Source organism: Mycobacterium sp. ITM-2016-00317 (assembly GCF_002968295.1).
Lineage (GTDB): Bacteria > Actinomycetota > Actinomycetes > Mycobacteriales > Mycobacteriaceae > Mycobacterium.
The window spans coordinates 5934802-5991441 of the sequence record NZ_CP134399.1; the positions used below are offsets into that span (position 1 = coordinate 5934802).

Sequence of the window (56640 nt, forward strand, 5' to 3'; positions counted from 1 at the left end):
GGCGGCCGCGATGGCCACGCTCGCGGCCATCGCGTCCGGCGTGGTTCCCACGTCGCAGGCCTCACCGCCCGCGCAACCCACCATTGTGATGGTCCATGGCGCGTGGGCCGACACCTCCAGCTGGGATGGCGAGCTTGGTGCGCTGAAGGCCAAGGGTTACGTGGCGCGGGCGGTTGCCAATCCCCTCCGGAACCTGGCGAGCGACGCCCGCTCGGTCGCCTCATTTCTCGAGACGATCAACGGGCCTGTCGTCCTTGTCGGACACTCTTACGGCGGCGCGGTGATCAGCGAAGCGGCGGCGAGCAGCCCGAATGTGAAGGCGCTCGTCTTCGTCGACGCATACCTCCCGGAGGTCGGTGAATCAGTCAGCACCCTGAACGGCGACGGCTCGATCATCTACTCCCTCACGGAGCAGCAGCTTTTCGATACATTCCCTGACCCTGGCTCCCCCGACGGAGCCACCGACCTGTTGCTCAAGAAGGACGTCTTTCAGCAGCACTTCGCGAGCGACTTACCGGCTGAGCACAGTGCACGATTGTGGGCTAGTGAAAGGGTGACTTCGACCGCCGCGTTGAAAACCCCCAGCACTGCCACCGGATGGAAGACGGTGCCCTCTTGGGCCTTCATCAGCACCGGCGACCAGATCATCACCGGAGCCTCCAAACACTCGATGGCGCAGCGAGCAGGAGCCCTTATCACCACCTTTGAAGGCGGCTCACATTTGACGCTGATCAGCCACCCCGACGCGGTGGCGGCCGTCATCGACTCCGCGGCCACGGGTGTTGCCTGACCTATGCCTCCGCGAGCTCGCGGGAGATCATTTCATGGCATGTGCGCGTTGTTCTCCAGTGGAAAGACAATCCCATCAAGCCGACCTCTAGGAGCGCACATGTCAGAAACCAAGATCACCGCCATCTACGACAACCCTCTCGACCCTGCGGCATTCGAGTCAGCCTACATAACAGAACAATTGGAAGCCGCCCGCCGCATCCCAGGATATACCCGCTTCGAAACTTCCAAGGTCTGGCCGAAGGAGGACGGCAGCGCGACGCCTGCGTATCGCATGATCGATCTGTACTTCCCGGATTACGCCGCGGCCAGCGCTGCAGTGAAGACGCCGGAAGCGGGTGCTTTCTTCGAGGCGCTGGGACGGCTGTCCACCGGCGGTGTGCGCGTGTTGTTTTCGGAGGTCGAGGTCGCCACGGGCGAGTAGACGCGCCTGTCAGACAGTGTGGGCGGCGGCCTTCTTCTGCAGCACGTCGAGCGCCTGCAGGAGATAGGTGCGGAACACCGCGTGGTTCTCGCTCATCGGGAAGTGGCCGATGTCCTTCATCTCGATGAACTCACCACCCTTGATCTGCTTCGCGGTCCGTGCGCTGTCCTCAGGGGTGGTCAGGTAGTCGTAGTCCCCGGTGAGCATCACGACCGGGCACTGGTCACCGTCGATGTCGCCGAGGCGTTCGCGCAGATCGTGGTCGACGGAGTAGAAGTACAGGTCGCCCTTGAACGCCTCCGAGCCCTGGCTGTAGTAGAACCACGTCTTCCAACGGTCCGCCTCCGGAGACTGCGGGGCCATCAGATCCCACACGCCACTGGCGCACACCTGGGCGGCGTTGGCATGCGGATGTTGCCACCAGTCGAGGTAGAACCCGGGCGAGTAATCCGCACCTTCCACCGGGATGACGCCGGCGAAGCGGTCAGGGCGGCGCAAGGCCAATTGCAGGGCGATGTTGCCGCCGAAGGAGGAGCCCATGAAGATCGGGTTCTCCAGCTCGAGTGCGTCGACCAGTGCGACGATGAAGTTCGCATAGTGGTCGGCGGACAGCTGGTACTCCTCGGTCCACCACTTGGTGTTCTCGGGCGGATCGGACTTGCCGTGCCGGGGCAGGTCGTAGGCGATGACGCGATAATCGTTCGTGATGGCCTCGTCTTCGAGCAGGCCCCGCCATTGGTGATTGTGGCAGCCGGCGGTGTGCTGGCAGACCAGCGGTTGGCCCTGCCCATTTTCCAGATAAAAGACTTTGTACAACAGCCCATCGACATCGACGTCGACGTAATGCCCAGTGACGGGGGAGATCCTGCTCATGGGTGCTTCCTTCGAATTGAGGTGAACTGGTTGACAGGCAACGGTTTTATACTGGGACGCCGACGGCGCGGAGTAGTTCGAACTGTCGGGTGAAGCACCGCAGGTTCTGCATCAAAACGAGGATGTCGCCCTCGAGTTTCAGGTCGCGCTGAAAACTTGCAGACCAAATTCCGTGGTACATCGGCGCCGGCACCGGGACGCCGAAGTGTCGCCAGGTGTCCGCGCTGGCGCGCAACGCGAACTCATACGCCACGTCCAGTGGACCCGGGTCGATGGCGACGTGGACGACCTTGCCGCGGCTAACCTCGACGACGAATGTTCGTTCATCCATATCGAGCAGGTAGGAACAGGTGAAGTACTTCCCGTGCGCCTGGATTTCGGGGTCTTCATTGCTCGCGCGAGCGAACGCGTCGGCCCAGTCGGCGGCAGTCGTTGCCGATGTAGTAACAGTCATGACGGATCCTTTAGCGGGAGATCAACCGAGACAGGGCTTCTGCTCGTCGATGCGGGCGGGGCCAGGCCCGGGACGTGCCGTCCCAGCGAACCCTCGTGCATGACACCCATCACACGCGCGGCGGGCCTGGGCCGTCCAATACCTATCGGCAACCGATCGATAGTCAAGAACTAATGGTGGTCGTAGGCGTCCTCAACTACGGTTGACCTGTGCTTCCCTCGCTGGACCTGCGACTATTGGCGTACTTTGTCGCGGTCGCCGAGGAGCTGCACTTTGGTCACGCCGCTGCACGCCTGCACATTGCGCAGCCGTCGTTGAGCATCCAGATCCGCAAGCTCGAGCACTCCCTGAACACGCCCTTGTTCGTCCGGACGAGCCGTCACGTCGAGCTCACGCCGGCGGGTGAGCTGCTCCTGGACGGTAGCAAGCGGCTGCTCACCGAGGCTGAGCGGCTGGCTTGGCAAATACAGGACGCCGGCCGCAGCGCATCCGAGCGGCGGCTCGTGGTCGGCTTCCAGGCCAATGCCGCCGCCGAGCTAACCCCGAGAATCCTCAACGCCTTTCACGACCTGCACCCGCGTGTCGAGGTCGAGATGCGCTCGCACGACTTCAGCGATCCCTACGTCGGATTGGCGGACGGTTCGGTCGATATCGCGTTCCTCCGCCCGCCCGTGCTCGTGCAGGACTGGCTCGGGATCGCGACACTCTTCATTGAGCCGCGGGTCTTGGTGGTGTCGGCCACCTCACCGCTGGCCGGCCTCGACCAGATCAGTGTCGAGCAGGTCCTCGACCAGCCTTTCGTTGCCCGTAAGTCTCCCGATACGTGGCGCACGTTCTGGCTCGCCGCCGACCACCGTCAGGGGACCCCTGTTCAGCTTGGCGCCGAGGTGTCGACCGTCGACGAATGCTTCGAAGCGATCCTCGCTGACCGCGGCATGGCGTTCTCCCAGGCATCTACCCAGCGCTTTTATGATCGGCCGGGGCTGGCCTTCGTCCCAGTCACCGACATCCCGCCAACCATGCTGTCAGTCGCCTGGCGTACCGATGTGGACTCCCCCGTGGTCAAGGACTTCGTCGACACCGCGAAGGCGGTCGCCTCGCTGAGCTCCCTGCCTGACGCCTGGATTCCCAGTAGTTTCTCCAGAGAGCAACAGCAATCGCTCGTGAACCCTATTGACCGTCAGACGGTTTCGCACTTGCGTCACGTCCAGTGAGGTGTAGTCAATGGTGGCCTAACCCAGGGCCACCAGGTCGTCGACGGCGCGGGGGCTGAGCACCTCTTCGAGCACCATGGTCGCCGTGCCGACCACAGCCGAGTGCCCGCCGTGGGCGGCCGGCACGACCTCGAGCTCACGCGTGGACATCGCGGTTGCGTTGCGGTACAGCGTTTCTCGAAGCCCTGCGACGAACATCTCGTACGCCCCGGCGAGGTCGCCGGCGATGACAAGCACCTTCGGGTTGAGCAGGTTGACCGCCGCGGCGACGACTTCGCCGATGTGCCTGCCGCTGTCGCGGATCATGCGACGCGCCTCCGGGTCGCCGGCGTGTGCGAGTTCGACGACGTCGCGCATGTGCCGCACCGAGTAGCCGCGCTGTTGCAACGTGTGCACCACCGCCCACCCCGCCGCGATCGCCTCGAGGCAGCCGGTGTCACCGCACCGGCACGAAAGGCCCGCTGCCGCAGGGGTTTTATTATGCCCAAACTCGCCCGCCGCCTGGGACGCACCGCGCTGCAGCGCGCCACCCGCGATGATTCCGGCGCCCAGACCCGTCGACACCTTCAGGACCAGCAGGTCGTCGATGCGCTCGAGTTCGCCGCCACGCTCACCGAGGGCGATGGCGTTGGCGTCGTTGTCCAGCAGGACCGGGGCCTTGGGAAGTTCCTCGAAGTACGGACGCAGCCGAACGCCGTCCCAGCCGCGCAGGATCGGCGAGTCCCGGCTGCAGCCGCGTTCACGGTCGACGGGTCCGGGCAGGCTCACTCCGATGCCGTACACCGGCACGTCCGGCTGGCCGGCAAGGAGTACGTCGAGTCGCTTGACCACGTCGGGCAGCAGATCGTCGGGCCCGAGCGCGACCTCTTGGTCGATGTCCGCGGTGGCGACGATCTCACCGGCGAGGTTGCAGACCGCCATACGCGTGCGGCTGATCCCGATCGCGACGCACAGCACGATGCCCGCGTCGGCGTCGAAGCTCAGCGTGGTGGCGGGCCGTCCCCCGGTCGAGGGCGCACGCTCGGCCTCCTCGATGAGTCCGAGTTCCAGCAGCGCGGCCACGCGGGCCGTCACCGCCGTGCGCGACAGCGACGTCCGCGCCGCCAGTTCAGCGCGTGTGGTCACCCGCAGCTCGCGGATCAGGGCGAATACTTCGCCGACGCTCGTCACCCCTCGATTGAACCTCACCGACGTAAGCTGCGCCACTTTCGCTCGTTAAAAGCAAAAGTTGGTTTGATGGGAGGCATAAGTAGGTCTACCGTCGACACCATGACCCGAACTGTGTCGCGCGCCTCCGGACCCATGTCCGTCGTCGCGCCCGACCCGACCGTCCGGTGGCTCGCCGTGATGGCGCTCGCCCTCGGCGGATTCGGCATCGGCACCACCGAGTTCGTCGCGATGGGCCTCCTCCCCGACATCGCAGCCAGCTTGCGCATCACCGAACCGGTCGCCGGCCACGTCATCTCCGCGTACGCCCTGGGCGTCGTCATCGGAGCGCCCCTGATCGCGGCGCTCACGGCGCGCATGCCGCGCAAGACACTGTTGCTCGGGCTGATGGTCCTGTTCACCGTCGCGAACCTGGCCAGCATGTTCGCTCCGTCGTACGCCACGCTCGTGGCGGCGCGTTTCATCGCCGGCCTGCCGCACGGAGCGTTCTTCGGTATCGCCGCCCTGGTCGCCGCACACCTGATGGGTCCGCGCAACCGGGCCAAGGCCACCGCCTACGTGCTGAGCGGACTGACCGTGGCAACTGTGCTCGGCGTGCCGACGGCGTCGTGGCTCGGTCAGCACTTCGGCTGGCGTAGCGCCTTCGCGCTGGTCGTCGCCGTCGGCGCCATCACGCTGACGGCGATCTGGTTCTGGGTGCCCGACATGCGCGGCATGCACGCGACCAGTCCGCTCACCGAACTCGGCGCGCTGAAGCGAGTACAGGTCTGGCTCGCCCTGCTGGTCGGGATGGTCGGATTCGGCGGCATGTTCGCGGTGTACACGTATGTGTCGACCACGCTGACCGACGTCGCCGGGGTGTCACGAGGCTTCGTCCCCTTGGGCCTCATGGCATTCGGACTGGGCATGGTGGTCGGCAACCTGGTGGGCGGCCGGATGGCCGACGTCTCGGTGGTCCGCGGCCTCTACGCGTCGATGACGTCTCTGGGAATTGTGCTGGCGCTGTTCGTCTTCGCCGCCCACAACCCGTGGACAGCCATGCTCGGCCTGTTCTTCATCGGCGCGACGGGCTCGTCGATCGGACCTGCCCTGCAGATCCGGTTGATGGACGTCGCGCATGACGCACAGACCCTCGCAGCGGCGCTCAACCACTCAGCACTCAACATCGCCAACGCCGCAGGGGCGTGGATCGGCGGCATGGTGATCGCCGCCGGCCTCGGCTACACCGCTCCTGCCGCCGCGGGCGCGGCGCTGACCGTCGCAGGCCTGATCGTGCTGACCGTGTCGGTGCTTCTTGAGCGCTGGACCGGCCGCGCGGGCGTGCCCGCGTCGGCCCACTGAGGCGGCCCAGCACAAGCCGCGCGCTGCGCAACGGAACGTTCGATCGCTTGGACTCCTACTCGTCAGGCGCTCGATGTCTCCATGCCGATCCTTCGTTGAACTGATCTGTGACCGGCACGGACTCAAAGCCGACGCCGAAATCTACAAGCTGTGCTGTCCCGTCGACGGCGGCTCCACGGTCTGACGGGGGGTCATCATGCCGACCGGCCTGCTCGGTCACCTCGACGACATGAAGGCGCTGACGTGACAAGGGAATGCGGCGCGACCGCCGACCCGGCACACTCATGCGACGGACCCACCTCGAAATGGCAAAGGAGACAGCCGGATGCCTGATGACACCACCTCACTGCCCGCCGACGATCCAGCACGTGAACTGCTCATCGTGGATGCCGAGCATCCTGCCGGCGGTTGGCTCGCGTTGGCCGGCGACACCTACAGCATGCTGATCACCGGAGCGCAGACCGCCGGACGGTACTGCCTGATCGACATGCGCATACCCGACGGAGGCGGCCCGCCGCCGCATCGTCACGATTTCGAGGAGATGTTCACGATTCTCGAGGGTTCCGTCGAATTCACCTTCCGCGGCCAGACACACATCGCGCGTGCGGGTTCCACGGTCAACATCCCCGCCAACGCACCGCACAACTTCCGCAACACCTCCGGCGCGCCGGCCCGGATGCTGTGCATGTGTACCCCCGCAGGACAGGACGAGTTCTTCGCGCAGGTCGGCGATCCGGTCGACGGCCCCACCGCCGCACCGCCGCAGCTGTCCCCGCAAGAACAGCAGCAGCGGCGAGAGGCCGCGGCCCGCTTGGCTCCCCAGTACCGCACCGAGATGCTCGCTTAGCCCTACTCCGTCGCCTGGTTCGGTTCTTCCGTGTTCTCCACCGGTGCGTGCTCGACGACCTCGTGGGTGCCGGGCTGCCCGTCGTAGCGGCGCATGTAGTCGTCGATCTGGGCGACGATCTCCGGGCCGGGGATGCCCCAGCCGTCCTGATAGCCGTACACGTCTTGGAGCGGTCGGTGTCCGCGGTCGCCGTCGAGGATCTCCACGTGGTTCGGACCCAGCATCGCCGGGTGCCGCACGCCGGCGGCCTCCGAGACCTTCAGCAGGTCACGCCGCAGGGTCAGCACATAGTTGGCCAACCGGTGGGACTTCTGCTCGGGATCCAGCCCGCGCGCCAGCCACGGGTTCTGCGTGGCCACGCCGGTGGGGCAACGGTCGGTGTGGCACTTCTGCGCCTGGATGCAGCCGATCGCCAACATCGGCTCCCGCGCGACGTTGAGCAGGTCGACGCCCAGCGCGAAGGCCACGATCGCGTTGGCGGGCAGCCCGAGCTTGCCCGACCCGATCCACGTGACACGTTCGCACAGACCCCGCTGCGCGAACAATCCGTACACCAGCGCAAAACCTGCCCGGAACGGGAACGACACGTGGTCGGCGAACACCAGCGGCGCCGCACCCGTGCCGCCTTCCCCACCGTCGATCGTGATGAAGTCCACGCCGCGCTGCCCGTCTTCCATCCGGGCCGCCAGCGTCTCCCAGAACCCCATGTCCCCGACCGCCGACTTGATGCCGACGGGCAGGCCCGTGGCATCCGCGATCCGCTCCACCACGTCGAGCATCTCGTCGACGTTGCGGAACGCGGTGTGCCGGGACGGGCTCGCGACGTCCTTGCCCTGTTCGACTCCCCGGATGCGGGCGATCTCCGCGTTCACCTTGGCACCCGGAAGGTGGCCGCCCAGACCGGGTTTCGCGCCCTGGCTGAGCTTGATCTCGATGGCGCGCACGGGTGCGGAGCCCACGACATCGACCAGCCGGTCGAGATCGAACCTGCCCTGCTCGTCCCTGCAGCCGAAATAGCCGGTGCCGATCTGGAACACCAGATCGCCGCCCTGACGGTGATGATCGGAGAGCCCGCCCTCGCCGGTGTTGTGCCAGAAGCCACCGATCTTGGCGCCCTTGTTGATCGCCTCGATGGCCTGCGGGCTCAGCGAGCCGAACGACATCGCCGACACGTTGACCACCGAGGCCGGACGGAACGCATGGCGGCGTCCGCGGGGTCCCCCGAGCACCTTGGCGCCCGGAACCTCGATGTCGTGTAGGTGGATCGGCGAGGCCGGCACGACGTCGGAGAACGTCGCCTGTTTGATGATCGGGTAGGTGGCATTCTCCGTGTCGTTGTCCGTGCCGAACGCGAAGTAGTTGTTCTCCTTCTTCGCCGACGTGTACACCCAGCGCCGCTGGTCGCGGCTGAACGGCCGCTCGGCGTCGTTGCTGGTGATGATGTACTGGCGCAGCTCCGGACCGATCGACTCCAGTAGGTACCGCATCCGTGCGACGACCGGGAAGTTGTGGCGCAGGGCGTGCTCTTTTTGAAGCAGGTCCTGGACCGCGATGCCGGCGACTGCGGCGGCGGGGGCCAGTGCGGCAAGCATCCGCTTCTTCATATGGCTCACACTGCCACAATCAGCGCGCCGGAACCCCCGATCGCCGCAACCGCGCACGCGCTGTCAGACCCGGCGTACCAAAGCCTTTCAGGTCCGGGACGGACTTCCCGGCAGACGCGTCAACCTGGGACGCAGACGTTCCGGAGAAATGCCTGCCGACGCCTCCAGGTCGTCGATCAGCGCGGCGGCCCAGCCGGTGAGGCCGACCGCGTCGACCGCGTACGGAGCCGGCGCTTCGACCTCTGCCAGGCGACCCGTGCCGCGTCTGAGCAGAGCAGACGCCCCGGCGGCGTTGCCGCGCTGGATATGTGTGATGCCGACGGCCAGCTGAGCCAGCCCCTGCCACAACGGCCGCTCCTCCACGGGGCGGCTCTTCCACGCCGCCTCGAGCACCTCATGAGCGTTGAACGCCAGGCCCCTGTTCAGGAGGTCCTGGGCGTAGGCGAGGGAATCGGACGGCGGCAACTCCAGATCGTCCGGAATTCGCGGGACGCCGTCGCTGCCCGACGGAAGGGGCCGGCCCAGCGGGTCGCGCGGACGCGTGTTGCGGGGCCTGCCGGACTCATCGCGGGAGCGTTCGGCCATCCCCCCATGATGCCGGGGGCCGGTCCGCGTCAGCTACGTAGGCTTCGGTGCATGTCATCACGCATGTCTGCTACGGCACGAGTCGCTGCAGTCGGTCCGGCGGCCAGCCCGGAAGCCGCAGCCACGTGAGCACCCAACCTCCGCTGCTGTTCGCGCTCGATCTGATCGGGACCTTCGTCTTCGGGTTGAACGGCGCACTGACCGCCCTGCGGGTGACCCACCTCGACGTGGTCGGGGTGGTCACGCTCGGGATGATGACGGCGTTGGGCGGCGGGGTGATCCGTGATGTGCTGATCGGCGCGGTGCCGCCCGCGACGTTCCTGTACTGGCCCTATTTCACGCTCGCCGTGGGAGGCGCGTTGATCGCGTTCGTCCTCAACCGTTGGCTGGACCGGGTGGGGATGTCGATCACCGCGCTCGACGCGGTCGGGTTGAGTGTGTTCGCGGTGATCGGCGCGAGCAAGGCGGTGGAGTTCGGTCTCGGGGCCGGCCCGGCCATGCTGCTCGGCGTGATCACCGCAGTCGGTGGCGGCACCATTCGCGACGCACTGGTCGGGCAGGTGCCGACCGTGTTGCGCAGTGAGCTCTACGCGATTCCTGCTCTGGTGGCCGCGGCGATCACCGTGGCGGCCATCGGTCTGGACGTGTACGGGCTGGCAGCGGCGCTCGGGGCTGTCGCGGTGTGCTTCGCGATCCGGATGCTCGGGGTCCGCTACAACCTCAATGCTCCTCGGCCGCCGGGCTTTTCGGAGACGTCGTAGTTTTCGGAGACGTCGTAGTTTTCAGTGAGGTCGTAGTCGGAGGAACTTCCTCGACGATTGCCGACGCCGATTCCTCGATGATGGCGCGCATCCCCCGTTCGGCTTGTTCGTGCTCGCCCATCCTGATCGCGCGCGCCACCTCATCGTGCAGAGCGATCGCCGTGATGTTGGGTTTCTCCGGCATCATGCCGTGATGGGTGCGTCCGGTGAGCACTTCGGCCACCACGCCGTTGAGCGCCCGGAACATCTCGTTGCCGCTCGCTTCGAGCAGTGTTTGGTGAAACAGTCTGTCCGCCAGGAGATATGCGTCGAGATCTCCGCTTCGCCCGTGGACCATCATGTCGGACACCGCGGCTGCCATGACTCGGCACTGATGCGGACTCGCCCGCCGCGCCGCCAGCGCGGCCGCCGCGGGCTCGAACCCCACGCGCAGCTCCGACAGCGAGACCAGCTGGGCTTTGCGGTCCCCCACCTCCAACCGCCACCGGATCACCACGGGATCGAAGACGTTCCAGCTCTCGGCGGGTTGGATGGTGATCCCGACCCGGCGCCGGGAGGCGACCATGCCCATCGATTCCAGGACCCGCACCGCTTCCCGGGCGACACTGCGGGACACGCCGTGCTCCGCGCTCACCGCATCCAGGGTGAGAATCCGGCCTGACTGGTACTTCCCCGACACGATGCCCGTCCCCAATGCAGTCACCAGACTGCTGTGGAGAGCGCCAGCATTGGGCCGTTCGGACACCGATTGATGATGACAGATGCCCATCTTTGGGTGAAAGAGCTACCGAAACTCAGATTGGTCTTGTAATCGTATGATGATTGAGGCAATCTGTGTGACGACACACACACGATAGGCAGAGAGCATGGCAGCACCCATCGTCGTCATGGGAGTTTCGGGGTCCGGGAAATCCACCGTCGGGGCCGCACTGGCCCAGCGCCTGCGGGTCCCCTTCGCCGATGCTGATGACTTCCACCCCCCGGCGAACATCGAGAAGATGTCGGCCGGCCATGCGCTGAACGACGGCGACCGCTTCCCCTGGCTGGAATCGATCGGACAGTGGCTGGCACTGCACGGCGACGGCGGGGTGATGAGCTGCTCCGCCCTCAAACGCGCATACCGGGACCAGCTGCGGCGACATTGCCGGGATATCGAGTTCCTCCACCTCGAGGGCTCGATCGAGACGATCGGCAGGCGGCAGGCCAGCAGGCCGGGCCACTTCATGCCCGCCACGCTCCTCGAATCCCAGTTCAAGACGCTGGAACCGCTCGAACCCGATGAGCGTGGTGTCGTCATCGACGTCGACCAGTCCATCGACGCCATCGTCGAAAACTACGTCAGCACACAAGATTCCCACGTACACGAGGAGGACCGGTGATTCGAGGCACGGAGTTCACTGCGAGGAGGGGGCGTCGTGGAGGCGATTGATCCGGCATACGGGACCGGCACCCTGCTGCTGATCGCCGCAGGGGCGGTGGCGCTGCTGCTGTTCCTGATCATCAAGGTGAAACTGCACGCCTTCATCGCGCTCGTGCTGGTCAGTCTGCTGACGGCACTGGCCGCCGGGATACCGGTGGCCGACGTTCCCAGCGCGCTGTCCTTCGGCTTCTCCAACACGCTCGGCTCGGTGGCCCTGCTCGTCGGATTCGGCGTCATGATCGGCCGTCTCCTGGAGATCACCGGTGGCGCACAGGTTCTCGCCGACACGCTGATCAACCGGTTCGGCGAGAAGCGGGCACCCTTCGCGCTCGGCGTAGCAGCGTTGCTGTTCGGTTTCCCGATCTTCTTCGACGCCGGGCTCGTCGTGTTCCTGCCCATCATCATGACGGTGGCACGCCGCTTCGGCGGATCGATTCTGTTGTACGCCTTCCCGGCCGCCGGGGCCTTCGCCGCCATGCACGCCCTGGTTCCGCCGCATCCCGGTCCGGTGGCGGCCGCCGAACTGCTCGGCGCCAACATCGGCCTGACGTTGATCGTCGGCGTACCGGTCGCCGTCGCGTCCTGGTACGTCGGTGCATTCCTGGTGTCCCAGTTCATGGGTCGGCGCTTGCATGTCGACATTCCGACGTCACTGTTCGGTGAGATCAACGGCGGCCGCGAGATCGGCGACAACCGCCAAGCCGACACCGACGGCACGCCGGCGACGGGCACCACAGGAACGGTCACCAGGACCGCTCCGTCCTTCGCGACCGTGCTCGGGGTGCTGCTGCTGCCGCTCGTGTTGATCTCGTTCAACACCGTGCTCAGCACGCTGATGACCGCCGGCGTGATCGAAGAAGGTGCGACCTGGGCGGAGTACCTGAAGCTGCTCGGCACCACCTCGATCGCCCTGCTGATCACGGTTGTGGTCGCGATCCTGGTCCTCGGCGTGCGGAACCGGCCGATGGCCGATGTGAGCGACATCCTCGACAACGCGCTCGGCCCGATCTGCGCGATCATCCTGATCACCGGTGCGGGCGGCATGTTCGGCGGCGTGCTGCGGCTGAGCGGGATCGGCGACGCGCTGAGCGGCTCGCTGTCCAATCTCGGCATCTCCCTGATCCTGCAGGCCTTCGTCATCTCCACACTGCTTCGGGTGGCACAGGGTTCGGCCACCGTCGCGTTGACCACGACCGCCGGTCTACTGAGCGCGTCGGTCGCCGCCGCTGACCTGAGCAACCTGCAACAGACCGCATTGGTGATGGCGATCGCGGCCGGCGCCACCGTGCTCTCCCACGTCAACGACTCCGGGTTCTGGCTGGTCAGCCGGTTCTTCGGGATGGACGTCAAGACCACCCTCAAGACGTGGACGGTCCTGGAGACGACGCTCGGGCTCAGCGCCTTCGTGCTCAGCCTCGGATTGTGGGCCATCGCCTGACGGCACTCCGTCGCGGATCGACGCGGGCCTGCCCGCGTCGATCCCGGCCGGGGCCGCGGCAACGAATTTTGACCACACCGCCGAATTGCCCGCCGCGTCACGCTGCTCACGCCAGTCACTTTGTTAACATCGCGCCGTGCAGGTATCCCGGCGTGACGCACTGCGCTATGCCGCCGCCGTATCGGCACTGGCCGGGCTCGGCGCGGCAGCAACGGGCAGGCAGGCACCTACGGCAGCGGCCGCCGCTCCGACACTGATCGACTTCGCCATGCGCCAGATCCCGGCGCAGGACATCCGGGCCGCCGGCCACGCCGGGGTGATCAACTACGTGTCGACCTCGCGGCCTGGCTCGAACTTCGGCGCCAAACCGATCACGCTGCCCTATGCGAGGTCGCTGACCGCGGCCGGTTTGGTGATCGTCAGCAACTACCAGTACGGCAAGCCTGGCGGAACGGCACCGTCGGACTTCACCCGCGGGTACGCAGGCGGCGTCGCCGACGCCCGCACCGGCTGGGCGTTGCACTCCGCCGCTGGTGGCGGCCAGAGTGCACCGATCTTTTTCAGCGTCGACGATGACATCGACCGCCAGACCTGGAACGACCTCGCACTCCCGTGGTTCCGCGGCATCAACTCGGTCATCGGCGTGCAGCGCACCGGGATCTACGCGGGCATCAGACCGTGCCAGTGGGCTGCGGCCGACGGTGTCATCGGAAAGTCACGCACGCCCGGCCGTGTCTGGGCCTGGCAGACCCGCTCCTGGTCCAACGGCCAGATCTACCCCGGCGCCGTGCTGTACCAGCGCATCATCGACACCGCCTCGAATCCGGGACCGATCGTCGGCGGCATCCGCGTCGACGTCAACGACGTGCTGGCGCAGGATTGCGGCCAGTGGAACTTCCACCCCTGACGTCCGCTCACGCGTGGTTCGGTGCCACCGGGTCCACCCTGTCGTCGTCCTCTGATGACGGATCCACCGAGTCCAGCTCCGCCCGTTCACGTTCGATCCGGGTGGCCGTCGGCACCGCGATCCACAACGCCAGCAGCATCGCCGTGACACCAGCGACGATCTTGCCGATCATCAACGGTGCGATCAGGTTCGGCTGGAAGTTGGCCGTGAAGGCCAGGTGGTCACCGATCAGTGCGCTACAGGTGGTGCCGAAAGCGACCACCAACACCTTGTCCTTGGCCGGCATGTGCTTGATGAGGTGGAACGCGGCCAGCATGTTGGTCGTCGCGGCGAGCAGGCCCGCGGTGCCCTCGGTGCTGATGCCCGCGCGGGTGCCCACGGCGGTCAGCGGCTTGTCGAGGTAGGTCCGGATCGCGTACACCAGCGGGAACGCTCCGGCCAGGACGATCGCGATGTTGCCCGCCACTTCCAGGGACCGCATCTGATCGTCGGCGTCAGCGATGATCGGGTCGAGTCCCCAGGCGCCCATCCGTGCGCTGAAGAAGCCCGTCACGTGCTCGACGATGGACAATGCCAGCACCACCAGAATGGCCGCGTTGAGTCCCTTGCCGAACCAGATGAAGCCGGTGATCATGGCGCGGGTCGCAAAGTACAGGCCAGCGGCGATCGCGATGGTGACAAGGAAAACCGGGAGCAGGTTGATCAGGACGTCGCCGAAACCGAAGCCGTCGAGGGTGGCGGTCGACGGGCCATCGGTGACCGCCGAGTCACGCACCGTGGAATCGGTCAGGATCAGGATTCCCATCGTGACCACGACGCCGAGCGGCACGGTGAGAATCCCACTCATGATGCCCAGGGCGAAATACTTGTGGTCACGCACATCCAGGATCGCCAGCCCGACCGGAATGATGAACGAGATGGTGGCGCCGAGCAGGAATCCGTTGACGGAGGCGGTCATCCATGCACCGGTCGAGTCGGCGGTGACTTCGGCCAGCTGGTAGGCACCCATATCGCTGGCGATCAGCGTGGTGGCCGCCATGGCCGCATCCGCACCGAACGGTTCGTAGACTTTGCCCAGGACGTGTTCGACGAACCAGGACAGATACGGCAGGGCCGCCATGATGCCGGCGATGGGCACGAAGAGCGGCCCGAGGGCGTAGATGCCCTCCTTGAACTCATGACCGATCCCGCGGTCGCCGCGGAACGCCAACGAGAAGGCGCCGATCAGGACGAACGCCATCATCAGATAGATGACGATGTTTCCCAGCAAGGCCATGGTGGAGTTTCCCTTCGATCATGCATGCAGCGCCGCGGGACCGCGCGCCGTCAGGGGGCGTGAGGTGTTGTGGTGGGTGGACGTCAGGTCTTGCTGCGCAGGCGACTTCGCCTTCGGCCGACGCGCACGGAGAGCGCGACGCCGGTGACGGCCGCGGCGGCTATCCACAGTTGCTTAGGTATGTCGTCTGCGCCGGCCTCGATCCGCGCGGGCCACGTCCCCATCCGCCCCTCGGCCACGATCCGCGTGCCCTGCACTCGGACCCGTTCGAATGTGTAGGGGAACTCTCCGACCGGAGATGTCACTTTCATCGCGGTGATCCAATCCTGGGCTCCGGTGGGACATGCTGGTGCTGTGGTGCTTTGGCACGCTCGATCGCCATCCGGGCTGCGGCAGCACCGATCTGGTCGGCGGTCTTGAACTCCCGCCCCGAGCGCTGGGCGAATACCACGGTGTCGTCGTCGAGGACGGCGCCGTCGATGTTGCGGTACGGGATCGCCGGCCCGGCCAGGATCAGGCAGTCGCACACGAGGTGCTCGACGCCTGACCCGGATCGGCCGGCCGTATCCTGCACGCTGACGCCGCGGATACGGGGCATGCCGTGCGCGCCGGTCACCCGCAGATCCGGTCTGGTGGTGACCGCGGGATGTGGCGCCGGGCCTTCCCGACCGAGCCAGTGGATCGATGCCGCGGGGCGCGCGCCGGTGGTCATTGCCGCGATGCACTCTTCGGCCCAGTGCGAGTCGCCGGTGACGACGACCTCTGAACCCAGGTGGACGCCTTGTGCCAGCAGGTGCAAAGCCAGCGTGGCCGGGACGACGCCCGCGCACCGGTCCCCGTCGATCCGCAACTCGCTACGGTTCGCGGGCCGGTGCCCGGTGGCTACGACGAGTGCGTCGGCAGCGGTGAGGCCACCGTGTTCGCCGATGGCCAACACTCTGTCGCCCTCCCAGCGGATCACCTGCGTGCCTGCCGCGAACCGGACTCCGCTGCGGTGGGCCCGCCGGACCAACCGGGCGTGTTCTGGATGCTCCCACTGTTCACCACCGGGAACCGGAAGACGTTCGTACACTGTGACATCCGCAGCAGGGCGCAGCGCGATGGCGGCGTGCAGGCCGAGCAGCCCCGATCCGGCGACCACGATGTGTGCGGTGGCGGTCACGAGTTGCTCTCCCATTGCGATCCGGGTTCGCCCTGGGAGATCTCGCCGGGCCGCTGCCCTGTGGCCGCGGACAGTATGAAGCTCACACCCACCGAGCAGTAGGCGCCCTGACACCGCCCGGCGGTCGCCCGGGTCCGCTTGCGCACCGCGTCGAGCGAAGTGGCCGGGACGGGACCGCGGCATTCCGCGGCGATCTCAGCCGCCGTCACGTGCTCGCACGCGCAGACCACCATGGGCCGCTGGTCCGGCGGCGCACCGGGCCGGCACGCGAAGTCGACCGCTGCGCTGTCCGTGGCGCTCTCCGCCAAGCGGGCAATGAACGGAACAGACTGGTGTAGTGCGGCTTTCGGCTTCAATCCCAGTATTCCGTTGCCGATGAGGCCTGCGATGTGCCGCGCGACAGCCGGGGATGAGGACACACCAGTCGAGCGGATTCCTGCGGCGTGCACCAGGTTCGGCACCTTGGGCGACACCTCCAGTCGATAGGTGTGATCGCTCGCCGGTCGTAGGCCCGCGAATGCCTTGGTGACGTAACGCCGGTCGATCCCTTCGGGCAGGAGGCGTTGGGCGCTGGCCCACACCTTTTCCACCGTCGCCTCGTCAGTCGTCCTGTCGGCGCGGTCCTGTCCGTCGACAGCGGTCGGCCCGACCAATACCGTGCGGTTGGTGGTGGGAACCGCGTAGATGCCGCGGGTGTGCGGGGTGGGTACGGTGCACATGATCTTGGGCACCAGGTGGCCGACGGCACGGTCGATGAGAAGGAATTGTCCTTTGCGGGGCCACATTGTGATCGGTTCGGCGGCCGCAGCATCGGTGATGTGGTCTGCGTTGACCCCAGCCGCGTTGACCACGGCGCCGACCGAGACCGCGCCCGCGGGTGTGACGACATGGCTGATCGCGCCCGCGGCGTTGTGCCAGAACCCGGTCACCGGTGTCGATCGGCGCAGTTCCACACCGTTGAGCACCGCGAGTTTGGCGAAACCGATGGTCAGCCGGATCGGGTCGATGATGCCTTCGGCCGGGACATGCAGTGCCTCGACCGCGGTGGGGGCCGCTGTCTGCGCCGCCCTGCGCAACGCCGACCCCGAGATCAGTTCGACCTCCACGCCGGCATCGGTCGCCTGCGCCGCCAGATTCCGCAGCGAGGGGCCGTCACTGTCGTCGAAACCCAGGGACAGGGCCCCGATTCGGCGAAAGGGCACATCGAGATCCCGGCAGATGGTTTCCCACTGGGGACTGGTCTCCAGGATGAGGTCGGATTCCAGACTCCCCGCCGGCAGGTCATAGCCGCTGCACGCGATGGCGGAGTTGGCCTTGCTGGCACCCTCGCAGACATCGTGGGCCGCCTCGAACCACACCACCTTCACCGCGTAGCGCGACAGTTCGGCGGCGATCGCGGCACCGATGACGCCGCCGCCGACGATCGCGATGTCATAGTGCTGACTACTCATCGGTCCCGTTCTTCGGTGCGTCGGCGTGCGGCTTCGGTCAGTGCGGGAGGATCCAGAGATGTTGATGCCTCGACGAATGCGCGCCATCGTGCGCGTTCGGGCACACGCTGTTCCTCCGGCAGCGTCGGCTCCATGGTGCAGCTGAATCGAGCCCGCGTCGCGAGGCCGCCGAGATCCAGTTCACCTGCGCCGATCGCAGCCAGCCCCGCAGCACCGGCGGCCGTGTTGTCGTGGTGGTCGGCGATGGCGATGGGCCTGCCGCACAGGTCGGCCTGCCGTTGCATGAGCGTGCGATTGACGCTGAGGCCGCCGTCTGCCCGCAAGGTGGCAGGCATGCCGAGTTCGGCGTCCACCGCGTCGACGACGTCAGCCACCCGCTGGGCGATCCCGTCGAGGACTGCGAACGCCAAGTCCTGGCGATCCGAGGACGCTCGTAGACCGGCCAGCACGCCCGCCGCGTCCGAACGCCACCACGGGGCTCCGATGCCGGTGAAACTCGGCAAGAACACCGGATGCTGCATCCGTAGCTCGAAGTCTTCTGCCGCGCTACAGGATGCGGCCAATGTGGAGACGTGAGAGGCATTTTCAGCCAATCCCAACCCGACGAACCAGTCGACGGCGGTGCCCGCGCTGAAGACGCCTCCTTCGATCGCCCACGCCTTGGGTTCGCCGGGGATGGTCCATGCGTAGGTCGGCATCAGGCCGTGGCCCGGCCGGCAGGGCTGGGCACCGACGTTGGTGTCGATGAAACACCCTGTCCCATACGTCATCTTGGTGTCGCCAGGCGAGATCGCGCCCAGCGCGGCCAGCGCGGCCAGTTGATCGGTCGCGCTGGCGTACAGCGGCGCGCCCAGGATGGTGGGCAGCGGTTCGGTGAAGACGGTGTCCACGATCTCCGGCAGCAGAGCGGCGTCGATACCGAAGGCTGCCGCACATTCCGGATCGAACCGCAGGTCGTCCAACGCCATCAGCTGTGTCCGGCTACCCGTCGACGGGTCGGTCACATACGCGCCGTAGGCAAGACGATGGATGAAGAACGTGTCGAGCGTGCCGATGGCCAGTGTGCCGTCGGCCGCCGCAGCGGCTACCTCCGGTAGGTTCAGCAGTGCCCACGCGATGCGCGCCGCCGAGTAGTACGGATCCAGCCGCAGTCCGGTGACCTCCTCGACACCCGCCGCTGCGGGCGTGCCGGCAACCCGGTCGACGATGGTTCCGGCACGCCGGTCCGACCAGAGGATCGCCTTCGACAGTGGCGCCCCGGTCAATCGGTTGAACGCGATGACGGACTCGCCCTGGTTGGCCAACCCAATTCCGGCCAGTTCCGCACCGGGCACCGACGCGACGGCTTCGCGCACCGTCTCTTCGATGGCATTGACCAGCGCGTCGCCGTCCTGCTCATCCCAGCCCGGGAGGGGATGCGCGGTATGCGAGCGTTTGCGCGCCGTCGCCACGCAGTTACCGGCGTCGTCATAGAGGTTGGTACGGGTACTGGTGGTGCCCTGATCAATGCCGGCCCACACCCGGGTCACCGGACCCCGCCGCGTCAAGGGCGGTACCGCCCCATCCCCGGTTGTTGAGTGCGCCGCCACGCGACCATCCTCTCCTCGGCCAACAATCCTGCGAATCAGATCACAACCGATCAGTGTCTGCAACAGAATGATCGATATTGATCGAAGTTAAGGTGTACGGGTGCCTGACCTACATGCCGAGGAGCGTCACTCGTTGCTGCTCGAGTTGCTGTCTCGTCAGCACTTCGCCTCGATCGACGACATCCAACGCGCCACCGGCGCCAGCATGCCCACCATTCGCCGCGACCTCGGCCAACTGGAGAAGCGCGGCCTGCTGCGCCGCGTCCGGGGTGGCGCGGCGCCTGCCACGACATCCAGCACCCTCGACGAGGCGTTCGAGCTTCGGCGCCGCCGCAACGCGCGCGAGAAGGGCGAAATAGCTTTGGTGGCGGCAAATTTGGCGAAACCACGGTCGTCGCTACTGCTCAACGACGGCAGTTCGACCCTGGCCCTGGCCGAAGAACTCGTGTCCCAGCAGAAGCCGCTGTGGGTGGCCACCTCTGGATTGAATCTGGGCGAGCGTCTGGCCAGCGTTGCAGAGATCGAGGTCATCGTCATCGGCGGCGCGTTGCGCGCATCGTCCTTCGGCACCAGCGGACCGCTTGCCACCTCGGCGATATCGCAACTGACCGTCGACACGACCTTCATCGGCTGCGACGGAATCGATCTAGAGCTCGGCGTGCGGTTCAACAGCCTGGCGGATGCCGAGATCGCCGCAGCGATGGCGCGCCAGGGCCGACGCGTGGTGGTCCTCGCGGATGCGTCGAAGCTCGGTCAGCGCGCCATCGCCGGTTCAACCGGCTGGTCGGACGTCGATGTGCTCATCACGAACGAACTCGACGCAAGTTGGCGTGATCACCTGCTGAAGCAGGATGTGGAGGTTCTGATCCCCTGACCATCACCTCCGATGACGCTCCCCCGTGTCTCAGCGGCGCGGCCGCACGGTGATGTGCACGTGGTCGAAGTGGCCGTATCCCGACGCCTGGGGGCCGGCCGGCGTGTAATAGGTGCCGCGCCAGATCACGTCCTGTAGCCCGAATCGGCCCGCATTGGCCAGCGCGTACGCCATGATCTGGTCGCCCAGCGCGATGCCCTCGGGGCTGTTGTGGTTGGGAATCATGATGTCGATGGCGAGGCCGCTCGGATGCCACGGCTTCGAGTCCGGCCGGACGCCGCCGATGTTGGCGATCTGCGGGAACTGCTGGCTGACGGCCCTGGCGGCCAGGATGGCGTTGGGCTGCAGACCGGCCTCGCGCGCGACACCCATCGGCAGTGCGTCCGGGGTGTCCGGGACGGCGACGATCGGGGGCGGAGCGACGTCGCCGGGAGGCACGGCGGGCATCGCGGCCGGCGGCGGAGGCGCGCTGTCGACGATCGCCTGCTGCTGCGGGGTCAGCGCCGCGTACTGGGCCTCCGCTGCCGCGATCTGACGCAGCAGCTCGCTCAGTTTTGCCTGCAACTCCGCGCGCACCGCGGCTGCGTGCTCGGCCGCGCTGCGCGCGTCGGCGGCCGATTTCTCCGAGGCCTGGGCGGCCGCGGACGCGCGCTCCCGCGTTGCTCGAAACGCCTGCATCTGCTCTGCGGTCGTCGCGGCCACCACCCGCTGCACCGAGAGCCGGTCGAGCAGATGTTGCGGCGAGGAAGCGTTGAGCACCGCCGCCGCCTGGCCGTCACGGCCACTGGTGTAGTCCATGGCCGCCACCCGGTCGACTGCCGCCTGATAGGGCGCAAGCTGGGAGTTTGCGACCGCCAATGCCTCCAAGTCGGTGCGGTGGCGGTCATCGGCCGCGGTCTGGGCAGCCAACCCGGCATCGGCATCGCGTTGGGCGGTCGTGACAGCCTCGCGCGTCTGCAGCGCCTGACTGGACAACTCATTGAGCCTGGTCAGCGCGTCAGCGGCAGGGTCGGCCTGCACCACGCCGACCGGCATGGCCAACATCAGAACCGCGGCCATCGAACCGCACGCCGTTCGCCGTCGTGACTGGCGCACCGGGGTCATACGGATTGTCACGATCCTTCGCTGAGAGGGACCGATCCTGGCCCGAATTGCTATGCCTCGGACAGGTTACGAACTGGCCTTGGCGATGTCCACTCGCCCCACATCCGTGGTGGTGGACGCTCCGACTTCTCGATCGCAGCCGGCACACGAGAAGGCACGATGGGACGCATGGACGTTTTGGTCGTCGGGGGTGGGCGGCGGGGTTGGCGCTGGCCGGGGCGTGCGAACGACGCGGGCTGGACACCGGGTTGGTCGACCCCGCTCCAGAGCGGCCCTGGATTGCGACCTACGGCATGTGGGACCGTGAGCTTCCGCCCGATCTCCCGGCCTCCGTGGTCGCAGCGCGTGCGGCCGGCCGGGTGATCGCGGAGACGGAGCACCGCCTGGGATGGGACTACGCCGTCCTCGACGTGCCCGCCCTCCAGGCACACCTCACCGACCAGTTGACCGGGGTGCGACTGCACACCGGGCGCGTCGTCGGATCCCCTGGGCACGGGGTGGTGGCGCTGGCCGACGGAACGCATCTGCGCGCCTCGGTCGTCGTGGACGCCGGAGGCCGGTGGCGTCCGCTGGACCGCTCTCCGTCGGGCCGCACCCCTGCTGAGCAGACCGCGTACGGGGTGATCGTCGACGAAGACACGGCCGCGCCGTTGGTCGCCGCGCCCGGTGAGGCACTGTTCATGGACTGGCGCGCCGACCACGGCGAGACGGGCTGGCCCACGTTCCTCTACGCAGTCCCACTCGGCGGCGGCCGGGTGCTTCTGGAGGAGACCTCGCTGGCGCGCAGGCCCGGACTACCGCTGTCGACACTGCGGCGACGGCTCCATGCCCGACTCGAGCGTCACGACATCCGTCCCCCGGAAGACGCCCGCAGCGAGAAGGTCTCGTTCCGTGTCGACCATCCGCGACATCGCGGGGACGACGTGCTCGGGTTCGGTGCGGCCGCGCCACTGATCCACCCGGCAACCGGATTCAGCCTGGCCTCGTCGCTGACGCTGGCCCCACGGGTGGCCGCCGCTCTGGTCGCGCACCTGCCGGACGGACCGGATCGTGCGCTCGCAGCCGCCCAGGAGACCGTGTGGCCACCCACCGCACGGGTGGTCCACCACCTGAGGCGCATCGGCTTGGAAGCGCTACTGCGGATGCCTCCGCACGAGGTCCCCGGCTTCTTCGAGCAGTTCTTCTCCTTGCCCGACCGGCACCGTTGGACCTACCTGACCGGACGCGAGGACCTCCGCGGCAACGTCACCACACTCGGTTACCTGTTCCGCACGTCGAGCAGCCGGATGCGTCGCCGCCTCGTCGTGCCTGCGGTCCTGCCGCCGCTGCGCACCAACGATGCGGTGGCCGCAGATCGATGACGACCGGGCACTCAAAGGCTGAGCCATGAACCCCGCTGCGCCGCCAGCAACGATTAGGTTAGGTATCAGCGGGTACAGCGTTGACCCCGACCCCGGTGAAAGACCACCTGCCCGAAGGAGACTGATGCGTCAACGGCGGCCGCTCAATCGGACGAAGACGGCAGCGGCGATCGTCGGCGTCGCGCTGCTCGTCAACGGGTGTGAAGCACAGGTCTGGGGGACGCCCCCGGCCACCCAAAACGCCCCGCAGGCAACCGTTGTCGCGCCGCAGGCCCCACCTCCGCAGCTGCCCTCAGCGCCGCCCGACCCGCCGACCGAGGCACTCACCGGACTCGACGCGCGCGTCCAGCAGGCCACCGCCGACGCCGCCGCATCGGGTGCCGACATCGAGGTCGCCGTGTTGGACCGCACCACCGGTCAACTCGTCTCCGGCGGAGGCAACAAGCCCTTCCCGATCGCGTCCGTGGTCAAGCTGTTCATCGCCGATGACCTGCTGCTGCGGGAGTCGCAGGGCGAGACGCAACTATCCCCGGCCGACCACCGGTCGCTCGACGTGATGCTGCGTTCCTCCGATGACAGCGCGGCCCAGACCTTCTGGGACCGCAGCGGTCAGAACGCCGTCATCGCGCGCATCGTGGGCCGGTACGGGCTGACGGGAACCACCGCGCCCTACAACGGACGTTGGGACGTCACCCAGAGCACCGCGGGCGATCTCGTCCGCTACTACGACATGCTCTTGAACGGCACCGGTGGGCTGCCACCCGAACAGGCCGACCTCATCATCGGCGACCTCGCGCAGTTCACGCCGACAGGAAACGACGGGTACCCACAGCGCTTCGGCATCCCCGAGGGTCTCTACGCCGAGCAGGTCGCGGTCAAGCAGGGCTGGTTCTGCTGCTGGAACGGCGGTAACCAGTTGCACGTGTCCACCGGCGTGATCGGACCCGAACGCCGCTACGTCGTGGCGGTCGGTTCCCTGGACCCGACCAGCGCCGCCAACGCCCGCGAGAACATCACCCAGGCCGTCAAGACGATGTTCCCGGCCGGCAAGATCTGACGTCTGCCCGCGCTTGGGCCGCTGCGAGTGGCGCATGCCTTGAGGTCGCGCCGCGCTGTAAGCCGTTGCCGAGCTGGCCCTTTCCAGCTGGCCCAAAGCCTGACGCGGCCTGAAGCCGCTCACATTCGGCGAGCCGACCCGATGAGCCGGATCGCGTGGCCGCTTAGGTTCTGCGCGAACGAGTTTCGTCGGAGTTGTCGGTCTTCGAGCAGGAGCGCTCGCCTGCGGCGGCGTCCAGGACGTCGCTCGCGTTGATCGATGAGTCCTTCACCACCGTGGCCCGTCGCACACGACACCGCCGGTAACTCCGCGGGCCTGCGTCCACACAAGTTCGAAGTCCCCACGCGCCCAGCGACGGGCGACCGGTCGTCGGACCGGCTGTTGTAGCGCTGTGCAGGCTCAACACTGCCTTGATGGCTCCTTGCACACAATATCGATACTTCGCGCGAATATCGGTCCTTCGTGCTAGGGTGGCTCCGGCACGCACCGCGACCGCGCTTCGGGAGGGACGCATGAGCATCGCACCGTCGCGCGAAGCAAGCATTCACCCGCTCCTCAGCACTGCTCCCGAGTCGAGCTCCATGCACCGCCATACGCATCGCGTGCTCGGCTATGCCGGCCCGAGCGGGCAAAGCAGCGGTCGAATATGGCGATCATGTAACGACATTCGCGCGACGCGGCGCGCAAAGTGCGGAACCGGGCCCTCATCGACGGCGGGGTACCGCGACCGCGGGGGCAGCACAGGGGAATGCGCACGGACAGGCGCTGCGTTACACCCCCTGATCTCACATCTCACTCATAGAATGGGACCGCGACGCAGCGTATTGCCGGTTTTCGCGCTGGCAGAAGTTTCACTACGAAAAGAACGAGCAAAGGAATGAACATGGCATCTCCCCGTCTGGTTCGTCGGGTCTCGGCAGCGGTGGGCGGTGCCGCCATCCTTGCGATGATCGGCTTCACCGCGTCGTGCAGCACCGACAGCGGTACCCCCGAAGAGCCCACCACCACGACGACCACCACCACCGAGCCGTCGCTGAGCCCCACCGAGAAGGCCCCCGACCCCAATGCGCCGGGTCTCTTCACACCTCCGGTCAAGGCGCCTCAGCCGACGCTCGACCCGAACCGCGAACGCTACGGTCAGTGACCGAGGCGTGCCCGGGCCCTGTCCGGGCACGTCCTGAGTTCGTGCCGGAGCCATGACCACGGCGACCGTTCGCTTGCTGACCGCCATGCTGCTCGTCGGAGCAGCGCTGATGGGTATCGGCTTGGCCGTCAGCGAGCGGCGCCCCGACGACAAGCTCATCGAGGGTCCTTACGCATCGCTGCTCGATGCGTCCACCGATCTCGGGCAGGCGCGTGAGCCGAGCATCGAGTTCACCGCCAGCCTGACCGACCGGTCTCAGCCGACGGCGCTGATCGACTGGGCTCGGAACCAGTCGCTGTCAGTGCACTGGCGACCCGGCGACGACTGGGTGGTCGTCGAGGGATCCCCCGATGCCGTCGAGCGGGCGTTCGACGTGTCCGTGCGGGACTACCGGGGCCGGAAGGGCCAACTTTTCTACGCCTCCCCGCACCAGCCCACGGTGCCCGAGCACCTTCGGACCGAAGTGTCCGAGATCGGCCGGATCCTCAGTTACACCCCGCATCACATGTCGCGTCCCGACCACATACCGCTCGATGTCCCCGACCGGGGACTGGCCCCCGATGCGCTGTTGAACACCTACAACGCCGACGATCTGGCCAGGGCCGGCTTCACCGGGAAGGGGATCACCATCGTGATCTTCGCCTTCGACGGTTTCCGGCAATCCGACCTCGACACGTTCACCACCATGTTCGGCCTGCCGCAGTTCACCCCGGAGGTCGTCGGCGGATCGCCCGGCGAACCCCGTGGCGAGCTCTCGATGGATCTTCAAGTGGCACACGCGATTGCACCTGATGCCCGCAAGGTCGTGGTGAACGCTCGCCCGACCGTCGAAGGTGGCGGCGGATACCGCAAGATCGGCCAGATGCTCGAGGACACCGACCGCCGCTTCCCCGGCGCGGTGTGGAGCTTCTCGATCGGCTGGGGCTGCGACAAGCTCATCACCGCCGCCGACCTCGCACCGGTACGGTCAGCACTGCGCACCGCCCAATCACACGGCACCACGGCCTACAACGCCAGCGGCGACCTCGCCGGCATGGAATGCCGTGGCGGGCAGGACTGGTCGTCACCACCGAGTGAACAGGACGTCGGCCTGGACTCGGTCGCCTCGCTGCCCGAGATGACCAGCGTCGGCGGCACCACCCTGTCCACCGACGCGGACGGCACCTGGGTATCCGAGCAGACCTGGTTCGATGTCCCACTGTCCCAGGGCACCGGTGGCGGCGTCTCGACCCTGTTCGATATGCCGCCCTGGCAGCGGGCGGCCGCAGCCGCGGTACCGCCCGAGCGCAACACCGGTAAGCGCATGACACCGGACGTCGCCGCGGTCGCCGATCCGTTCACCGGCGTGAAGATCGTGATCAACGACCAGGTCGTCGTCGGCGGCGGCACCTCACAGTCGGCGCCGATCTGGGCCGCCCTCACCGCGGTGATGAACCAGTATCTGCTGGAGAACAACGGATCCCTGATCGGAGACATCAACCCGTTGCTCTACCGGATCGCCGAGGGAGCGCCGCGCCCCGCCTACCGCGATGTCACGTTGGGAGGCAACGCCGTCGACAATGCCGGCCCCGGCTATGACCTCGTCACCGGACTCGGCACCCCGGATGTCGACAATCTCGTGCGCAACCTCCTGATCCTGCAGAAGGTGCAGGCCTGATGACCGCCCCGGGCATGATGGAATGCCAGGTCTGTCAGATGGCCGTGCCGGCAGGCGAATACTGCGGATACTGCGGCATGCCGCTGGCCGATCACCGCGACGGACGGGGCCCGCACTGGCTGCGTAAGCGCGCCTTCAGTGCCGCCCCCGGACAGCGACTGCTCTCGCCGGCGCTGACCAGCTCGCTCTTCCCGCATCTGCCGCCGCGCTCGCGCAAGGTGTTCCTGATGGGCCTGGGGCTGCTTGCGGTCGCCCTGGCCGTCACCACATTCCTGCGGATGCCCGCCGCGCTCACCGCGGTCGCGTCCACCGGCCTTCCCCTGCTGTTCGCGCTGTACTTGCGAGAATCTGGGGTGTCCCGGGACATCCCGCGGAGCACGCTGGTGCTGACGACCGCGCTCGGAGCCATCCTCGGTGTCGGGTGGGTGCTGCTGACCGGGGTCGCGCTGGCGCGCGCCTACGGTGTCCCGCTGGGCGCGGGTATCGCCGGTGGTCGGATTCTGCGCGACGGGATCGGGGTGCCGGTGGGCAGCATGTTGCTCATGCTGGTCCCGGCGTTGGTGGCCCGATGGTCGTGGCAGGGTGACCGGGAAGCCTTGGATGGCTACGCCATCGGCGCGTTGGGCGCCCTCACGTTCACTGCCGCGGCCACGCTGACCCGACTGGCTCCACAGTTCACCACCGGGATGGTCAATCGCGCGCGTCCTTTGGACGGCTTGCTCGTCGAGGCCGGAATCCGCGGCGTCACCATGCCGCTGACCGCCGCGGCCGTCGGCGGTCTGATCGGTACCGCACTCTGGTTCACCCGGCCGCCGAACAAAGCCCTCCAGAACCGGGGTTTCATTCGCGGCACCCTCGTGCTCATCGCGGTCGTGGTGATCGCCATCTACGCGTCACTGGGCGTGGTGGACGTCGCCCGATTCCCCCAGTTGTGGCAGTTGGCATTGCATCTGACGTTGACCGGGATCGCGTTGTTCGCGTTACGGGTCGGCCTGCACCTGGCTCTCCTGTACGAGACGCAGGACGAGATCCACACCGACGAGCCCATCCTGTGCGTCGAGTGCAATCACGTGGTGCCCGATGCCGCGTTCTGCGCGAGATGCGGTGCCGCCATGCACGCATCCTCGCGCCGATCGCGCAGGAGCCGGCGCGAAGACCGCCCGATCCGGCTCGCCGACGACCCGGTGGCCGGCGAGATAACCGTGGGACTGTTGCCCGGCTATTCGCTGCAGTCCGGCACTTTCGAGGCCACCCAGCCGCCGAAGACCTCGTTCCGCAAGGTCGCGCTGGCTGTCGGGGCGACGACCGTTCTGCTGGCCGGTGCGCTGGTCGGTGTTTCCGGACTGATCTCGAAACCCGCGCCGAAATATATCTGCCCGCCGGAATGCGGCAGCCCGCCGATCAATCTCGCCGTGGAGATCAACCCCCGGTTCACGTCGGCCGACGGAGCGTTCTCGGTGTCCTACCCGGTCGCCGGCGCGGCCTACGAGGTATCCCAGCACGACAACGGGATCACTGCGGTGCTTCAGGCCGGCGACGGCGGCACCATGCAGCTGTTCAGCCGCCCCGCGGGTGGGCGCAGCGCTCAGGAGATCGCCACCGCCCTGGTGAACGAGACCTTCCCGGACACCAAGACCGCCTACGAGATCCCGAACACGATGGTCGGCTACCAGCACGGCTACGGGTTGGCCGCCGATCTCTGGCCGCAGGGCGCGATGACCAGTTCCACGCGGATGCGCGTCATCGTGATGGTCGCCGTCAAGAATGATCTGGCCCTCATCGCCGGCGCGGTGGGGCCGTACCGCGCGTTCGGGCCCGACTTCGGATCCGGTAAGCCGTCCGCGGCCAATCTTCAGTTGGCACTCGATATGGGCAAGTACGTCAACAGTTTCAGCTGGCGCGGGGACCCACCCCGGTAGGTACTCAGGCAGTCGCCGGCGAAGCGCCGAGCAGCGCGATGGCCTGGTCTGCAGCCGACTTGACCGTCGCTGCCGATGCCCCACCCTTGCGCAGCGCCTCGATCCCGCGCAGCACGGCCAACAGCAGGCTGGCCATCGCCTTGGCGTCGGTGTCCGGCGGGATGTCACCGTCCGCTTGGGCCGCGATGATGACGGACATCAGTTCCCGCAGCCACACATCCAACGTCCGTTTCACCTGCTTGGCCACCTCCGGGTCCGTGGCGGACAGCTCGGCGGCGCTCTTGGCCAGCAGACAGCCGCGACGGTCGGTGTCGGACGCCGTCACCGCGGCGATCCCCCGCACATGCCCGACCAGACGGTCATAGGCAGAAATGTCCGGGTTTCGGAGTTCGGCGCGGAGACGGTCAACGGACTCGGTGCAGTACGACTCCAGACCGCGCAGGAACATACTGTGCTTGTCGCCGAACGCTTTGTAGAAGCTGCCGCGCCCCAGACCGGTGGCAGCACTGAGGTCGTCGATGCTCGTCGCGGCGTATCCCTGATCCCAGAACAGATCGCGACTGGCCTCGACGACTTCTGCCTCGTCGAACTTGCGGGGGCGTGCCATGCCGCCATGATACCCATTAGCGACACTCCAGTACATAACTGGGGAAGGAATGCTCGCTGCCGTAGTTATGTACTGTACAGTCAACAACGGCGGTCGACGATCGGCCGGCCGTTGCTCGACCACTCGAAGGAGAAGCCCCATGCCCACCCCCGTCGTGGCCCCGCAAGTGCCCACCTCGCCCATCCTCGACCTGTCCGGCAAGACGGCCGTCATCACCGGCGGCAGCAAGGGCATCGGCGCAGCCACCGTGGCCCGGTTCGTCCGAGGGGGCGCCCGCGTCGTCACTTCCGGCCGCTCGGAACCGGATTCGCTGCCCCAGGGCGTGGACTACGTGGTCGCCGACGTCGCGACGCTCGACGGCGTGGAGCAGCTGGCCCGACAAGCGCAGGAGATCCTCGGCGACATCGACATCATCGTCAACAACGCCGGCGCATCGACACCGCATTTCGGTGGCGTCCTCGAGATCGAGGACGCTGAATGGGTCAAGGATCTTCAGATCAACTTCCTGGCCGCCGTCAGGCTCAACGCCGCGCTGCTCCCCGCGATGTACGCGCGCGGCAAGGGCGCGATCGTCAATGTGTCCTCGACGGTGATCCTGAGCCCGCCGGCGACGATGTTGCATTACGCCGCCGCCAAAGCGGCCTTGACCACCTACACCGCGGGCCTGGCCGGAGAGGCCGGACCCCGTGGCGTGCGGGTCAACGCCGTAACCCCCGGCAACGTCGCCTCCCCGGGTGCCGATGCCATTCGACAGGCGCTCGTCGCCGCCATCGGCAACGAGACCCCGGAGGCCGGTGGCACTCCGATCCCGCTCGGGAGGACAGGCGAAGGCGCCGATATCGCCGAGGCGATCGCCTTCCTCGCCTCCGACCGGGCTGCATGGGTCACCGCCAGCAATCTCGTCGTCGACGGCGGGCAGGTCCAGGCCGGATAGGCTGCCCGACAGTGATACTCGGCGGTGGCACAATGCCCGAGATTCGTGCGACCGTACTGGTATGACCGTGTACGTCATCGATGCGCCGGTGGCCATCGACCTCGCCACTGGCGGAGCGCCGATTCCACCGGAGCACAGCCTGGTGGCTCCCACCTTGCTGCGGTCACAGGCGCTCGCTCTCGTGTACGGATCGGTGCACAGCGGAGAGATCGATGAACGGGCAGGCCGCAAGGTTCTCGACGCCATCCGCGGGTTGCGGATCCGACTCCTCGGCGACCGGGTGCTGCAGGACCGCGCCTGGCGCATCGCTGCCGAGCTGAACTGGCCTGACACCTACCAGGCGGAGTACATCGCACTGACTCAGCTGCAGGCGGACGCGCTGGCCACCTCCGATGAGAGGCTGGCCGGCGCGGCCCGGAGGTTTGTCGACACTGTCTCACCGGCCGCTCTCCTGCGACCGTCACCAAGTGAACGTTGAAGTGCCGCTGCACCTGTCGAATCAGGACGCGTGTGGAGCGCCGGCTGATCCGCGGGTCGCCAGCGGTAGGAAAACCTCGTCGACGATCTCTTCGATCGTCACCCGGGGCACGGCGGCCATGGTCATGAACAGCTCATGCCTCAGCAGGTCGGCCGGTAGCTCGACGATGCGAGCCGGTGGCGCAGCCGCCAACTCACCGCGGCGCACGGCGCGCTCCACGATCGTCTCCATCGCGCTCGGCCCGTTGCCCATGAACAGTGCACGGAGCTGCTGTGGAGACACGCCGGCCTCGTCGAAGTACGCGCCGAACAGCGCGGCGAAGCCGCCGATGATCCCCGCTCGTCGGTCGTTGAAGTCAGCCAGGACCGCCAGGACGTCGCCGCGCAGGGATCCGGTGTCGGGGACCGCAATCGCGTCGACTGCGCCGCGGTGGCGGATGACCGCTTCGAGCAGTTCCGTGCGCGTCGGCCAGCGCCGATACAGCACCGACCGTGCGCTGCCGGACCTCGCGGCGACCGCTTCGATGGTGAAGCGCGCGTAGCCGGCCTCGATCAGCTGGTCCCAACCCGCGTCGAGAATCGCCGCCTCCAGCGCGGCACCGCGACGGCGCAGTCCGGCCGCGCGATTAGAAGACACTTGCGTAGCTTATCGCACCGAGCTACCGTCGCCTTTAAGCAACGGTTGTGTAGCTAAACGGTTTGCCGCTGCGAAACCTGTTTGGAGGTGCACCATGCCGACCCGCACCGCACTCATCTCCGGCGCGAGTGTCGCCGGACCTGTGCTCGGCTACTGGCTGGCCGAGGCCGGCTGGGACGTCACGATCATCGAACGCGCAGACCGGCTGCGCTCCAGCGGTTACCCCATCGACGTCCGGGGCACGGCAGTGGAGGTCATCCGTCGGATGGGTCTGTACGACGAGATGGCCGCACGCCGCCACCGCCACGTGCCGGTACAGCTGCTGGCCCCCGGCGGGCGGCGACTCATCACGCTCGACTACGGCAGTCTGCTCGGTTCCTCGGCCGTCGGAGACGTCGAACTCACCCGGGGTGCGCTCAGTGACCTCCTCCACCGGGCCACCTCCGACCGTGTGGAGTACGCCTTCGGCGACACGATCACCACGCTGTCCCGCACCGACGCCGGGGTCGACGTCACCTTCGGCCACCGTGACCCCGCAACATTCGACGTGGTGGTCGGCGCCGACGGCATCCACTCCAACGTCCGCGCACTCACCTTCGGCGACGAGAGTCGCCACCTCCACCACCTCGGCCCCTACGCAGCGGTCTGGGATCTGCCGACCGGCATGTTCGATCCGGGGACCGGCTTCCTCTACTCGCACCCTGGGCGCACCGTCCTGATCGAGCGCCCCGCCGACGGTGCCGCTGCCCGCGCCTTCCTGACCTTCGTCCACCCGCAACCGGGCAGCGTCGACACCCGCGACAAGAATCAGATCCGAGATGCGCTGCATCGGGCGTTCGCCGGCGACCGTTGGCGCACAGCAGAAGTCATCGACACCCTGCCCGCCGCCGACGACGTCTACTTCGACACCGTCAGCCAGGTGCGGATGGACCGCTGGCACCGCGGTCACGTGGCGCTCGTGGGTGACGCCGCGTACGCGCCGGCACTCCTGTCCGGGCAAGGTACGAGCATCGCGATCAGCGGGACCTACGTCCTGGCCGGCGAACTCGCCGCGCACGATCGGCCTGCGGCGGCATTCGCGGCCTACCAGGATCGGATGCACGCCTACGTGAAGAGGAACCAGGACCTGGCGTTGCGCACCGACGGCACGGTGCTGGCACGCACCAGCGGCCGGCTTCTGCGCCGGAACATCAAACTCTGCGCGGTACCGCTGCTGCAACGGCTCGGCCTCCTCCGGCTCCTGCAGACCGAACTGCGCACCGCGGCAACGGATCTGTCGCTGTCGGACGATGATCTGCGCCGTTCCGCCCAGCCCCTGGGCAAAGACCACCCTCGGTGACCCCACCGCCGGGGGCCGACTACGGTGGCATCCATGGCCAAGCGGAAATGGAGTGACCTGTCCCCGACGCAGCAGAAGGTGACCGCCGTCGCAGGCGTCCTCGAAGTGGTGGCGACCACGGCGATGCTGGTCGACCTCGCGCGACGTCCGGCGTCGACGGTTCGCGGCTCGAAGGCGCTGTGGCGGACGCTGTCGGTGGTGCAGCCGGTCGGCCCGCTCGCCTACTTCGCGTTCGGCCGGCTTCCCTCGTAAGTCAGGGGGCGCCAGCGGCTTCCGCGTGCGTCAGAACGCGGCTCCCGGATTGAGGATCGCGTCGGGGTCCAGCGCGTGCTTGATCCGCCGGTTGAGTTCCATTGCCTCCGGCCCGATCTGGCCCGCCAGCCACGGCCGTTTCAGCCGCCCGACGCCGTGCTCGCCAGTGATCGTGCCCCCGAGGCCGACGGCCAGGTCCATGATCTCGCCGAACGCCTTCTCAGCCCGTTCCGCCATGGCCGCGTCGGCCGGGTCGAACACGATCAACGGGTGGGTGTTGCCGTCCCCGGCGTGCGCGATCACCGAGATCAGCACGTCGCGGTCGGCGGCGATCTTCTCGATGCCCGCGCACAGATCGGCGAGCCTGGGCACCGGCACGCCGACGTCTTCGAGCAGCAGCGAACCCTTGGCCTCGACCGCGGGGATCGCGAACCGCCGGGCTGCGACGAACGCCTCCCCCTCGACGGGGTCGTTGGTCGAGAACACCTCCGCGGCACCGGCTTCGGTGAACACCTGCGCCATGAACGCGGCGTCCTCGGCACCGGAGGCGCCGCGGTCGTCGGACGCGGCAACCATGATCGCAGCGGCGTTGCGATCCAGCCCCATCTTCAGCTTGTCCTCGACGGCGTTGACCGCCACGGAGTCCATGAACTCCAGCATCGACGGCCGGACCTTGGAGGTCACGGCGACCACAGCTTCTGAGGCGGCCTGCACCGAGTCGAACGTCGCCACCACCGTGCACGGCGGGGATTGCGGCGGCAGCAACCGCAACGTCGCCTCCGTGATGACCCCGAGGGTGCCCTCGCTGCCGACGAACAGTTTCGTCAGCGACAGTCCCGCGACGTCCTTGAGGCGCGGCCCGCCGAGCCGGACCACGGTGCCGTCGGCCAGTACCACCTGCAGGCCGAGCACGTAGTCGGTGGTCACGCCGTACTTCACGCAGCACAGCCCGCCTGCGTTGGTGGCGATGTTGCCGCCGATGCTGCAGATCTCATACGACGACGGGTCCGGTGGGTACCAGAGCCCGTGTTCGGCGACGGCCTTCTTCACCTCGGCGTTGAGCAGGCCGGGCTGCACGACCGCGGTGCGGGTGACCGGGTCGACGGTGATGTCGCGCATCTTCTCCGTCGACAGCACGATGGCGCCGTCGAGAGCCGTTGCGCCACCGGATAATCCGGTTCCCATACCTCGCGGCACCACCGCGACCTTGTGCGCCGACGCCCAGCGCAGCACCGCCTGCACCTCCTCGGTGCGGGTGGGCCGCACGACGGCGGCCGCGGTGCCGGCTCGCGGATCGGCCGCCCGGTCCTGCCGGTAGGCGGCCACGATGTCGGGGTCGGTGACGACCACACCGTCGGGCAGCTCGGCGATCAGATCGTTCAGCGCGTCCATCACCCCGACGCCATGGCCGCTCATGCCGGCACCATCCACGACAGCACGGGCGAGGCTTGCAGCGCCGACAATGCGCAGAGCAGGACGAGGAAGCCGAGACTCCACAGGACCACCCGGCGGAAGATGTCGCCCTCCTTCCCGTCGAGGCCGACCGCCGCGGCGGCGATCGCGAGGTTCTGCGGCGAGATCATCTTGCCCAGCACTCCGCCGGAACTGTTGGACGCGGCCATCAGCACCTCGGACAGGCCGGCCTGGTTCGCGGCGGTGACCTGAAGCGCACCGAACAGCGAGTTGGCCGACGTGTCGGAACCGGTGACCGCCACCCCGAGCCAGCCCAAGATGGGTGACAGCAACGCAAAGGCCGCTCCTGCGGCCGCCATGAACGTGCCCAGGGTGATCGTCTGGCCGGACAGGTTCATCACGAAGGCCAGTGCCAGCACCGTCATCACGGTCACGATGGCCCAGCGCAGTTGGTGCAGCGTCACCCCGTACGCCTTGACCGCCCGCGGGACCGACAGGCGCAGCGCGACCATCGTGAGCACACCGGCGAGCAGCATCTGTGTGCCGGGAGTGGTCAGCAGGTTCAGCGTGAACTTCGTCAGCGTGGACGGATCTCCGTCGGCGTCGACCACATTGAGGCCGGGCCAGTTACCGGCGAACGTCGCCTGGTCGAGCAGGCTCTTGATCGCGGGGATCTGGCAGAGGACGAAGACGCCGATGATGATTCCATAGGGCGCGTAGGCCTTGACGACGTCGGCGCGGGAATCCTCGACCCGGTCGTCTCGAGCGGGATGGTCCCCGGCGCCGCGGCTGCCCCCTCGCGGAGGCGGTCCGTCGGCGGTGCGTAGGCCACCCCCGGGCGCGTCCGCGCCGCCGGCCTCACCTGAACCACCGTCTCCCCCCGCACGGACGGCGACCGGAGCGGGTTCGGCGGGTTCGGTGTACGCGTTGGCGGGGTGCCACACCCGCACCAGCGCGACAACTGCCGCCGCCGACAGCAGCGAGGCCACGACGTCGGCCAACGGGACCGACAGGAAGTTCGACGTGGCGTACTGCGCGAGGGCGAACACCAGGCCGCACACCAGCGCCGCCGGCCAGGTGGCGCGCATGCCGCGGCGGCCGTCGACGATCGCCACCAGCGCGAGCGGCACCAACAGCGCCAGGATCGGCGTCTGGCGGCCGACCATCGCGCCGAGGGTGTCGGCATCCAACTCGGTGACCTTGCCCAGCGTGATGATCGGGGTGGCCATCGCGCCGAACGCCACCGGCGCGGTGTTGGCGACCAGCGCCAGCACGGCCGCCTTCAGCGGACGGAAGCCCAGGGCCATCAGCATCACCGAGGTGACCGCCACGGGGGTGCCGAACCCGGCAAGGGCCTCGATCAGGGCGCCGAACGAGAACGCGATGATGATGGCCTGGATGCGCTGATCGTCGCTGACCGAGCTGAAGGAACGCCGCAGCACATCGAAATGACCTGTCTCGACGGTCATCTGGTAGACCCAGATGGCGTTGATCACGATCCACAGGATCGGGAAGAACCCGAAGGCGGCTCCCTCGGTGGCAGCCAGCACGGTCTGCCCGACGGGCATCCCGTAGATCAGCACCGCGACCGCGATGCTGACGGCCAGCGAGATGAGCGACGCCTTCCAGGCGGTCATCTTCAATGCGCCGAGCAGCACGAAGAGCAGGAGGAGCGGGACGGCGGCCACCGCTGCACTCCAGGCGAGCGAACCGGCGACGGGATCGAGAACTTGCTGGTACACGGCCTACCCTCACTGTGGCGTGGATCACAACAAGCGTCGGTTACCACAAGGTGCGCCGAGGTAAACGCCATGCCAGGCAGCATGGACCCGCCGGTGTTTGCCGGCTGACGCGGGCGGGCGGTCCGGGCAGGGGACGTCAGGAATGCTGCTCGATGTAGTCGGCGGCGTCCTTGTCGCGGCCGCTGATGCCCTGGCCTGCCTGGTGTTCGGCATAGAAGCGCAGCCACTGCATGCCCAGCTCGTGGCGCAGTTCCAGGGACGCACTCTTGATGAAGTCGGGCATCGCCTCGCGCTCTTCCTCGTCGAGGTGCTCGCCGTTCTCCTTGCGCGCGGCGATCACGGCCTCGAACCATTCGTCGGTGCCGGGCTCGTGCTGGCGGGATCGGCGGACCGCGTCACGAATCGCGTTGTGGTCGGTGATGGCGTCTTCGGTCTCGTCCTCGGGATCACCTTCGGGGTTTCCGGGGTCGTCCTTGCCGCCGTGCTTGAGCAGCGCCGGATAGAACACCGTCTCCTCCGCGTCGGCATGGGTGTCGAGCCGCTTGCCGAGCACGTCCCAGATTGCGGCGAGCTCCTCCGGGGTGGTGGCGTCGTCCAGGCGGAAGAACATCCGGCGCAGCCAGTCGTGGTCGGCATAGATCAGCTCGATGATGTCCGCCATGGGTGAGACCTGATTCCTTTGAGTCGGGACGTGCGTCATCGATCCCCTCGATGCAGTGCAGGGGTTCCCAGCAACGCGTTGCTCAATCAGCGCGGTGCGACCGCCCGCTGGAGGCAGGGGGCGCGGGGACGACAGGGCCGGCCCCGGACAGCTCGGGGCCGGTCCCTGTCGGGCGTGCGGGCTACCGGTGGCTGACGGAGCTTCGGCCTCCGACCCGGAGCCAGATCACGAGCACGAGGACGGCGCCGATGATCGAGCCGATGATGCCGGAGGGCTGGAGGAATCCCTGCGAGGCGTCTTTGTGGAAGATCAGGTACCCGAGGAATCCGCCGACGAAGGAGCCGACGATTCCGAGGACGATGGTCATCAGGATCGACAGGTTCTGCTTGCCGGGAACGAGGAGGCGAGCGAGAGCGCCGGCGATCAGTCCGATGACGATGATGCTGACGATGAGTCCGATCATGGCTGCGTGCCTTTCTGGTGCAGCGCCGGGTGGCGCTGGATCGGGATTGGTCGGGCGGCTGCTCGACACTGATGTCAGTCCAACACCCCTAAGGGGGGTGGCGGTACACCCCTAGGTAGGTAGCCTGGGGACCATGGCATCGCCGCCGAACACTCCGATCACGGTGGCGCTGGTCGACGACTACGACGTCGTGCTGATGGGCGTGGCGAACATGTTCGACAGATACCGCGATCGGGTCGTCGTCGCGGAGATCGACTCGAACATGAGCCTCGACGACAGCGTCGACATCGTCCTCTACGACTCCTTCGCCCAGCCCGAATCCGATCACGACGAGATCGCGGCGTTGGTCGCGAATCCGCGGGCTCACCGGGTTGTGGTCTATACGTGGAATTTTCACCCCGAACTCATCGAAAGCGCCCGCCAAAAGGGGGCCGACGGTTATCTGTCGAAGACGCTGCCCGCGCGGGAGTTGGTCGCCGCGCTGGAGGCGGTCCATGCCGGCGAGACAGTGTTCAGTGACATCCCGCCGCGGGGACGCAGCGCTGTCGGCCTCGACTGGCCGGGCCGCGGCGAGGGATTGAGCGACAGGGAATCGGAGATCCTGGCGCTCATCACACAGGGCAAGAGCAACGCCGAGGTCGCCAAGCTGACCTACCTCAGCCCGAACACCATCAAGTCCTACATCCGCACGATCTACCGCAAGATCGACGTGGCCAGCCGGACCCAGGCCGTGCTCTGGGGTGTCGAGCACGGGTTCACCCCCGATCACCACCGCATCGAGCACTGGAAGGGCGGGCCCTGAGCCGACCGCTGTGCTGCTGAACACATTGGGATGCAACCCTTCTCAGCCTGCCGAGAGAGGAATCACTCGAACCGGTCACATGTACAGGGGTGGGTCGCCGTCAGGGTGGGTACACCCCAGCCCATGGCAGACAGCAAACCCCGCAACGGTTCGGAGGACCCCAATCCCGTCGTCGTCTTCGCTCCCCTACCCGTTCTCACCGTGACGGTCGAGGACCGGTCAGGGGCGGACGACATTCACGTGCACGCCGGCGGTCAGGGTGTCTGGCAGTCCCGCATGTTGTCCTCCCTCGGTGTGCCGGTCGTGCTGTGCTCGGCGCTCGGCGGGGAGACCGGCGACGTGCTCGGGCACCTGCTGCCGATGAACAACGTCACCGTGCGCGCCGTGCCGGTCAGCGCGCGCAACGGCTCGTACGTGCACGACCGCCGCACGGGGAGCCGAGAGGTCGTCGCCGAGGCCGAGGGCAGCCCGCTGGACCGCCACGAACTCGACGCCCTCTACGAGCTCACCCTCACCGAGGGACTCATCCACGGCTGGGCACTCCTGTCCGGTCCGCAGGAGGACACCGTGGTGCCTGCGGACCTCTACCGGCGACTGTCCACCGACCTGGGTGCCAACGGCTGCAAGGTGGCCGCCGACCTCTCCGGCGAGCGACTCGAAGCGGTGCTCGCAGGCAAGCCGGATCTGATCAAGGTCAGCCACGAAGAACTGCTCAACGACGGCCGCGCGAAGTCCGACGACGCCGGGGATCTGGTCAAGGCCATGCATTCCATGCGGGACGAAGGCGCGGGCACTGTCGTGGTGTCGCGTGCCGGTGCCGCACCGGCCCTGGCGCTTCTGGAGGACGACGACGTCGTCGAAATCTGCATGCCCGCACTGGAGCCGGCCGATTCGGCGGGCGCCGGGGACTCCATGACCGCAGGCATCGTCTCCGCGCTGGCAAGTGGTCGCCCGCTGCACACCGCCTTGCAGATCGGCGCCGCCTGCGGGGCGCTCAACGTGGTACGGCACGGGCTGGGCACCGGCGGTGCCCGGGCCGTCGAGACGCTCGCCGAGCGGGTGGAGCTGCATCCATGGAAGAAGTGACCGCGGAGACGGAGGAGGGCGGCGGGTGCCCCGTGCACTGGTGACCAACGACGACGGGATCGACTCCCCCGGTCTGCACGCACTGGCCTCTGCGGCACTGGAGGCGGGTTTGGACGTGATCGTCGCCGCCCCGGCCGAGCAGGCCAGCGGCGCGAGCGCGGCGCTGAGCGCAGTCCGCCGGGATGGCCGCACGGTCGTCGAGGAGCGACAGATACCCGGTCTCGACATCGAGGCGTGGGCGGTCCACGCGCAGCCGGGACACATCGTCGCCGCCGCGCTCAACGGTTGGTTCGATCCCCGACCGGACGTTGTGCTGTCCGGAATCAACCACGGCGCCAACGTCGGTCGGGCCGTTCTGCACTCTGGCACCGTCGGTGCGGCCCTCACCGCGAAGATCAGCGACACCCGCGCGCTGGCCGTGTCGCTCGACGTCGCTCTGCGCCCCACCGGGGAGCGGTACTGGGGAACAGCCGCCGGCCTGCTGGCGCCGGTGCTGGAGCTGCTCCTCGACGCACCCGACGGCACCGTGCTCTCCCTCAACGTCCCGGACCGGCCCGCGGCGGAGGTGGGCCCGCTCCGACATGCGCGGCTGGCCCGCGGTGGAGCGGTGCAGACACGGGTCGAGGAGGTCCGCGACGGCGGTGTGCGCCTGACCGAGGTCGAGGTGTCGGACGAGCCGGAGCCGGACACCGACAGCGCGCTGCTGGACGCCGGGCACCCGACACTGACGGAGCTGCGATCGGTGGAGGCGCACGACGGCGACCTCGTGCGTCAGTGGCTGGCCGCGCAGGGAGGTTCCGAGTAGCGAGTCGGGTAGTAGATCTGACCAGTGTCTGCTGCGAGATGCGTCGAAACGTGTGTCTGGCCAGCTAGTTTCGGTCGGCGTGACGGTCGGCGTCATTGATGAGCGCGAGTAGGTTATCGGTGAGTTCTTCGGGAGTGGTCTGCCACTTGTCGGTGTGCAGAAGGCCACTCATCTCCAGGCCTACGGCGCCATGCACGCCAGTCAGGAGTATGGCGGCGTAGCGCTCAGCACGATCATTGCCGGCGACGTCGGCGACGATGGCCAGGAACTCGTCGCACATGCGTTGCGCGGCGCGGACCACTGCGGTCGGGTCCCCTGCTGGGGGGCTGAACATCAGCCGGTATAGGTGGGGCTGTTGCCGGCTGACCGTGATGACGTGGATCAGCGCCGCGCGCAACTTGCCTTCATGTGAAAGCCCAACCTCGGTCTGCACCTCATGCATGTAGTCACCGAGGCGCTGCCAGCCCTCCGCAGCCACCGCAGTCAGCAGACCCTCCTTGTCTGCGAAGTGTCGATACGGCGCCCCCCGACTCACCCCCGCGCGGGCGCCGACCTCGCGCAACGTCACCGCGTCGAGACCTCCGCCGTCCAGCAGCAGGGCAGCTTGGTCGAGCAGGGCGCGTCGGGTGGCGGCCGCTGATTCCTCGCGACTCATAGTCCGACCATCGTAGTTGACACTGTCATCTGACTCCGCAAGACTCACGAGATGACGGTGTCAACTGAGAATGAGCTGGTGATGGTCACCGGTGCCTCTACCGGTATCGGAGCGGCCACCGCCCGCGAGATGGCCCGGCGGGGGTTCCATGTTCTCGCCGGTGTTCGGCGAGAACGCGACGCCGACGCCATCCGGGCGTCGAATGTCGAGCCGTTGATTCTGGATATCACCGATTCCGATCAGATCCGAGCGCTTGCCGGTCGGGTATCGGAGGACCCGCGGGGCCGGCGACTGCGGGCGTTGGTGAACAACGCCGCGGTGCAGGCCAACGTTCCGGTCGAGGTCTTCGGGATCGAGCAGTGGCGAGAGATGTTCGAGGTCAACCTGTTCGGCCACGTCGCGGTGATCCAGGCGCTCCTGCCCACGCTGATCGACAGCGGGGGCCGCGTGGTCAACATCAGTTCGGTGGGAGGCAAGGTCGCGATGGCCACCTATGGTCCGTACGCGGGCACGAAGTTCGCGCTCGAAGCGATGAGCGACGCGCTGCGACGCGAGGTGGCCCCCCACGGGGTCCAGGTGATCGTGGTCGAACCCGGCGCTGTGCGTACGGAGATGCTCGGCAGAGCCATCGCCAGCGCCCACGATCTGCTCGCCGCGATGACACCGCAGCAGCGCCGCCGATACGGCGCCCTGGTGCACGCGGTCAACGCTCAGGCGGAAGCGTCGACCAAATCGGGACTACCCGCCGAGGTTGCGGCCACGGTGATCGCCAAGGCCATCACCGCACGCAGGCCACGCACGCGCTACACCGTCGGCCGGGAAGCCGCACTGCTCCCGGTGATGCCTCTACTGCCCGACCGTCTTCTCGACCGCATCTTCGCCGCCGCGCTTCGGCCCCACTTGCCGAAGGACAACGCCCAGCTCGACTCCGCTCCCACTCGCCGGTGAGTCCGCAGCCGTCCGACCTCTACGACTCGTCAGGCATTCGGTCGTCGACGGCGCCCGGGCACGCGAGCTTCAGGGCGTGGCCGGTGGAAATCGAATCTTGCATTCCCCCCATGTAATTCCGATCCGGAAATCCGTTCGGTGGACTGCTCGGGCTTCCGCGGCTGACCCGTTCGAGATTGTCGGCGAGTGTCATCGCCGTGGACCGCAATACCGGATCCTCGATCGCCTCGGCTTCCCCTCGGATCGCCGTGGCTGCCGCGGCGGTATCGGAGACCAGGTCGGTGTCGTCCGCATCGCCCAGGCCGCTCTGAATTGCGGGCAGCACACGCATCCAGTGCCGCATCGCCTGGTCCACGTGCAGACAGTCGCCGCTGGGGTGCGGAGCCTCTGTGCGGTAATCCCATACGACCATCGGGATGCTGATGACAAGGAAGACGGGCAGCCCGATGAGAAGGGTGAATTTGGCCTTCGACCACTCCCCGATTGCCATCGACGAAGCCTATGGCAATCGGCACGGGGTGAGGCCCACCAAATGCACGTGCCTGAGGTCCGGGCACCCGACACTGACGGAACTGCGATCGGGCGGCTAGCGGTCCTGAGCATTCGTCATCGATCGTCTGCGTGCTGCGGATCGACGATCGCCATCAGTGCCGCAGCGAAGGGCGCGGAGTCCACGTCGCCACGCACGGCCAACTGCTGGCTGTATCCGACGCAGAGCGCCACAAAAGCCTCGGCGATACGGGCGGTGTCCGTCGGGTTCCTTTCAGGCAGAAGGGCGGCAACGGTGTCCCGCAGGACGGCGAGTTGCTGCTGCACGACGGCCGCGACGGTGGGAGAGACGGCGGCTTCGGCGTATATCTGAGCGACGAGGCGAGCGTGACCGTCGTCGCGCGCCGTCGCACGGAGGTCTTCGAGAAATTCGCCGATGGCGGTGGCGGTGAGCTCGTGCGGGAGTACTTCGCTCGTCGTGTCCTCGCAGATCGCAACGACGATGTCGTCCTTGCTGGCGAAGTACCGGTAGATCGCACCGTTGGACAGGCCGGACTCGGCGACGATGTCGGCCAGGGATGTCCCGGCGAAGCCCTGGCGGGCGAATCGCCTCCGCGCAGCATCCACTATCTGCCGGCGGCGTGCATCGAGGTAGGACTGATCAACCTTGGGCATAAAAAAGAGTGACCCCTCGTTTTATGGGTAACGTCGGGAGCATATCCCGTACCGCCATCCTCGAGGAGTCTTTGATGCGCTATACGACTTTTGGACGGCGCACCGGACTGCGAGTCTCCGAGTGCGCGCTGGGCACAGGAAGTTTCGGCACCTCCGACCCCAGTGCCGGTCGGGAGGTCTCGGGGGAGATCTTCGATGCCTTCGTCAGCGCGGGCGGCACCACCTTCGACTCGTCCGACATCTACCAGGCCGGACAGGCAGAAAGCGTTCTCGGTGAACTCCTCGGTCCCGACCGGGACGACTTCGTCGTGATCACCAAGTACAGCGGGACCACGCAGAAGGACCACCGCCCGGGAACGACCGGCAACAACCGAAAGACGATGATCCGGTCACTGGAGGCAAGCCTGACACGCCTCAAGACCGACTACGTGGACGTCTTCATGCCGCATTTTCCCGACGGCGTCACTCCCATGGAGGAAATCCTGACCGGACTCGACCACTTGATCCAGTCCGGCAAGGTCCTGCACTGCGGGTTCTCCAACTTCCCGGCCTGGCGCATCGCCGGCGCCGCCGTGCAAGCAGACCTGCGCGGATTCGCTTCGCCCATCGGGATTGAGACCGAGTACAGCCTGGCCGAACGTTCCGCCGACCGCGAACTCCTGCCGATGGCCGAAGCCCACGGCCTCGGGGTGCTGGTGTATTCACCGCTGGCCGGCGGGCTGCTCACCGGAAAGTACCGGCGGGGGAAGACGGGACGATTGAGCCGTGACAGCAACGCCGCCGCGGAAACCGCACATCAAAAGGCTGTGGTCGACGAGGTGCTGGCGATCGCGTGTGAGACGGACACCACCGCAGTCCAGGTGTCCTTGGCCTGGCTTCGGCACCGCGCCGCGCTGACCCCGACGGCCTTGATCCCTGTCGTCGGCCCGCGATCGTCGGACCACCTCCGGGCGTACCTGAAGGCCTTCGAGCACGACTACGACGCAGAGCACTACCAGCGCCTGGATCGTGTCAGCACAATCGAATTGGGTGCTCCGTACGAGGATGTCGCGGCCGCCCTACGCAACGGCTACGACGGCGACCGCGACCTTCTGGGCTCGCCACCACTCCCGCTGGTCTGATCCGCCTGTCCCCGAACTCTTTCCGATAGCAGTGCCCGTCAGGCGACCCGGCTGACGTGTGCGGCGGACTCGCCGATGGTCGCCGACGCGTCCTCACCGATCATGGTGCGCAACAACTGTGCGTGCTCGCGCTGCCCGCGCTGATCCGCGCGTGCCATACCTCCCGGCAGTCCGAGGGCGGTCGCACTCCGCGCGAGGTTCACCGGTAGCCGCAGCAACGGATACCACGGAAGGGCGTACGACGGCAGGCCCAGCTTCTCCACCGTGCGTCGCCCCAGGAACGCACTGGTGATCGACAGGTGCTGGGCGCGGGCGAGCCGGCGCCGCAGGCCGGGCAGGTTGTCGTAGTGCCACGCCAGCGGGTCCTCGACCATGGGGGCCGCGAGCTGCTTGCTGGATTCGTCCGGCGCGGCCAGTGCCGACAGCGTGTGCGACAGCACCCGGACGCTGTCCCGGAAACTCCTTGGCAGCCACTGGTCTTCGACGCCGATCAGAAAGCCGACGTACCGGGTCAGGTGGGCGACGGCACGGAACTCCGACGGGGCCAGCACGACGCCCATGGCGATCGAGCCCACCGCCGGTGCGACGAGCGCGCCGACCAGCGTCGCGGCCATGTCGGTCTGGTTGACCGGTACGCCCCATTCGTCGGCGCGCCAGTCCGGCATCGCCGCCACGTGCCGACGGACGAACGCGTGGATCAGCCGGACCCGAATGGTCGAGCGGTAGCCCACGCCGAGGGGTTCCAGACCGCCTTCGGCGATGACATCCATCGCCCACTGCATGGTTTCGGCGAACCGCTTGTTGGAACCCTTCTCCAGCGCACCGGTACGCAGCAACGTCTTGTTGAAACCGGAGAACTGGTAGCCGCCCAGCAACGAGACATCGCGGGCGATGTACATGCCGTCGGCCCCGCCGCGCCGCAACGCGCGCTGCCCTGTGCGCAGCAGGTCCGGGTCCACCCAGTCCGGTGGCGTCTCCACGCTGTCGAAGAACTCACGAAGGGGCGCTGGTGCGTCCGGCACAGTGGCGATACCGCCGTTGAGTGCCTGCTCGAACAACGGCCGCGTCTGGTCGGTGCCGGTGGCTGCCATCCACTCGACCAGGCGATCCATCGGCTCGTCGCCGACGGTGAGCCGTTCGCCGAGGATCTGCCACTGGTGCGGGTTCGGGTCGCGGATCGCCATGGCCGTCGCGAGGGCCCGGATGCCGACCGGGATCGGCCGCGGACGGTCAGGGTGGCGCGTCGGAATCAACACACTCACGCGGCTCCTCCTCGAGCTCATTCTGACAACACATGTAGTCAGAAATGCTAGGGGTGGGCTGCGGCGGTGTCAACGACGCACCGCAGGCCGTCAGGCCGCGACGGCTTCGATGATGCCGAGGGGACCGGCCTGACTGACGGCAGTGCGGCGCAGTCCAGCCGCTACGAAGAGCGCGTCGAACTCGGCGAGGTCTCGCTCACGGCCGCCGGTCATGACGAGCATGTTCATATCCATCAGCGGAGCAAGTCCCGGATCGCCGACCTCACCGACGAGGTGGTCGATGATGACGATGCGACCCTCGCCACGCAACGCCGCGCGGCAGTTCTTGAGAATCTGCACGCAGCTGTCGTCCGCCCAGTCGTGCAGGACGTACTTGAGCAGGTACAGGTCCGCCGACGGCACGGACTCGAAGAAGTCGCCGCCATGTGCGGTGAAGCGGTCCCCCAGCCCGTCGTTGCGTGCAGCTTCTTCGGCGTCGGGCACCACATTCGGCAGATCGAAGACGCCGCCACGCAAGTCGGGATTGGCGCGCATCATGGCCCGGACGACTTCCCCGTTCGCACCGCCGATGTCCAGGGCGCAGTCAACACCGCTGGTGTCGACCACCTTCGCGATCTCGATCGCGGCCGCGGCGCTCAGGTTCGACATGGCCTCGGTGAAAGCGACCGCCTGGTCCGGGTGAACCGCGAGATAGTCGAACACGGTCTCGAACCCCTCCAGCGCGGACTTGATCTGCCGGTCCCCGGTGCGGACCGCGTCCGGAAAGTGCCCCCAGGGCAACCAGTGGCCTGGCGCACTCATCGCAAGCACCATGCCACGCAGAGAGTGCGGGGCGTCGCTACGCAGCGTCTCCAACAGCGAGGTGGTCGCAAAGTGGACACCGTCATCGGAGGTCACGAGGCCGAGCGAGGCAAGGGTCCGCAGCAGTCGGTGCGTTGCGCTGGGATCGAGGAGTTCGGCTTCGGCGATCGCATCAGGCGTGTCGACACCGGCGGCCAGATGACCGGGAAGGTTGAAAACCGCTGCGGAACGCACAATCTGGCTCACCCAGTACCCGGTCAGCATGCCCATCATGCGGTGATGGTCCTCGAGCGAGGGGGCGGGGCTGGTAGTCGTCACGGTAGACCTTTCGTCTCGCGCCCACCGGTCAGGTCGGGGGCGTACCTGCCCAGGGTGGCGAGCCCGTGTGCGTCCAACCAGGTTGAGCTCTTCCTAGTCCCAGCCCGGCCACCTTCGGATCGCGTTCCTCGCTGCGCTCGGGCGGCCCGGCGCCGTCAAGAAACTCTTCGCTCAGATCCGAAGTCATGCAGTGTCTGAACCTCTTGCCGGCGTTCTGCAGTTCCCGGAACGTCAGCGGCGCCGATAGGGCCGGAAGAACTCACGTAGCTCCTCCGCGTAGAGCTGCGGTTGCTCGAAGGGGGCGAAATGCCCGCCCTGGGCGGGTTCGGTGATGTAGACGGCGTTACTCACCCGGTGCAGCCAGGCATGCGGCGGTCGGACGATGTCACCGGCGAACAAGGAATAGCCCGAGGGCACTTCGATGCGCCGCATCAGTTGCGCGGCACTGATCTCAGCATTCGCCCGATACATCCGCATCGAGGAGCCGATCGTCGAAGTCATCCGGTAGATCGTCACGTTGGTGAGGATTTCGTCTCTGGTGAAGGCGCTTTCGACATCGCCGCCACAGTCGCTCCAGGCCCGCAGCTTCTCCACGATCCATGCGGCGAGGCCGGCGAGTCGTTGAGGGCGGTAGCCGCCGTCTGCGGCTTGGTGCGGTGCATAGCGGCGTACGCGCCTTCCTCGGCTCCCCACTTCGCCGCGCCCGCTATCCACCGACGCTCGTCCGGTGTCAGATCGATCGAGGACGGATCAATGGGCGGCAGGCCCGCGTCCATGCGATGTACCGCAAGAACGCGATTCGGGAAGTTCAGGGCGAGAAATCGGCTCACGTTGCTGCCGATATCGCCGCCGACTGCGCCGAACCGATCGAAGCCCAAGATGTCCATGAGACGGGCCCACAGTTCGGCCACCTGCACGGCGTTCAGCGGGCGCTCTGGCCGTTGAGAGAAGCCGAAACCGGGGAGATCGGGGACCACGACGTCGAATGCATCGGCAGGATCACCGCCGTGGCGTCCGGGATCTGTCAGCAACGGAACAACTTTGGAGTAGCGCCAGAATGAATCCGGCCAGCCGTGGGTCAGTATCAACGGAAGCGGGTCGGGCGTTCCGTCGGCCGCTCTGGCGTGGACAAAGTGAATGTCGAGTCCATCGATCGGCACGGAGAAGCGGGGCAACGTTTCGAGCGCCTGTTCCTGCTCCGACCACTGGAAGTCATGCGCCCAGTAGTCGACCAGCTCGCGCAGGTACTGCGTGTCTGCGCCGAAGGTCCAGTCAGCATGGTCGGGTGCGTCGGGCCATCGTGTGGCCGCAAGACGGTGACGAAGGTCTTCGACCTGCTCGTCGCTGGCTTGCCACGTGAAGGGCGCGGGCGTATCGGGCATCCCGGTTGCGCTCTCACTAGCGGTCATCGCCCCTCCCGGCTCGATGGTGGCCGCACTGCCGCGCGTCGGGGCAGGCCGCCTACACCAGGCTTACGCTCCTCACCGCAGCACGCAAGTCGGACTCCCGCTCACCCGCCTAGCGTGCGCACCAACACGTCCGGCGTGAACTCCGCACGGTCCACCCACGGGAACGCGTGCAGGTGCGATTTCGTGAACGGCAGGGTCTCGATGTCCGACGCGGCCGCACCCGGAGTGTCCGCCAGGTAGATCTCACCGGCGAACGGCTCGTATCCGGCGCGGAACGACGTGTTGGCTTTCACCACCACGAGGTCGTACATCTTCTGATCGATTCCGAAGGCGCGGTACAGCTGCGGGTCGCCGTTGCCGGAAATGGTGTGACACACCAGGACGTCGACCTCGCCGACGCGTAACACCGCCGTACGCCCGAGCTCGATGTGCTTGCCCGCGCTGCCCTGCCCCTCGACGTCGAAGCCGCCGTCGTGCAGCGACCGGACGCGCCCCTCGACCGTCACCGGAACCGCTCGGGGGTCCACGGTGCCGCCCAGTGTAAACGTCTGTGTGGCACCGACACCGGCGGTGAACGCCGCTTCCACCGCCGCTGGATCGGCGATGATCGTGGCCGCCCGCAGCCCCGGGAAGGAGCTGGCGAGGACACCCAGCACGGCCGCGCTGTCGCCGGGGGCGCCGGCGTTGGACGAGTCGGCCGAGTCGACGAGGATGACCGGCTTGCACGACTCGGGCGAGGCCGCGCGTGCGGCGATCTCTTCGATCGAGTGCAGGTCCGCCTTGAGGTCACGGCGCATCGCGTACAACCGGGTCGCCAGCTCAGCGGCGGCCGCCTCGGCGCGCTCCCGGGACTTCGAGTAGACGACGACCGCGGAACTGGGGCGCTCCACGTCCAGCCACGGCTGAATCTGGTAGACGCTGAAGTCTTCGAGCGTACCGTCGGCCACCAGGGTGTGCGCGTGCGAGATCAAGTCGCCGAACGGTCCCACGCCCGTCGTGTAGGCCGCGGCCGGAACCATCATGGGGATCGCCACGTAGCCGCCGTACAGCGATGCTCCGTGGTACAGGTCCAGCAGCAGCGAGGCGGCCCTGGCACCGGTCTCGACCAGATCCACATGTGGGTAAGTCTGATAACCGCAGAGGACGTCGACCTGCTCGATGAGATCCTGTGTGACAAAGGCATGAAGATCTGTCGACACCCCGATGAGGCAGCTCGGGCCGACCCGTTCCCGCACCCGGCGCAGCACATCGGACTCGACGTCATCCGAGACCGTCGACTGTAACGCCCCGTGGAACGAGATCAGGACGGCGTCCAGACTGCCCGCCGCGTCGAGGGCCGAATCGAGCTGAGTCAGGTATTCCTCCACGACCTCAGGGGTTACCGGCCCTCCGCTCTGGGCGTAGAAGCCGGGACCGAAGGCCATCTCCAGATCCGGCCCCACCGACTGCTCCAGCACAGCCATCATTCCGCCGAGCGCGGTGTGCCCACCGGCGTGTTTGGCGGGGAGCTCCGCCGCCGTCAGCGTCCAGCCGTTTGCGCGCCAGAAATCCAGGTCGGAAGTCACGGGAGAGAAACTGTTGCTCTCCTGGCGGAATTCGGTCAACAGCACGCGCATGGTGTCACGGTCCTTCTGTGTGGTTGAGCTCAGCGAAGAGCGCTCTCAATGCGGGAAAGATCTTCAGGTAAAGCTGGTACATCCGGTCGTATTCGGGCGCGTTCGACGGATCGGGCCGGAACCTGCGCGCTTCGATCGGGTCCGGAAACGGCACGGGTTCGGCAGCACCCGCAATCGCGGACTCGGCGCAGATGTGGGCACCGCGCGTTCCGGCGTGGCGCGCGCCGTTCGGGACCACGACGTCTCGCTGCAGGACATCTGCGAGCATCTGCATCAGCACCTCGTTGAGCGCCCCACCACCGACCGCGACGACCTCTGTCAACCCGAGGCCGTGCCGACTGGACAGCTCTTCGACGTGCCGGCGGTGGGTGTAACAGATGCTCTCCATCACCGCGCGCACCATGTGGCGGCGGTCATGGCTCGCGGTGAGGTTGAGGAACACTCCTTTGGCACTCTTCGCAAGAGGGGCGAGCTCGCCGGCCAGCCAATGGGTCGCCAGCAGATTGTCCGATCCCGCGGGGATCTCGGCGACCTGTCGGTTGATCTCCGCGTAGTAGGCAGGCGTGCCTGCCGGTGCCAGATCCTTGAACACCTGGTCGGTGATCCAGTTGTAGGCGCGCATGCCTGTCTGCAGGGGAAACACTGCGCCACCGACGGAGTCGTCGAAGGTGAATGTCAGCGGCGCGTCCAGACTCTGGCCGTCGTGTGTGACCACGGTGAGCCACGACGACGTCCCGAAATAGATGTGCGCGGCATTCTTGGAGAATCCGGTGGTGCCGAGCGTGACGGCGGGAAGATCGCCGAATCCGTTGACGACCCGGGTTCCGGAAGTCAGGCCCAGATGGGACGCGCCCGCCTCCGTCAGCTCACCGATCACGTCCGTACACGGCCGTACGGGTGCGAATTTCTCTGTGTCAGCGCCGAATCCGAAGTCCCGGGCCAGCCGTTCACCGAAAGCGGTCAGTGGACGTTCCGGGTGCCGGAAGAAGTCGTCGCTGGGGTCGGTCACGACCTCTCCGGTGGCACGCCACTTGAAGTAGGTCGGCAGTCCCATGAGCCAGGACGCCTGCTGCCAGACGTTCGGGCGGTGCGTTCGCAGCCACAACAACCGGGGCCAGTAGGACTGCCCGCCAATCGATTCGAGGCCGTAGTGGTGCGACACCGCGGCCCCTTCCGCCGATGCACGCCCGTCCAGCCAGATGATGCCGTCGCACAGCACGTCACCGTCGGCCGAGACCGGGATCACCGCTTTCCACGGCGCCACGATGACGACGGCGTCGACCTCAGCGGGCGATATCGCACTGCTCGCCACTGCCTCCCGGCATGCCTCGCCGGCAAGATCCCACAGTTCGGCCGGGTCCTGTTCCGCCCATGTCGGGAACGGCTGCCGGATGGCGTACTCGCGGTCCGCTTCGCCCAGCACACCCCGGTTGGTGTCGGTGACAGCCACTTTGAGCGAGGAGGTGCCGAAATCGAGCGACACTGCCGTTGTCATCGGTGCCGCCTTTTCACCGGAGGTCCCGCATCATGACGAACGTTTGATCAGCGCCCGCATGCGTCCGCGCTTGAGACCGAACTCCTCCAGGCCGGCGGCTATCAGCAGCACCGCGCCGGTGGCCAGCTTCTGGCCGCTCGTGCTGACGTTGAGCAGCAGCAGTCCGTTCTGCAACACGCCGAGGAAGGCGACGCCCAGCACGACCCCGAACATGGTTCCGCGTCCGCCGTTGAAGGCGATACCGCCGAGGAGCACGGCAGTCAGGACCTGGAGCTCGAGGCCGTCGCCGAGGGTGGTCGGCGGTGCCGAATCGAGCCGGGCGGCGAGAAGGACTCCCCCGAGCCCAGCGGCAGCGCCCACGGCGACAAAGGTCATGAACGACAACCGCCGTGTGTTGATGCCCGACAGGAAGGTGGCTTCGGTGTTCACACCCAGCCCGTAGACGTGCCGGCCCGAGGCGCTGAAATGCAAGAAGACGATTCCCGCGGCCAGAACGAGCAGGGCGATGCCGACCAGGACGGGGATCCCGAACAAGGTGCCCCGGCCGAGGAACGCCATGCCGCCCCCGAAACCGGACGGGGGCTGGGTCGTGATGCGCTCAGCGATACCGCGGACCACCTGCAGCATGCCGAGTGTCACCACGATGGGCGAGAGGTTGAGTACCGAGATCATCGCGCCGTTGGCCGCGCCGACGAGCGCCCCCACGACGATGCCGAGGAGCGCCGCTGTCAGCCAGTCGGTTCCGCCGGTGATCAGTACGCCCGTCACCACGCCCGAAAGGCCGAGCGTCGAGCCGACGGACAGATCGACCTTCCCGGTGATCACCACGAGCGCGAAGGGCACGGAAATGATCAACAGGATCGCGCTCGACAAAGCGATGTTGATGATGTTGCCGTAGGTGAGGAACCGGGGCGCGGCCAAGGAGAAGAAGATCACCATGGCGATGAAGCCCGCGAAGAGCACGTAGCGGATCACGCGCTGCACCAGGTCACCCCGCAGGGCGCCTACTGCCGATGTCTTGGTCAGCGTGGGGGTGTCATTACTCATTGTCTGCTCCTTGGGCGGTCACGCCCACGAACTGGTGCGCGGCCAGCATCATGTTCTGCTCGGACATTTCCTGACCGGCAAGCTCTCTTTCGATCCGCCCGTCATCCATCACCAGCACACGGTCGCAGAGCTGGAGGATCTCGTCCGGCTCGGATGACGCCACGAGACATCCGCAGTCGTGCTTTTTCATGAGATCCCTGATGTAGTCGTAGATTCGCGCCCGGGCACCGATGTCCACGCCCTGGGTGGGCTCGTCGAGTATCAGGAGCCGAATCGGCGCGGATCCCAATCCGGTCCGACCGACCACGATCTTCTGCTGATTTCCGCCGGAGAACTCTTCGGCTGTCATCCGCGGGTCCGGCGGTTGGAGAGCCAGTTCCTCGGCAATCTGCTGGAATTCGCGCCGCTCCGCCGCAGGTCTGCGGATCCCGAGCTTCGAGAGTCGCTTGTACCTCGGCATGAGCACGTTCTCCCGGGCTGTCAGTGTCGACCAAAGTCCTTGGGTCGCCCGGTCCGACGCGACGAATCTGATCCCCCGCTTGAACGCGTGCTCCGGCGACTTCGGTCGATAGGCGCTGCCGTCGAGCTCGATACGACCGGACATGGCTCCGGCGCCGTAGCTTCCGATCACGCTCTCCAAGAGGGAGGTTCGCCCGGATCCGACTGCGCCGAACAGCCCGACGATTTCGCCCACGCCGACGTTGAAGCTCACCGGGCCGAATCGGGGGCCGGCGCCGTCGGTGACGGAGACCGCCGTGCGCTCGAACGTTTGCGCCTGCCCCGCGCGGGCAGCGAGCGGTTGGCCGGATCCCGCCGAGATGGCTTCCAGGATGTCCGACGCGGCCAGGTCCTCGGTCCGGCCGCTGAGCGCGACCACACCGGAGTTGATCACGGTGACGCGATCAGCGATGCGGAACACCTCCGCCATGCGATGCGTGGTGTAGATGATCGCCACGCCGCTGTCGCGCAGTGATTTGACCTTCTCGAAGAGGATTTCGGTCTCTCTCGCCGAGATCGCCGCGGTCGGCTCGTCGAGGATCAGCACCTTGATCGACGTCCTGTTCCAGGCCTTCGCGATCTCGATCTGTTGCCGCACCCCGATGGACAGGTCTCCGACGATCGTGCCGGGAGTGGCGTTGATGCCATGCTGCGCCAACAACTCCCGTGCGATCCGATTCTGCTTCGCGCGATTGATGATCCCGAAGGTCGTCAACTCGTCGCCGAAGAACATGTTGTCGACCACGCTGATCGTGTCGATCAGGCTGAGGTGCTGATGAATCGTGACGATTCCCGCGTCGAAAGCCTTCGACGGCGTGAGATCTTCGAGAGCTTCGCCGTCAAGCTCGGCGGTGCCACTTGTGATGGCGGTGGCACCGCCGATGCACTTGATCAGAGTCGATTTGCCGGCCCCGTTCGGTCCGAGCAAAGCGTGGACCTCTCCCGCACGGACCTCGAAGTCCACTCCTTTCAGGACAGGATTTGCGGAGTACGACTTGTGGATGTTCGTCAGAGACAGGGCCATCGGGGGGCGACTCTCAGTTGTATGCGGCCAGGAATTCGGCGACCTGATCCGGATCAGCGGAAGTCAGGACCGAGAAGTCCAGGGGGCCGTACTCCGGCTCGATGCCTTCCGCGACGTCGACGATGGTGTTCGCCACGGTGGACGTGAGGTCACCGAAGTTCACGGCCGAGGACGCCCGGAAGATGCCGTCCTGCTGGAGAAGCCGAAGAGCGGACGGGGAACCGTCCTGGCCACCGATGTAGACGTTCGGGTCGTTCGGGGCGAAGCCGGCGTTGATGAACGCCTGGCGTGCACCGATGGCGACATCGTCGTTGTAGGCGAGGACCATGTTCAGATCGGGATGGGCTTGCAGCACTGTGGAGGTGACCGACTCTCCAGAGGCGGTGTCGACCGCTCGCTGATGGCTCACGATCTCGACATTGCTCGCGGCACCGGGGAACTCCGCCATGAGTGCGTCGTCGCGCTCCTTGCCCGCGGTGATGTCGCGGTCGTGGAGCACCAGCGCCTTGAGTGGACCGCCGTGTGCCCTCGCCCACTCGCGTGCGTTGATGCCGAGCTCGGCGCCACTGCGATCCCAGGCGAACTGCACCGCAGCATCCTGGTTCTTCAGATTCGTTCCGTAACTGACGAAGCCGACGCAGTTGTCCAGAGCGCGACGTCCGATCGGCTCGATGGCCGAAGGTTCGAGGGCGTAGGTCCCGACCGCTGAGAGCCCCTGCGCGACCCACGCCTCGAGGTCACTGACCTGTTGCTGCAGGTCGCCGTCGTTGGTGGTGGTGACGGTGCGGTATCCGCGCTCCGTGGCGATCTGACTGACTTTTTCGTTGAAGGGCTTGTAGATCTCAAGACTGGACAGCGGCCAGTCCCAGCCGATGACCTTCTCTTCCGACGGCGTGCAGTCGCTGCTACCGCCGACCTCGGAGACGATATCGCCGCCGCAGCCTGCCAACGCCGAGCTCACGGTCGCTACGCACAGCACCCCCAGAAACTTTTTTGCCCTTCGCATCGCTGCCCTTCCGAATCGCTTGATGGGACTCTCACCGGGCCTTCGGGTTGCTGAACACATCCGGCTTCCCGGCACGCATCCCGCGACCAGAGATGGGCGTCACGCCGACCTCGTGAGACAGGACACAGTGTGCAACAACAGTCTCTTTCGGTCAAGATCGTTCATTAACGGGACGTTACAGTCAGGAAAAGCCTCGCTGCGCTGGACTTGCTCCTGCTGCGCGCGTCGTTCTGGCGCCTGTTCTTGCCCGTACTTGACAGATAAATCCGCACGCTTTGATACTGGAGCCCGTGCCTTCTGCCTGTGGAAAGGAGGACTACATGCTTGCTGCGACGCGGCGGGAGAGAATTGTCGAGCTCGTGTCCGCCCGTCGGTCGATCTCCAGTGATGAACTAGCTGAGGCGCTCGGCGTTTCGGTCGAGACGGTGCGACGCGACCTGAGAACTCTTGACGAGACCCGGCAGCTTCAGCGAGTCCGCGGCGGGGCGATTCACGCCGAGGTCCGGACGAGCAACAAAGAGCCTTCGTTCACTGACCGCACGATTCTCGCCGCTGATGCCAAGAATGCGATCGGCGAGTCGGCTGCGCAGTTGCTTGTCGGCGCCAACACGGTTTTCGTCGACATCGGCACGACCGCAATCGCCGTGGCGCGCGCGATGCTCGGATCTTTCACCGGCACGGTGATCACCCCGTCGATGTGGGTCGCCGAGGTGCTCAGCTCCGGATCCGACATCGACGTATTCATGCCGGGCGGCAAGGTCCGCGGCGGCGACATGTCGATCTCAGGTTCCACCGCACGGGCGTTCCTGCGCGACGTCAATCCTGACGTCGCCTTCCTCGGCACCGGCGGCATCGACATCGGCGCAGGCCTCACCGACTTCGAACTTCAGGAAGTCGACATCAAACGGACTGTGCTGCAGAACAGTCAGCGCAGCTACGCATTGGCGGATTCGAGCAAGTTCATGACCCGAGCACCCTTCAAAGTGTGCGACCTCAGCGAGCTGACCGGGATCATCACCGATCCGGATCTGCCCTCCGACACTCTCGACTCCTTCGTCGCCGGCGGTGTCGAGATCTTGACCGGTCTCTGACTCTCGCCTGCAGCCAGGGCGATCCGCGTGCAGCGCCACCGTTTCACACCGTCGGTGCCGGGTAGACAACCACAATCCGACAATGGAGGTCATGATGACGGGACCCGAACGGGACGAGAGCTTGCCGGAGAAGCTGCGCGAAGCGGCCGATGAGAGTGGCGCCGAGCCGGGCGCCGACGATTCCGGGGTGCCACCGGACAGCACTGGATACGCCACGCCGCCGTTGGACTCACCCGACTCGTCCTAGCCTCGAGGTCTGGAGGAACTCAGCGTCGCACGTTGTTGGTTGCGGTACCTCGGGCCGGGCACGAGGCGCTGCACCAAGGCTCATTCGATTGGCGCAGCACGTCGTGGGGACCCCCGGGATGGACGGAATTAAAGCGGGGACGGCGCCCGCTGAGCTACGTCTGGTACCGCAACGTCGCTGACGGCGATGACCTGTGCGAATTGACCATCGATATGAGGGATTTCGAGAACCCGGTGTCGCTTCACCCGGGTGCGGTGCAGCAGCGCTTCATCGACGAGATGCGCGTCGCTGCGGCCGAGCTGCTGGCCCCCGCAGTCGCCGAAGTCGTCGGCGTCGCGACCGAGCAGCCCTTCCTGCAGGTCGTATCCGCGCTCTATAACCACCTGCAGGCGCACGACGGACAGCTCGAGCTCGGGGGCCGGCTCCTGGAGAGGGCAGCCGCCATGGGCGCGCGATCACAGGTCACCAACACCTGGACTCCCGGCGATCCCGACCTGCTACCCGGTCTCTACGGCCCGGGCAGGTAATTCACGGCGTAGACGGTCTGGGTACCCGGTAAGCCCTTGAGCTCCAGATCATCTGGCCCGGTGAAGCTGATGTCGTCGGGGTCGCCGACTGATTCCCGCACCGCATCGGTGACGAGGATCTGAGCGCCGTCGGCGAGGTCGGCCACCCGTGACGCGATGACGACGTCGAGGCCGAAGAGGTCCTCTCCGCGCCGCACCGATGTGCCGACATGCGCACCCATCCGCACCCGGATGCCGTCCCAGCGGTCGAGGTTTTGGCGCAGCGCCCGCTGCACGGCCACACAGCAGCGGACCGCGTCGACCGGCTCGGCGAACGCGACCATGAACCCGTCGCCCTGGGTTTTCACCACGTGGCCGTGGTGGTCGTCCACGCAGTTCCCGATCAGCGTGTTGTGCCGCTCCAGCAGCTGCACCCACTCCCGGTCGCCCAGAGCCGCATTGCGTTCGGTGGAGCCTTCGATGTCGGAGAACATCAGAACGACCCGTCCGTCCGCGGAGACGACGCGCGCGAGGTCGGGTCGTTCGATCCGCGCCCAGCCCGCCAGATCGTCGATCGAGCTGCGCACCGAACCGCCGAGGGTCTTGCGGACGATCGCATCCGCGGTCTGCACGGTGTGCATCACCGTCTTGACCGCCAGCGGCGCCACCCCGATCGGCTTCCGCGTGCGGCGGGGTTTCTCGTCTCTGCGACGCTCGCGCTCCAGCGCGCGGCGCGTCGACGCCAACGACCGCCGCGACACGATCAGCACCACACCGAGCGCGATCAGCCCGGCCG

Annotated in this window: 58 protein-coding genes (2 of these 58 cut by a window edge); 27 read left to right on the forward strand and 31 right to left on the reverse strand. The window is 67.0% G+C overall.

Features of this window, described 5'->3' with window-relative positions:
* Both C6A87_RS28515 and C6A87_RS28520 read left to right on the forward strand, forming a co-directional pair.
* Positions 1-790, forward strand: the 3' portion of a protein-coding gene (locus tag C6A87_RS28515; RefSeq protein ID WP_311115301.1) for an alpha/beta hydrolase. The gene continues 23 nt to the left of window position 1, outside the view; 790 of the gene's 813 nt are visible here — the last part of the coding sequence; its start codon lies beyond the left edge, outside the window; its stop codon occupies positions 788-790.
* Positions 791-889: 99 nt separating this feature from the next.
* Positions 890-1213: an EthD family reductase gene (locus C6A87_RS28520; protein WP_311115302.1), complete on the forward strand. Its 324-nt coding sequence runs from the start codon at positions 890-892 to the stop codon at positions 1211-1213.
* Between the two features lie 9 nt (positions 1214-1222).
* Here the strand turns inward: C6A87_RS28520 and C6A87_RS28525 are convergent, their stop codons facing one another.
* Together C6A87_RS28525 and C6A87_RS28530 are read right to left on the reverse strand one after the other, a co-directional pair.
* On the reverse strand, positions 1223-2086 hold the full coding sequence (locus C6A87_RS28525; RefSeq protein ID WP_311115303.1) for an alpha/beta hydrolase: 864 nt from the start codon (positions 2084-2086) through the stop codon (positions 1223-1225).
* Positions 2087-2132: 46 nt separating this feature from the next.
* Complete coding sequence (locus C6A87_RS28530) at positions 2133-2540, reverse strand: hypothetical protein (protein ID WP_311115304.1); 408 nt, start codon at positions 2538-2540, stop codon at positions 2133-2135.
* 209 nt (positions 2541-2749) lie between these two features.
* Between C6A87_RS28530 and C6A87_RS28535 the strand changes: the two genes are divergently transcribed.
* Complete coding sequence (locus tag C6A87_RS28535) at positions 2750-3754, forward strand: LysR family transcriptional regulator (RefSeq protein WP_311115305.1); 1005 nt, start codon at positions 2750-2752, stop codon at positions 3752-3754.
* Between the two features lie 18 nt (positions 3755-3772).
* On the opposite strand, the gene C6A87_RS28540 is transcribed toward C6A87_RS28535, so the two are convergent.
* Positions 3773-4924, reverse strand: a complete 1152-nt coding sequence (locus C6A87_RS28540) for an ROK family transcriptional regulator (protein ID WP_311115306.1) — start codon at positions 4922-4924, stop codon at positions 3773-3775.
* A 99-nt stretch (positions 4925-5023) separates the two neighbouring features.
* Here C6A87_RS28540 and C6A87_RS28545 point away from each other — a divergent pair, with 99 nt between their 5' ends.
* Entirely contained in the window at positions 5024-6262 is a 1239-nt protein-coding gene (locus C6A87_RS28545) for an MFS transporter (protein ID WP_311115307.1), read from the forward strand.
* 325 nt (positions 6263-6587) lie between these two features.
* A complete protein-coding gene (locus C6A87_RS28550) occupies positions 6588-7109 on the forward strand; it encodes a cupin domain-containing protein (RefSeq protein ID WP_311115308.1) in 522 nt (173 codons plus the stop codon).
* A gap of 2 nt (positions 7110-7111) precedes the next feature.
* Here C6A87_RS28550 and C6A87_RS28555 read toward each other — a convergent pair whose 3' ends face one another.
* Positions 7112-8713: an FMN-binding glutamate synthase family protein gene (locus C6A87_RS28555; protein ID WP_311118120.1), complete on the reverse strand. Its 1602-nt coding sequence runs from the start codon at positions 8711-8713 to the stop codon at positions 7112-7114.
* Positions 8714-8800: 87 nt separating this feature from the next.
* Positions 8801-9298 (reverse strand): DUF309 domain-containing protein, encoded by a 498-nt coding sequence (locus tag C6A87_RS28560; protein ID WP_311115309.1) that lies wholly within the window; start codon positions 9296-9298, stop codon positions 8801-8803.
* A 125-nt stretch (positions 9299-9423) separates the two neighbouring features.
* Between C6A87_RS28560 and C6A87_RS28565 the strand changes: the two genes are divergently transcribed.
* Entirely contained in the window at positions 9424-10059 is a 636-nt protein-coding gene (locus C6A87_RS28565) for a trimeric intracellular cation channel family protein (protein ID WP_311115310.1), read from the forward strand.
* On the opposite strand, the gene C6A87_RS28570 is transcribed toward C6A87_RS28565, so the two are convergent.
* Complete coding sequence (locus C6A87_RS28570; protein WP_311115311.1) at positions 10019-10804, reverse strand: FCD domain-containing protein; 786 nt, start codon at positions 10802-10804, stop codon at positions 10019-10021. The two genes, C6A87_RS28565 and C6A87_RS28570, sit on opposite strands and share 41 nt — an antisense overlap.
* A gap of 121 nt (positions 10805-10925) precedes the next feature.
* Between C6A87_RS28570 and C6A87_RS28575 the strand changes: the two genes are divergently transcribed.
* From C6A87_RS28575 to C6A87_RS28585, 3 genes are all read left to right on the forward strand, one after another.
* Positions 10926-11438: a gluconokinase gene (locus C6A87_RS28575; protein WP_311115312.1), complete on the forward strand. Its 513-nt coding sequence runs from the start codon at positions 10926-10928 to the stop codon at positions 11436-11438.
* 36 nt (positions 11439-11474) lie between these two features.
* The gene (locus tag C6A87_RS28580; RefSeq protein WP_311115313.1) at positions 11475-12917 is read left to right on the forward strand and encodes a GntP family permease; all 1443 of its coding nucleotides are present in this window, start codon (positions 11475-11477) and stop codon (positions 12915-12917) included.
* 136 nt (positions 12918-13053) lie between these two features.
* Positions 13054-13824 carry a DUF1906 domain-containing protein gene (locus C6A87_RS28585; protein WP_040541772.1) on the forward strand — a complete coding sequence of 257 codons (771 nt, stop codon included), beginning with the start codon at positions 13054-13056 and terminating at the stop codon, positions 13822-13824.
* A gap of 7 nt (positions 13825-13831) precedes the next feature.
* Here C6A87_RS28585 and C6A87_RS28590 read toward each other — a convergent pair whose 3' ends face one another.
* The 5 genes from C6A87_RS28590 to C6A87_RS28610 all read right to left on the reverse strand — a co-directional run bounded on the left by C6A87_RS28590 (position 13832) and on the right by C6A87_RS28610 (position 19233).
* Complete coding sequence (locus C6A87_RS28590; RefSeq protein WP_003931582.1) at positions 13832-15100, reverse strand: ethanolamine utilization protein EutH; 1269 nt, start codon at positions 15098-15100, stop codon at positions 13832-13834.
* Positions 15101-15183: 83 nt separating this feature from the next.
* Positions 15184-15411 carry a hypothetical protein gene (locus C6A87_RS28595; RefSeq protein ID WP_311115314.1) on the reverse strand — a complete coding sequence of 76 codons (228 nt, stop codon included), beginning with the start codon at positions 15409-15411 and terminating at the stop codon, positions 15184-15186.
* The gene (locus C6A87_RS28600; protein WP_311115315.1) at positions 15408-16262 is read right to left on the reverse strand and encodes an FAD-dependent oxidoreductase; all 855 of its coding nucleotides are present in this window, start codon (positions 16260-16262) and stop codon (positions 15408-15410) included. The genes C6A87_RS28595 and C6A87_RS28600 overlap by 4 nt, the downstream gene beginning before the upstream one ends.
* Entirely contained in the window at positions 16259-17713 is a 1455-nt protein-coding gene (locus C6A87_RS28605; protein WP_311115316.1) for an FAD-dependent oxidoreductase, read from the reverse strand. Before C6A87_RS28605 ends, C6A87_RS28600 begins: the two co-directional genes overlap by 4 nt.
* Positions 17710-19233: an FGGY family carbohydrate kinase gene (locus C6A87_RS28610; RefSeq protein WP_311115317.1), complete on the reverse strand. Its 1524-nt coding sequence runs from the start codon at positions 19231-19233 to the stop codon at positions 17710-17712. The genes C6A87_RS28605 and C6A87_RS28610 overlap by 4 nt, the downstream gene beginning before the upstream one ends.
* A gap of 202 nt (positions 19234-19435) precedes the next feature.
* Between C6A87_RS28610 and C6A87_RS28615 the strand changes: the two genes are divergently transcribed.
* Positions 19436-20176 carry a DeoR/GlpR family DNA-binding transcription regulator gene (locus C6A87_RS28615; protein WP_311115318.1) on the forward strand — a complete coding sequence of 247 codons (741 nt, stop codon included), beginning with the start codon at positions 19436-19438 and terminating at the stop codon, positions 20174-20176.
* 30 nt (positions 20177-20206) lie between these two features.
* Here the strand turns inward: C6A87_RS28615 and C6A87_RS28620 are convergent, their stop codons facing one another.
* Positions 20207-21280, reverse strand: coding sequence for a glycoside hydrolase (locus C6A87_RS28620; RefSeq protein WP_311118121.1), 1074 nt, complete (start codon positions 21278-21280; stop codon positions 20207-20209).
* Positions 21281-21483: 203 nt separating this feature from the next.
* Here C6A87_RS28620 and C6A87_RS28625 point away from each other — a divergent pair, with 203 nt between their 5' ends.
* The 5 genes from C6A87_RS28625 (at position 21484) to C6A87_RS28645 (ending at position 28418) form a co-directional block, all read left to right on the forward strand.
* On the forward strand, positions 21484-22641 hold the full coding sequence (locus C6A87_RS28625; RefSeq protein ID WP_311115319.1) for a lycopene cyclase family protein: 1158 nt from the start codon (positions 21484-21486) through the stop codon (positions 22639-22641).
* Positions 22642-22765: 124 nt separating this feature from the next.
* Entirely contained in the window at positions 22766-23698 is a 933-nt protein-coding gene (locus tag C6A87_RS28630; protein ID WP_311115320.1) for a serine hydrolase, read from the forward strand.
* Between the two features lie 883 nt (positions 23699-24581).
* A complete protein-coding gene (locus C6A87_RS28635) occupies positions 24582-24842 on the forward strand; it encodes a hypothetical protein (RefSeq protein WP_311115321.1) in 261 nt (86 codons plus the stop codon).
* A gap of 52 nt (positions 24843-24894) precedes the next feature.
* The gene (locus C6A87_RS28640; RefSeq protein ID WP_311115322.1) at positions 24895-26499 is read left to right on the forward strand and encodes a S53 family peptidase; all 1605 of its coding nucleotides are present in this window, start codon (positions 24895-24897) and stop codon (positions 26497-26499) included.
* The gene (locus tag C6A87_RS28645) at positions 26499-28418 is read left to right on the forward strand and encodes a zinc ribbon domain-containing protein (protein ID WP_311115323.1); all 1920 of its coding nucleotides are present in this window, start codon (positions 26499-26501) and stop codon (positions 28416-28418) included. The genes C6A87_RS28640 and C6A87_RS28645 overlap by 1 nt, the downstream gene beginning before the upstream one ends.
* Positions 28419-28422: 4 nt before the next feature.
* Here C6A87_RS28645 and C6A87_RS28650 read toward each other — a convergent pair whose 3' ends face one another.
* On the reverse strand, positions 28423-29025 hold the full coding sequence (locus C6A87_RS28650; protein WP_311115324.1) for a TetR/AcrR family transcriptional regulator: 603 nt from the start codon (positions 29023-29025) through the stop codon (positions 28423-28425).
* Between the two features lie 139 nt (positions 29026-29164).
* Here C6A87_RS28650 and C6A87_RS28655 point away from each other — a divergent pair, with 139 nt between their 5' ends.
* Together C6A87_RS28655 and C6A87_RS28660 are read left to right on the forward strand one after the other, a co-directional pair.
* Positions 29165-29959, forward strand: a complete 795-nt coding sequence (locus tag C6A87_RS28655; RefSeq protein ID WP_311115325.1) for an SDR family oxidoreductase — start codon at positions 29165-29167, stop codon at positions 29957-29959.
* 61 nt (positions 29960-30020) lie between these two features.
* Positions 30021-30437, forward strand: a complete 417-nt coding sequence (locus C6A87_RS28660) for a type II toxin-antitoxin system VapC family toxin (RefSeq protein WP_311115326.1) — start codon at positions 30021-30023, stop codon at positions 30435-30437.
* Positions 30438-30458: 21 nt separating this feature from the next.
* On the opposite strand, the gene C6A87_RS28665 is transcribed toward C6A87_RS28660, so the two are convergent.
* On the reverse strand, positions 30459-31073 hold the full coding sequence (locus tag C6A87_RS28665) for a TetR/AcrR family transcriptional regulator (RefSeq protein WP_311115327.1): 615 nt from the start codon (positions 31071-31073) through the stop codon (positions 30459-30461).
* A 94-nt stretch (positions 31074-31167) separates the two neighbouring features.
* Here C6A87_RS28665 and C6A87_RS28670 point away from each other — a divergent pair, with 94 nt between their 5' ends.
* Positions 31168-32412 carry an FAD-dependent monooxygenase gene (locus tag C6A87_RS28670; protein ID WP_311115328.1) on the forward strand — a complete coding sequence of 415 codons (1245 nt, stop codon included), beginning with the start codon at positions 31168-31170 and terminating at the stop codon, positions 32410-32412.
* Between the two features lie 33 nt (positions 32413-32445).
* Entirely contained in the window at positions 32446-32664 is a 219-nt protein-coding gene (locus tag C6A87_RS28675) for a PLD nuclease N-terminal domain-containing protein (RefSeq protein WP_311115329.1), read from the forward strand.
* A 30-nt stretch (positions 32665-32694) separates the two neighbouring features.
* On the opposite strand, the gene C6A87_RS28680 is transcribed toward C6A87_RS28675, so the two are convergent.
* From C6A87_RS28680 to C6A87_RS28695, 4 genes are all read right to left on the reverse strand, one after another.
* A complete protein-coding gene (locus tag C6A87_RS28680) occupies positions 32695-34056 on the reverse strand; it encodes an FAD-linked oxidase C-terminal domain-containing protein (RefSeq protein WP_311118122.1) in 1362 nt (453 codons plus the stop codon).
* A 20-nt stretch (positions 34057-34076) separates the two neighbouring features.
* Complete coding sequence (locus C6A87_RS28685; protein WP_311115330.1) at positions 34077-35819, reverse strand: L-lactate permease; 1743 nt, start codon at positions 35817-35819, stop codon at positions 34077-34079.
* Positions 35820-35955: 136 nt separating this feature from the next.
* Entirely contained in the window at positions 35956-36480 is a 525-nt protein-coding gene (locus C6A87_RS28690) for a hemerythrin domain-containing protein (protein ID WP_311115331.1), read from the reverse strand.
* A 181-nt stretch (positions 36481-36661) separates the two neighbouring features.
* Positions 36662-36943 (reverse strand): GlsB/YeaQ/YmgE family stress response membrane protein, encoded by a 282-nt coding sequence (locus C6A87_RS28695; RefSeq protein ID WP_311115332.1) that lies wholly within the window; start codon positions 36941-36943, stop codon positions 36662-36664.
* 133 nt (positions 36944-37076) lie between these two features.
* On the opposite strand from C6A87_RS28695, the gene C6A87_RS28700 reads away from it, so the two are divergent.
* From C6A87_RS28700 to surE, 3 genes are all read left to right on the forward strand, one after another.
* Positions 37077-37745: a response regulator transcription factor gene (locus C6A87_RS28700; protein ID WP_311115333.1), complete on the forward strand. Its 669-nt coding sequence runs from the start codon at positions 37077-37079 to the stop codon at positions 37743-37745.
* A gap of 123 nt (positions 37746-37868) precedes the next feature.
* Positions 37869-38831, forward strand: a complete 963-nt coding sequence (locus tag C6A87_RS28705) for a PfkB family carbohydrate kinase (protein WP_311115334.1) — start codon at positions 37869-37871, stop codon at positions 38829-38831.
* Positions 38832-38856: 25 nt separating this feature from the next.
* Entirely contained in the window at positions 38857-39636 is a 780-nt protein-coding gene (gene surE / locus C6A87_RS28710) for a 5'/3'-nucleotidase SurE (protein ID WP_311115335.1), read from the forward strand.
* 64 nt (positions 39637-39700) lie between these two features.
* Here surE and C6A87_RS28715 read toward each other — a convergent pair whose 3' ends face one another.
* Positions 39701-40291, reverse strand: a complete 591-nt coding sequence (locus C6A87_RS28715; protein WP_311115336.1) for a TetR/AcrR family transcriptional regulator — start codon at positions 40289-40291, stop codon at positions 39701-39703.
* Between the two features lie 51 nt (positions 40292-40342).
* On the opposite strand from C6A87_RS28715, the gene C6A87_RS28720 reads away from it, so the two are divergent.
* Positions 40343-41239 (forward strand): SDR family oxidoreductase, encoded by an 897-nt coding sequence (locus tag C6A87_RS28720; protein ID WP_311115337.1) that lies wholly within the window; start codon positions 40343-40345, stop codon positions 41237-41239.
* Between the two features lie 19 nt (positions 41240-41258).
* On the opposite strand, the gene C6A87_RS28725 is transcribed toward C6A87_RS28720, so the two are convergent.
* Both C6A87_RS28725 and C6A87_RS28730 read right to left on the reverse strand, forming a co-directional pair.
* Positions 41259-41729 (reverse strand): hypothetical protein, encoded by a 471-nt coding sequence (locus tag C6A87_RS28725; protein ID WP_311115338.1) that lies wholly within the window; start codon positions 41727-41729, stop codon positions 41259-41261.
* Positions 41730-41845: 116 nt separating this feature from the next.
* Complete coding sequence (locus tag C6A87_RS28730; protein WP_311115339.1) at positions 41846-42403, reverse strand: helix-turn-helix domain-containing protein; 558 nt, start codon at positions 42401-42403, stop codon at positions 41846-41848.
* Positions 42404-42426: 23 nt separating this feature from the next.
* On the opposite strand from C6A87_RS28730, the gene C6A87_RS28735 reads away from it, so the two are divergent.
* A complete protein-coding gene (locus C6A87_RS28735; RefSeq protein ID WP_311115340.1) occupies positions 42427-43524 on the forward strand; it encodes an aldo/keto reductase in 1098 nt (365 codons plus the stop codon).
* 38 nt (positions 43525-43562) lie between these two features.
* Here the strand turns inward: C6A87_RS28735 and C6A87_RS28740 are convergent, their stop codons facing one another.
* The 9 genes from C6A87_RS28740 to C6A87_RS28780 form a co-directional block, all read right to left on the reverse strand.
* Positions 43563-44786: an oxygenase MpaB family protein gene (locus tag C6A87_RS28740; RefSeq protein WP_311115341.1), complete on the reverse strand. Its 1224-nt coding sequence runs from the start codon at positions 44784-44786 to the stop codon at positions 43563-43565.
* 90 nt (positions 44787-44876) lie between these two features.
* Positions 44877-45860: a methyltransferase gene (locus C6A87_RS28745; protein WP_311115342.1), complete on the reverse strand. Its 984-nt coding sequence runs from the start codon at positions 45858-45860 to the stop codon at positions 44877-44879.
* Between the two features lie 276 nt (positions 45861-46136).
* Complete coding sequence (locus tag C6A87_RS28750; protein WP_311115343.1) at positions 46137-46421, reverse strand: hypothetical protein; 285 nt, start codon at positions 46419-46421, stop codon at positions 46137-46139.
* Positions 46418-47314, reverse strand: a complete 897-nt coding sequence (locus C6A87_RS28755; RefSeq protein ID WP_311115344.1) for an epoxide hydrolase — start codon at positions 47312-47314, stop codon at positions 46418-46420. Before C6A87_RS28755 ends, C6A87_RS28750 begins: the two co-directional genes overlap by 4 nt.
* 101 nt (positions 47315-47415) lie before the next feature.
* Positions 47416-48879 (reverse strand): M81 family metallopeptidase, encoded by a 1464-nt coding sequence (locus C6A87_RS28760; protein ID WP_396836952.1) that lies wholly within the window; start codon positions 48877-48879, stop codon positions 47416-47418.
* Between the two features lie 55 nt (positions 48880-48934).
* A complete protein-coding gene (locus tag C6A87_RS28765; RefSeq protein WP_311115346.1) occupies positions 48935-50425 on the reverse strand; it encodes an FGGY family carbohydrate kinase in 1491 nt (496 codons plus the stop codon).
* A gap of 30 nt (positions 50426-50455) precedes the next feature.
* Entirely contained in the window at positions 50456-51409 is a 954-nt protein-coding gene (locus C6A87_RS28770; protein WP_311115347.1) for an ABC transporter permease, read from the reverse strand.
* A 55-nt stretch (positions 51410-51464) separates the two neighbouring features.
* Complete coding sequence (locus C6A87_RS28775; protein WP_311115348.1) at positions 51465-52994, reverse strand: sugar ABC transporter ATP-binding protein; 1530 nt, start codon at positions 52992-52994, stop codon at positions 51465-51467.
* A gap of 13 nt (positions 52995-53007) precedes the next feature.
* Positions 53008-54075: a substrate-binding domain-containing protein gene (locus C6A87_RS28780; protein WP_311115349.1), complete on the reverse strand. Its 1068-nt coding sequence runs from the start codon at positions 54073-54075 to the stop codon at positions 53008-53010.
* Between the two features lie 245 nt (positions 54076-54320).
* Here C6A87_RS28780 and C6A87_RS28785 point away from each other — a divergent pair, with 245 nt between their 5' ends.
* From C6A87_RS28785 to C6A87_RS28795, 3 genes are all read left to right on the forward strand, one after another.
* Positions 54321-55091, forward strand: a complete 771-nt coding sequence (locus C6A87_RS28785; RefSeq protein ID WP_311115350.1) for a DeoR/GlpR family DNA-binding transcription regulator — start codon at positions 54321-54323, stop codon at positions 55089-55091.
* Between the two features lie 94 nt (positions 55092-55185).
* A complete protein-coding gene (locus C6A87_RS28790) occupies positions 55186-55338 on the forward strand; it encodes a hypothetical protein (protein WP_311115351.1) in 153 nt (50 codons plus the stop codon).
* Between the two features lie 35 nt (positions 55339-55373).
* Positions 55374-55865: a hypothetical protein gene (locus C6A87_RS28795; protein ID WP_396837136.1), complete on the forward strand. Its 492-nt coding sequence runs from the start codon at positions 55374-55376 to the stop codon at positions 55863-55865.
* Here the strand turns inward: C6A87_RS28795 and C6A87_RS28800 are convergent.
* On the reverse strand, positions 55847-56640 hold the 3' portion of the coding sequence (locus tag C6A87_RS28800; protein WP_311115353.1) for an adenylate/guanylate cyclase domain-containing protein. Its footprint extends 37 nt past the window's final position; 794 of the gene's 831 nt are visible here — the last part of the coding sequence; its start codon lies beyond the right edge, outside the window — the gene reads right to left on this strand; the stop codon is at positions 55847-55849. The two genes, C6A87_RS28795 and C6A87_RS28800, sit on opposite strands and share 19 nt — an antisense overlap.

Bases quoted from the DNA above. Each gene is read 5' to 3' on its own strand.
- C6A87_RS28555 (WP_311118120.1), bottom strand. From the start codon at position 8,713: ATGAAGAAGCGGATGCTTGCCGCACTGGCCCCCGCCGCCGCAGTCGCC.
- C6A87_RS28745 (WP_311115342.1), bottom strand. From the start codon at position 45,860: ATGATGGGCATGCTGACCGGGTACTGGGTGAGCCAGATTGTGCGTTCC.
- C6A87_RS28705 (WP_311115334.1), top strand. From the start codon at position 37,869: ATGGCAGACAGCAAACCCCGCAACGGTTCGGAGGACCCCAATCCCGTC.
- C6A87_RS28675 (WP_311115329.1), top strand. From the start codon at position 32,446: ATGGCCAAGCGGAAATGGAGTGACCTGTCCCCGACGCAGCAGAAGGTG.
- C6A87_RS28575 (WP_311115312.1), top strand. From the start codon at position 10,926: ATGGCAGCACCCATCGTCGTCATGGGAGTTTCGGGGTCCGGGAAATCC.
- C6A87_RS28765 (WP_311115346.1), bottom strand. From the start codon at position 50,425: ATGACAACGGCAGTGTCGCTCGATTTCGGCACCTCCTCGCTCAAAGTG.
- C6A87_RS28525 (WP_311115303.1), bottom strand. From the start codon at position 2,086: ATGAGCAGGATCTCCCCCGTCACTGGGCATTACGTCGACGTCGATGTC.
- C6A87_RS28640 (WP_311115322.1), top strand. From the start codon at position 24,895: ATGACCACGGCGACCGTTCGCTTGCTGACCGCCATGCTGCTCGTCGGA.
- C6A87_RS28530 (WP_311115304.1), bottom strand. From the start codon at position 2,540: ATGACTGTTACTACATCGGCAACGACTGCCGCCGACTGGGCCGACGCG.
- C6A87_RS28735 (WP_311115340.1), top strand. From the start codon at position 42,427: ATGGGTAACGTCGGGAGCATATCCCGTACCGCCATCCTCGAGGAGTCT.
- C6A87_RS28690 (WP_311115331.1), bottom strand. From the start codon at position 36,480: ATGGCGGACATCATCGAGCTGATCTATGCCGACCACGACTGGCTGCGC.
- C6A87_RS28655 (WP_311115325.1), top strand. From the start codon at position 29,165: ATGCCCACCCCCGTCGTGGCCCCGCAAGTGCCCACCTCGCCCATCCTC.
- C6A87_RS28590 (WP_003931582.1), bottom strand. From the start codon at position 15,100: ATGGCCTTGCTGGGAAACATCGTCATCTATCTGATGATGGCGTTCGTC.
- C6A87_RS28700 (WP_311115333.1), top strand. From the start codon at position 37,077: ATGGCATCGCCGCCGAACACTCCGATCACGGTGGCGCTGGTCGACGAC.
- C6A87_RS28790 (WP_311115351.1), top strand. From the start codon at position 55,186: ATGACGGGACCCGAACGGGACGAGAGCTTGCCGGAGAAGCTGCGCGAA.
- C6A87_RS28660 (WP_311115326.1), top strand. From the start codon at position 30,021: ATGACCGTGTACGTCATCGATGCGCCGGTGGCCATCGACCTCGCCACT.
- C6A87_RS28670 (WP_311115328.1), top strand. From the start codon at position 31,168: ATGCCGACCCGCACCGCACTCATCTCCGGCGCGAGTGTCGCCGGACCT.
- C6A87_RS28720 (WP_311115337.1), top strand. From the start codon at position 40,343: ATGACGGTGTCAACTGAGAATGAGCTGGTGATGGTCACCGGTGCCTCT.
- C6A87_RS28605 (WP_311115316.1), bottom strand. From the start codon at position 17,713: ATGAGTAGTCAGCACTATGACATCGCGATCGTCGGCGGCGGCGTCATC.
- C6A87_RS28620 (WP_311118121.1), bottom strand. From the start codon at position 21,280: ATGACCCCGGTGCGCCAGTCACGACGGCGAACGGCGTGCGGTTCGATG.
- C6A87_RS28560 (WP_311115309.1), bottom strand. From the start codon at position 9,298: ATGGCCGAACGCTCCCGCGATGAGTCCGGCAGGCCCCGCAACACGCGT.
- C6A87_RS28695 (WP_311115332.1), bottom strand. From the start codon at position 36,943: ATGATCGGACTCATCGTCAGCATCATCGTCATCGGACTGATCGCCGGC.
- C6A87_RS28785 (WP_311115350.1), top strand. From the start codon at position 54,321: ATGCTTGCTGCGACGCGGCGGGAGAGAATTGTCGAGCTCGTGTCCGCC.
- C6A87_RS28550 (WP_311115308.1), top strand. From the start codon at position 6,588: ATGCCTGATGACACCACCTCACTGCCCGCCGACGATCCAGCACGTGAA.
- C6A87_RS28630 (WP_311115320.1), top strand. From the start codon at position 22,766: ATGCGTCAACGGCGGCCGCTCAATCGGACGAAGACGGCAGCGGCGATC.
- C6A87_RS28680 (WP_311118122.1), bottom strand. From the start codon at position 34,056: ATGGACGCGCTGAACGATCTGATCGCCGAGCTGCCCGACGGTGTGGTC.
- C6A87_RS28635 (WP_311115321.1), top strand. From the start codon at position 24,582: ATGGCATCTCCCCGTCTGGTTCGTCGGGTCTCGGCAGCGGTGGGCGGT.
- C6A87_RS28595 (WP_311115314.1), bottom strand. From the start codon at position 15,411: ATGAAAGTGACATCTCCGGTCGGAGAGTTCCCCTACACATTCGAACGG.
- C6A87_RS28545 (WP_311115307.1), top strand. From the start codon at position 5,024: ATGACCCGAACTGTGTCGCGCGCCTCCGGACCCATGTCCGTCGTCGCG.
- C6A87_RS28775 (WP_311115348.1), bottom strand. From the start codon at position 52,994: ATGGCCCTGTCTCTGACGAACATCCACAAGTCGTACTCCGCAAATCCT.
- C6A87_RS28650 (WP_311115324.1), bottom strand. From the start codon at position 29,025: ATGGCACGCCCCCGCAAGTTCGACGAGGCAGAAGTCGTCGAGGCCAGT.
- C6A87_RS28520 (WP_311115302.1), top strand. From the start codon at position 890: ATGTCAGAAACCAAGATCACCGCCATCTACGACAACCCTCTCGACCCT.
- C6A87_RS28730 (WP_311115339.1), bottom strand. From the start codon at position 42,403: ATGCCCAAGGTTGATCAGTCCTACCTCGATGCACGCCGCCGGCAGATA.
- C6A87_RS28755 (WP_311115344.1), bottom strand. From the start codon at position 47,314: ATGACCGCTAGTGAGAGCGCAACCGGGATGCCCGATACGCCCGCGCCC.
- C6A87_RS28715 (WP_311115336.1), bottom strand. From the start codon at position 40,291: ATGAGTCGCGAGGAATCAGCGGCCGCCACCCGACGCGCCCTGCTCGAC.
- C6A87_RS28645 (WP_311115323.1), top strand. From the start codon at position 26,499: ATGACCGCCCCGGGCATGATGGAATGCCAGGTCTGTCAGATGGCCGTG.
- C6A87_RS28725 (WP_311115338.1), bottom strand. From the start codon at position 41,729: ATGGCAATCGGGGAGTGGTCGAAGGCCAAATTCACCCTTCTCATCGGG.